Here is a 56,324-nt window from a genome sequence, read left to right as displayed (position 1 = left end):
CCTCCTCAGGATTTACTGTATAAGTTACGTTAACGCCTGGGAATGCGCACTGCTGGATTTCGTCGAAAACACCATGAACACCTGGCTCATAGATGTCATAAAGACAAATGTTGGGAGTGAGGCCGAGCATCAAAGCGCTCTGTACCATGTTAGAACCAATCATACCGCCGGCACCGACGATCAAAAGCTTGTCATTACTTAAAAATTCCATAACTACAATATATTTTAAATTGTTTATAATTTCTGTTGAAAAGTTTTGACTGAACCTTCAGCGCTCCTTCTGAGTGCTTTTTTCTTTTTCGACCGCAAAATTACTAAAAAGTAATGTAAATCGTGCAATATTTTTCGCTTAAATTTGTGATTAATTCTTAAAATGTTTATCTTTGTAATCTCTATTTAGCAATTAAGGATATGGTAGATGTGATAAAACAAAGATTAGATAGTCTGAGAGAAGTGATGAAGCGTGAAAAATTGGCGGCATTTATCTTCCCCAGCACTGATGCCCATCAGAGTGAATATGTGGCTCCTCATTGGCAGGGCCGTGAGTGGATTTCGGGCTTTAATGGTTCGGCTGGTATTGCTGTAGTTACTCTTACGAAGGCTGCGTTGTGGACGGATTCGCGCTATTTCTTAGCTGCAGAACAGCAGTTGAAAGGCACTGAATATCAACTGATGAAACAGCGGGTGGAAGGTACGCCTACTATAGCTCAGTGGTTGGGAGAGCAGTTGGCTGAGGTTGATTCTCCTGAGGTGGGACTCGATGGAATGGTTAACTCCTATCATGAGACGCAGGCGCTGGTTGCCGAACTTCGCCAGAAGGGAGGTATCACTGTGCGTACCAATTTTGATCCGTTAGATATTATCTGGAAAGATCGTCCGTCTATTCCTGATTTTCATGTTGAGATTCAACCTCTGGAATATGCAGGTGAGACATTGCAGTCTAAGCTCTCGCGTATTCGTAAGGCTCTTCGTGTGCTGCATGCAGATGGTATGCTCGTGTCGGCTCTCGATGATATAGCCTGGACACTCAACCTTCGTGGTACGGATGTTCATTGTGTGCCAGTCTTTGTGAGTTATTTGCTGATCTCTTCCAATAAGGTTTCTCTTTTTGTGGACGAGCGAAAACTTACACCGCAGGTGACGACTTATCTTGCCGATAATGGTGTCTCCCTATATAAATATAATAAGGTGGAAGATGAACTGAGGACTTACTCGGAATATAATATCTTGCTTGATGGTGACGAAACAAGCTATCGGCTGTGGAAGGCTGTGAAATGTCAGGAGATTGTGTCTTCGGCTTCGCCTATTCCTGTTATGAAGGCCGTAAAGAACGAAACCGAGGTGAAGGGATTCCGGCGGGCTATGTTGCGGGATGGAATAGCAATGGTGAAGTTCCTGCGTTGGTTGAAGCCGGCGGTAGAGATGGGTGGACAAACAGAAATGTCTGTTGATCGCAAGTTGACATCCCTCCGTTCGGAACAACCTCTTTTTCGTGATATTTCCTTCGATACCATTGCCGGTTATCAGGAACATGGTGCCATCGTTCATTATGAAGCCAAACCGCAGACGGATGCTCAGCTTCGTCCTGAAGGGATGATTCTTATCGATTCTGGTGCCCAATATCAAGACGGAACCACAGATATAACCAGAACGATAGCTCTTGGACCTGTGAGCGAGAAGATGAAACGCATCTATACACTCGTTCTCAAAGCTCATATACAGATAGAACTTGTTAAGTTCCCTGATGGCGCCTCGGGTACACAGCTTGATGCAGTGGGGCGCAGATGCCTTTGGCGTGAAGGCCTTAACTATTTGCATGGAACCGGTCATGGTGTAGGTTCTTACTTGAGCGTGCATGAAGGTCCTCATCAGATACGTATGGAATGGAAGCCTACACCTTTGAGAGCAGGAATGACCATTACTGATGAACCTGGCATCTATCTGGCAGGAGAGTTTGGCGTTCGTATAGAGAACACTCTGCTTGTTACAAATTACGTGCAGACAGATTTTGGAAAATTCCTACAGATGGAGCCTCTTACTCTTTGCCCTATAGACACTGCTCCTATAGAAATGGAGTTGATGATGCCCGAAGAGAAGATGTGGCTTAATGATTATCATAGAATGGTGTTTGAAAAACTGTCACCTTGGCTCGAAGAAGATGATAAAAACTGGCTTAAGGAAGCCACAAAGCCACTAAAATGAACAATTTAGAACAAAAAAACGTGTAAAATCTTGGTAGTTTGATAAATAAAGCGTAATTTTGCACCCGCAAATTGTGGCGCTACGCCCTTTTAGCAAAGAAACAACATAAGTTTAACATAATAAATTAAAAGCAAAACAAAATGATTATTGTACCAGTTAAAGACGGTGAGAACATCGAGAGAGCTCTCAAGAAGTTTAAGAGAAAGTTCGAAAAGACAGGCATTGTTAAGGAGCTCCGCGCTCGTCAGCAGTATGACAAGCCTTCTGTTTTGAAGCGTCTCAAGATGGAACACGCCATCTACGTACAGCAGTTGCGCGCAAACGAGGAATAATAGTAAAAAAACCTCAAAAAATTTGGTGGTTCAAATTAATTTTCGTATTTTCGTTGCCGATAAAGGTAATGAGTAACGTAAAATGACTGTCAAAGAATTCCTTGATTACCTGTCGCAGGAACTTAATAGGTCTCCGAGGACGGTAATAAGTTATGCTGAAGATCTGTATGCATTTGAGGCATACTTCTTGGATAAAGATGAAGGATTGACGTGGGAGACCATAGATACCGACATTATCCGAGACTGGATGGAAAGCATGGTAGATAAAGGAAATTCCCCCAGTTCAGTGGCGCGCCGTCTTAGTGCGGTGAAAGGCTTTTTTAAGTTTGCTCTGGCAAGGGGATTTATCTCCTCAGATCCTGCTCATGCCATTCGAAGCCCTAAACGCAGCAGACCTCTCCCGCAGTTCTTGAAAGAGAATGAGATTAATGACTTGCTTGATAAGCAGGCTTGGGGAGATGACTTTAAGGGGCTTCGGGACCGTTTGATAATCATGATGCTCTACGAAACAGGAGTTCGCTTAGCGGAACTTGTAGGCGTGGATGATGAGGCGGTGAACTTGACGGGGCAATTCATAAAGGTGACAGGAAAAGGCGATAAGCAGCGCGTTATTCCCTTTGGCAACGAGTTGAAATCCATGATAGAAAACTATGTGGAAGAGAGGAACAGGACTGTAAGTCGTAAGACAGCGGCACTGTTGGTATCGGAAACAGGTTTGCGCATCAAACCTGATTTGGTGCAGCGCATCGTAAAGGAAAACCTTGCAAGGTTCTGCTCGTTGAAAAAGAAAAGCCCACATGTGTTAAGACATACGTTTGCAACAGCTATGCTAAACCATGGGGCAGATATTGAGAGTTTAAAGCAATTGCTTGGTCATTCGCGGCTCTCCACAACGGAGATTTATACGCATACGACCTTTGAGCAGTTGAAGCGAGTTTATACAGAAGCCCACCCCAGGGCATAACCTTTTAAAAAATGGAGGTCACTATGGAAATTAAGATTCAGTCGATTCATTTCGATGCTACCGAGAAGTTACAGGCGTTTATCGAAAAGAAAGTCGCCAAGTTAGAGAAAACTTATGAAGATATACAGAAAGTAGAGGTGCAATTAAAGGTCGTGAAACCAGCCACAGCAATGAATAAGGAAGTTCAGCTGGAGGTCGCAGTGCCAGGATCTAAACTCTTTGTCGAAAAAGTATGCGACACTTTTGAGGAAGGAATAGATCTGACAGTGGATGCAATGAAGGTTCAGTTGACCAAATTTAAAGAAAAAATGCGCAATCACTAAAAAAATAACGAAAAGTTTTGGTGGTTCCAAAAAATAGTCGTATCTTTGCAGCCGTTTTACAACAGCTTCCTTTTTAAGCCTTAAAATGGCTGCAAGGATTTGCCTCTTTAGCTCAGTTGGCCAGAGCACGTGATTTGTAATCTCGGGGTCGTTGGTTCGAATCCGACAAGAGGCTCAAGAAAGAAAATAAGGGTGGTTACCAGAGTGGCCAAATGGGGCAGACTGTAAATCTGCTGGCTATGCCTTCGGTGGTTCGAATCCATCACCACCCACATTTTCTTAACTTGCGGAAATAGCTCAGTTGATAGAGCACTAGCCTTCCAAGCTGGGGGTCGCGGGTTTGAGCCCCGTTTTCCGCTCAATTTATTAACTTGCTGTAATAGCTCAGTGGTAGAGCACTTCCTTGGTAAGGAAGAGGTCCTGAGTTCAACTCTCAGTTACAGCTCTATCGTTCTAAGAAGATAGTAGAATGGTAGAGGAACAGATTATTCATTTATATAAATAAAAAGAAAAGCTATGGCTAAAGAAGAATTCGTGCGTACCAAACCGCATGTTAACATTGGTACAATTGGTCATGTTGACCATGGTAAGACTACTCTGACCGCTGCCATCTCTAAGGTATTGAACGAGAAGCTCGGTACATCTGAGGCAGTTAAGTCTTTCGATCAGATCGATAATGCTCCTGAAGAGAAAGAGCGTGGTATCACTATCAACTCAGCTCACATTGAGTATGAAACAGCAAAGCGTCACTATGCACACGTAGACTGTCCTGGTCACGCTGACTATGTAAAGAACATGGTTACTGGTGCTGCTCAGATGGATGGTGCTATCTTGGTTTGTGCTGCTACTGATGGTCCTATGCCACAGACACGTGAGCACGTACTTCTTGCACGTCAGGTAAACGTACCTCGTTTGGTTGTTTTCTTGAATAAGTGTGATATGGTTGACGATGAGGAGATGCTTGAGCTCGTTGAGATGGAGCTTCATGAGATCCTTGAGCAGTATGGTTACGAGGAGGATACTCCAATCGTTCGTGGTTCTGCTCTCGGTGCTTTGAACGGCGTTGAAAAGTGGGTTAAGTCTGTAGAGACTTTGATGGACACTGTTGACGAGTGGATTCAGGAGCCTGAGCGTGAGGTTGACAAGCCTTTCTTGATGCCTGTTGAGGACGTATTCTCAATCACTGGTCGTGGTACTGTTGCTACAGGTCGTATTGAGACTGGTCGTTGCAAGGTAGGTGACGAGGTTCAGTTGCTCGGTCTTGGTGAGGATAAGAAGTCTGTAATCACTGGTGTTGAGATGTTCCGCAAGGTTCTCGCTGAGGGTGAGGCAGGTGATAACGTAGGTTTGCTCCTCCGTGGTATTGATAAGGCAGAGGTTAAGCGTGGTATGGTAGTTGTGCACCCAGGTGCTATTACTCCTCACGATCACTTCAAGGCTTCTATCTACGTATTGAAGAAGGAAGAGGGTGGCCGTCACACTCCATTCGGTAACAAATATCGTCCTCAGTTCTATCTCCGTACTATGGACTGTACAGGTGAGATCAAGCTTCCAGAGGGAGTTGAGATGGTAATGCCTGGTGATAACGTAGAGATCGAGGTAGAGTTGATCTACAAGGTTGCTTTGAACGAGGGTCTTCGTTTCGCTATCCGTGAGGGTGGTCGTACAGTAGGTTCTGGTCAGATTACAGCAATTCTCGACGACGTTAAGTAATTAAGTAAATACGTAATTTACTATATATGTCCCCGCTACTGCGGTGGCGGGGATTTTTTTACGGGTTTAGCTCAGTTGGTAGAGCACTGGTCTCCAAAACCAGGTGTCGGGGGTTCGAGCCCTCCAACCCGTGCTAATTAGAAGATAATATGAATAAGATAGTAAATTATTGCAAGACATGTTATAATGAACTTGCGCATAAGACTACTTGGCCTACACGTGCCGAACTTACCCATAGTGCAATGGTTGTATTATCTGCTTCCCTTGTCATTGCATTGGTGGTGTTCGCAATGGATTCTATCTTTAAAGCGTTAATGGGAGTAGTTTATCCAGGTTAATTTTTAAGGAAATGGCAGACACAGGAAATAAGTGGTATGTGCTCAAAGCCGTTAGTGGTAAAGAAGCTAAGGTGAAAGAATACATCGAGGCTGAGATGAAGCACAATGATTTACTTGCAGCTAATGTTTCTCAGGTGTTGATACCAGTTGAGAAGCATGCAACTGTACGTAATGGTAAGAGAGTCGTTAAGGATAAAGTGGCTCTCCCAGGTTATGTCTTTGTGGAAGCTAAACTGAAGGGTGATGTAGCTCATACGTTACGTTTTTGCCCTAATGTTTTGGGTTTCCTTGGAGGTTTGGATGATCCTACACCGGTACCTCAGTCTGACATTAATCGTATGTTGGGCACTGCCGAAGAAACTGAATTTGAGGAGAATCTTGATACTCCTTATGCAGTGGATGAGACAGTTAAGGTTACAGATGGTCCATTTAGTGGTTTCAGTGGTGTTATCGAGGAAGTAAACGCCGAGAAGCACAAGCTGAAGGTGATGGTTAAGATCTTCGGACGTAAGACTCCGTTAGAGCTTGGTTTTATGCAAGTAGAAAAGGAATAATGTATTGTTACGAGTACATTGCCTTTTATAAAGTTTCAATTTTTAAATATTAACAAAGAAATGGCTAAAGAAGTTGCTGGATTAATCAAATTACAGATTAAAGGTGGCGCTGCAAATCCTTCACCTCCAGTAGGACCTGCACTGGGTTCTAAAGGTATTAACATTATGGGATTCTGCAAGGAATTCAACGCCCGTACCCAGGATAAAGCAGGTAAAGTATTGCCAGTTGTTATCACATACTACACTGACAAGTCATTCGATTTCATCATCAAGACTCCTCCTGCTGCTGTTCAGTTGAAGGAAGCTGCTAAAATTAAGAGTGGCTCATCTCAGCCTAACCGTCAGAAGGTAGCAAGTCTTACTTGGGATCAGGTGAAGACTATCGCTGAGGACAAAATGAAGGACTTGAATTGCTTTACTGTAGAATCAGCTATGAAGCTCATCGCTGGTACTGCAAGAAGTATGGGTATTACTGTAAAAGGGGACTTCCCTGGTAAATAATTTATAACTTCAATTAGAAAAATGAGTAAACTGACAAAAAATCAAAAATCAGTAGCTGATAAGGTTGAAGCAGGGAAGGCATACACATTGAAAGAGGCTGCAGAGTTAGTTAAGGAAATTACCACAACCAAATTTGATGCATCTCTGGATATTGATGTACGCTTGGGTGTAGACCCACGTAAGGCTAACCAGATGGTTCGTGGCGTTGTTTCATTGCCAAACGGAACTGGTAAGGTTACCCGTGTGCTCGCGCTTTGTACTCCTGATCAGGAAGCTGCTGCTAAGGAAGCAGGTGCTGATTATGTTGGTCTCGACGAATACGTTGAAAAGATCAAGGGTGGATGGACAGATATTGATGTCATCATCACTATGCCTTCTTGCATGGGTAAGATTGGTCCTTTGGGTCGCGTGCTTGGTCCTCGTGGCTTGATGCCTAACCCTAAGAGTGGCACTGTAACTATGGACGTTGCTAAGGCAGTTAAGGAAGTTAAGCAAGGTAAGATTGACTTTAAGGTTGATAAGGCTGGTATTATCCACACATCAATCGGTAAGGTAGGCATGACAGCTGAGCAGATCTACGGAAATGCTAAGGAGTTTATTGCAACCGTTATCAAGTTGAAGCCTGCTGCTGCTAAAGGTACATATATCAAGAGTATCTTTATTTCAAGCACTATGAGTAAGGGTATCAAGATTGATCCTAAATCAGTTGAATAACTCTAAAAGTTTTGTAAAATGAAGAAAGAAATTAAAGATACCATTATCACCGAACTTGGACAGAAGATTAAGGAGTATCCTCACTTCTATCTTGTAGACGTTACAGGATTGAATGCTGAGAAGACCAGCAATCTTCGTCGTAAGTGCTTCAAGAGTGAAATCAAGATGGTTGTTGTTAAGAACAACTTGCTTCACAAGGCGTTTGAGGCTTCTGACATCGATTTCTCTGAGTTGTACGGAAGTTTGAAGGGTAATACAGCTGTGTTGTTCACTAACACTGCTAATGTACCAGCTAAAATGCTGAAAGAGTATGACAAGGAAGGTATCCCAGCTTTGAAGGCTGCTTATGCAGAAGAAAGCTTCTATGTAGGTGCCGATAAACTTGGAGAACTCGCAGCACTCAAGAGCAAGAATGAGGTTATCGCTGAAATTGTGGCTTTGCTTCAGTCTCCAGCGAAGAACGTTGTATCTGCTCTTCAATCAGGAAGCAACACCATCCATGGTGTGCTTAAGACATTGGGCGAGCGTCCTGAGTAATCTCACAATGTTATTAAATTAATTAGTATAAACAAAATTTAAATTAGAATAAAAATGGCAGATATTAAAGCTATTGCAGAAGAGTTAGTAAATCTTACTGTTAAGGAAGTTAATGAGTTGGCAACAGTCCTCAAGGACGAGTATGGTATTGAGCCTGCTGCTGCAGCTGTAGCTGTAGCTGCTGGTCCTGCTGCTGGTGGTGCAGCTGCAGCTGAGGAGAAGTCTTCTTTCGACGTTGTCCTCGCTGAGGTTGGTGCTACAAAGCTCCAGGTTGTAAAGGCCGTTAAGGAGGCTTGTGGTCTCGGTTTGAAGGAGGCTAAGGATCTCGTAGACGGTGCTCCTTCTACAATCAAGGAAGGCGTTGCTAAGGACGAGGCTGAGAACTTGAAGAAGGCTATCGAGGCAGCTGGTGCTAAGGTAGAGCTCAAGTAATTTAGAGTTTACATCTCTTAATATATGGTTAGGATTCTCCCAGTAGGCGAGTCCTAACCTTTTTGTGTCTTTTATTATTTTGATAAACCATTTAATAACTTCTAATGGCTACAAAAATTGTTGATAACAGAGTAAATTTTGCCAGCGTTCATAATCCGTACCCATATCCGGATTTCCTCGATGTGCAGTTAAAGTCTTTTAAAGACTTCTTACAGTTGGATACTCCGCCTGAGGAACGCAAGAATGACGGTTTGTATAAGGTGTTCTCTGAGAACTTCCCTATCACCGATACTCGTAATAATTTCGTTCTTGAGTTCTTGGATTACTATATTGACCCTCCACGCTATACTATTGATGAGTGCTTGGAGAGAGGTCTTACGTATAGTGTACCTTTGAAGGCTAAGATGAAACTTTACTGTACAGACCCAGATCATGAGGATTTCGGTACTTTCATTCAGGATGTATTCTTGGGTACTATTCCTTACATGACAGAGAACGGTACTTTCGTCATCAATGGTGCTGAGCGTGTTGTTGTATCGCAGTTGCATCGTTCACCTGGTGTGTTCTTCGGTCAGGGCGTTCATGCCAATGGTACTGTGCTTTATTCTGCACGTATTATTCCATTCAAGGGTAGTTGGATAGAGTTTGCTACAGATATCAACAATGTGATGTATGCTTACATCGACCGTAAGAAGAAGTTGCCTGTAACAACCTTGCTCCGTGCTATTGGTTATGAGCAGGATAAGGACATCCTTCAGATTTTCGACCTTGCTGAGGAGGTAAAGGTGAATAAGAAAAACATGAAGGCTGCCATCGGTCGTAAGTTGGCTGCTCGTGTATTGAAGAGTTGGAATGAGGACTTCGTTGATGAGGATACCGGCGAGGTTGTTTCTATCGAACGTAATGAGGTGATCATGGAGCGTGAGACAGAACTTACTGCTGAGAATATCGACGAAATCTGTGATAGTGGAGCTTCTACTGTGCTGTTGCATAAGGACGAGGAGGCTGCCAATAAGTACACTATCATCTTCAATACTTTGGCCAAGGATCCAAGTAACTCAGAGAAGGAAGCTGTTACTTATATCTATCGCCAGTTGCGCAATGCTGATCCTGCCGATGATGCAAGTGCTCGTGAGGTGTTCCAGAACCTCTTTTTCTCTGATAAGCGATATGACTTGGGTGAGGTAGGCCGTTATCGTATTAATAAGAAATTAGGTCTCGATACTGATATGGACGTTCGTGTTTTGACAAAGGACGACATTATCGAGATTATCAAATATTTGATTCAGCTGGTTAACTCCAATGCTACAGTTGACGATATTGACCACTTGTCAAATCGTCGTGTACGCACTGTTGGTGAACAGTTGGCTAACCAGTTCTCTATTGGTTTGGCTCGTATGAGCCGTACTATCCGTGAACGTATGAACGTTCGCGACAATGAGGTGTTTACCCCTACCGATTTGATCAACGCAAAGACTATCTCAAGTGTTATCAACTCATTCTTCGGTACCAACCCATTGTCTCAGTTTATGGACCAGACCAACCCTCTGGCAGAGGTTACACATAAGCGTCGTCTCTCAGCATTGGGTCCTGGCGGTTTGTCACGTGAGCGTGCGGGGTTTGAGGTTCGTGACGTTCACTATACCCATTATGGTCGTCTTTGTCCTATTGAGAGTCCTGAAGGTCCTAACATCGGTTTGATTTCTTCACTCTGTATGTATGCAAAGATTAATGACCTTGGATTTATCATCACTCCTTATCGTAAGGTAACAGACAGTAAGGTGGATATGGACAACAAGGATGTGGTATATCTCACTGCTGAGGATGAGGAGAATAAGATTATCGGTCAGGGAAATGCTCCTTTGACGGAAGATGGTACATTCATCCGTGATGTTGTAAAATGTCGTCAGGATGCTGATTATCCAGTTGTAGAGCCTTCTGAGGTTGACCTTGTTGATGTGTCTCCCCAGCAGATTGCTTCTGTTTCTGCTGGTCTGATTCCTTTCTTGGAGCATGATGATGGTCACCGTGCGCTGATGGGATGTAACATGATGCGTCAGGCTGTTCCATTGCTTCACAACGATGCTCCTATAGTAGGAACTGGTTTGGAGAAGCAGGTATGTGAGGATTCTCGTACCATGGTTACTGCTGAGGGTGAGGGTGTTATCGAATATGTAGATGCTACTACTATCCGTATCCTTTACGATCGTACAGAGGAAGAGGAATTTGTAAGCTTCGAGCCAGCTTTGAAGGAGTATCGCATTCCAAAGTTCCGCCGTACCAATCAGAATATGACTATCGACCTCCGTCCTATCTGTAATAAGGGACAGCGTGTCAAAAAGGGTGATATCCTGACAGAGGGTTATGCAACCGAGAATGGAGAGTTGGCATTGGGCCGCAACCTGCTTGTAGCTTATATTCCTTGGAAGGGTTACAACTATGAGGATGCTGTCGTTATCTCAGAGCGTATGGTTCGCGAGGATGTGCTTACTTCTGTACACGTAGACGAGTATTCACTTGATGTTCGTGAGACCAAGCGTGGTATGGAGGAGTTTACCAGCGATATTCCTAACGTTAGCGAGGAAGCGACAAAGGATTTGGATGATAATGGTATCGTACGTGTTGGTGCTCGTATTGAGCCCGGTGATATCATGATTGGTAAGATTTCTCCTAAGGGTGAGAGCGATCCTTCTCCTGAAGAGAAGTTGCTTCGTGCTATCTTTGGTGACAAGGCAGGCGATGTGAAGGATTCTTCATTGAAGGCTAACCCATCACTAAGTGGTGTTGTTATTGACAAGAAACTCTTCTCTCGTGCTATTAAAACTCGAGAGTCAAAGAAGCAGGACAAGATTATTCTTGCCAAGATTGACGAGGAATACGAGGCAAAGAACGATGACTTGAAAGATATCCTTGTTGACAAGTTGCTCACATTGACCGAGGGTAAGGTTTCTCAGGGTGTGAAGGATTATACTGGTGCTGAAATCATCACCAAGGGCAGCAAGTTTACTACTGCTGCGCTGAAGAACCTGGAATATGATGGCGTTCAGTCAAACAACTGGACTGATGACGATCATACCAATGGTTTGATTCAGACTCTGATTATGAACTATATCCGCAAGTACAAGCAGCTTGATGCAGAACTGAAGCGTCGCAAGTTTGCAATTACTATTGGTGATGAACTTCCTTCTGGTATTCTTCAGATGGCTAAGGTTTACATTGCCAAGAAGCGTAAGATTCAGGTAGGTGATAAACTTGCAGGTCGTCATGGTAATAAGGGTATTGTGTCTAAGGTTGTGCGCACAGAGGATATGCCATTTATGGCAGATGGACGTCCCGTTGATATGGTGTTGAACCCATTGGGTGTGCCTTCTCGTATGAACTTGGGGCAGATCTTTGAGTGTATTCTTGGTGCTGCCGGTAAGAAGTTGGGTGTTAAGTTTGCTACTCCTATCTTCGATGGTGCTAAGCTTGATGATCTCTCAGTATGGACAGACAAGGCTGGCTTGCCACGTTTCTGCTCTACATATCTTTACGATGGTGAGACTGGTGAGCAGTTCGACCAGCCTGCTACTGTTGGTATGACTTACTTCTTGAAATTGGGTCATATGGTAGAGGACAAGATGCACGCTCGTTCTATCGGTCCTTACTCTCTCATCACACAGCAGCCACTTGGTGGTAAAGCCCAGTTTGGTGGTCAGCGATTTGGAGAGATGGAGGTTTGGGCCATCGAGGCATTCGGCGCAAGCCACGTACTGCAGGAGATCCTGACTATCAAGTCGGATGATGTTGTAGGTCGTAGCAAGGCATATGAGGCTATCGTTAAGGGCGACCCAATGCCAACTCCTGGTATTCCTGAGTCTCTCAACGTATTGCTCCATGAGCTTCGTGGTCTTGGTCTGAGCATCAAACTTGATTAATTTTGAGAACCCCTAATTTAGATATAGAAACATGGCTTTCAAAAAAGATACAAAGGTAAAGAATAATTTTACGAAGATTACCATCGGTCTTGCCTCTCCTGAGGAGATCCTGGAAAATTCGTATGGTGAGGTTACAAAGCCCGAAACCATTAATTATCGTACATATAAGCCCGAACGTGACGGACTTTTCTGCGAGCGCATCTTTGGTCCTACCAAGGACTATGAGTGTGCTTGCGGTAAGTATAAGCGTATCCGTTACAAGGGTATCGTCTGTGACCGATGTGGTGTTGAGGTGACCGAGAAGAAGGTCCGTCGTGAACGTTCTGGTCATATTGAACTGGTTGTGCCAGTGGCTCACATCTGGTATTTCCGTTCATTGCCTAACAAAATTGGCTATCTCTTAGGTATGCCTACCAAGAAGCTTGATGCTGTCATTTACTACGAGAAGTATGTTGTAGTACAGCCAGGTGCGCTGGCTGGCAGAAAGGATGCTGATGGTTTGGAATTGAATGGTTCTCATACTCTCGACCTTCTTACAGAGGATGAGTATATCGATATCATCGACAATCAGTTGAGCCCAGATAACGACCGTCTTCCTGATGAGGATCCAAACAAGTTTATTGCAAAGATGGGTGCTGAGGCTATTTATCAGTTGCTGCAGAACTTGGATCTCGACTCTCTGTCATACGAGTTACGCGACCGTGCTAGCAATGATTCAAGCCAGCAGCGTAAGACTGAGGCTCTGAAGCGTCTTCAAGTTGTAGAAGGCTTCCGTGCCAGCAAGGGTATCAACCGTCCTGAGTGGATGGTTATGAAGATCATCCCTGTAACTCCTCCTGAACTCCGTCCATTGGTACCTCTGGATGGAGGTCGTTTTGCTACTTCAGATCTCAATGACCTCTATCGTCGTGTTATAATTCGTAACAATCGTTTGAAGCGATTGGTGGAAATCAAGGCTCCAGAGGTAATCCTCCGTAATGAGAAGCGTATGCTGCAGGAGGCTGTTGACAGTTTGTTCGACAACTCTCGCAAGAGCTCTGCTGTGAAGAGCGAAAGCAACCGCCCATTGAAATCTCTTTCTGACTCATTGAAGGGTAAGCAGGGTCGTTTCCGTCAGAACTTGCTGGGTAAGCGTGTCGACTATTCTGCTCGATCGGTAATCGTTGTAGGTCCTGAGTTGAAGATGGGTGAATGTGGTCTTCCTAAGTTGATGGCTGCCGAGCTTTATAAGCCATTCATTATCCGCAAGCTCATAGAACGTGGTATTGTGAAGACTGTAAAGAGCGCCAAGAAGATTGTTGATCGTCGTGAGCCAGTGATCTGGGATATTCTCGAGAATGTGATGAAGGGTCATCCTGTTATGCTCAACCGTGCTCCTACTCTTCACCGTCTTGGTATCCAGGCTTTCCAGCCTAAGATGATCGAAGGTAAGGCTATTCAGTTGCACCCATTGGCATGTACAGCCTTCAACGCTGACTTCGATGGTGACCAGATGGCTGTTCACCTTCCTTTGAGCAATGAGGCTGTTCTCGAGGCACAGATTTTGATGCTTCAGAGTCATAACATCTTGAACCCAGCCAATGGTGCTCCTATCACCGTTCCTTCACAGGATATGGTGCTCGGTCTTTATTACATCACCAAGATTCGTCCAGGAGCCAAGGGTGAGGGCTTGTCTTTCTATGGTCCTGAAGAGGCTTTGATTGCACGCAATGAGGGACGTTGCGACTTGCACGCGCCTGTAAAGGTTATTGTCAACGACCTCGTAGATGGCAAGTTGCAGAAGCGTATGGTTGAGACATCTGTAGGTCGTGTTATTGTAAACCAGATTATTCCAGAGGAAGTAGGCTTCTTCAATGATGTTATTTCAAAGAAGACTTTGCGCGGACTTATTTCTGATGTAATCAAGGCTGTCGGTATGGCACAGGCCTGCGAGTTCCTCGATGGTATCAAGAACCTCGGTTATCGTATGGCTTACGTTGCCGGTCTTTCGTTCAACCTTGGTGATATCATTATTCCACCAGAGAAGGAAGAAATCGTGGCTAAGGGTCATAAGGAGATTGAGGAAATCACCAATAACTATAATATGGGTTTCATTACCGATAAGGAGCGTTACAACCAGGTTATCGATACCTGGACTCATGTAAACACCAACCTTGGTAATGTGCTGATGAAGGAAATGACCGAGGCTGATCAGGGATTCAACGCTGTGTATATGATGCTTGACTCTGGAGCCCGTGGTTCTAAGGACCAGATTAAGCAGTTGTCTGGTATGCGTGGTTTGATGGCTAAGCCTCAGAAGGCAGGTGCTGAAGGTGCTCAAATTATTGAGAACCCAATTCTGTCTAACTTCAAGGAGGGTATGTCTGTGTTGGAGTACTTCATTTCTTCACACGGTGCCCGTAAGGGTCTTGCTGATACCGCTATGAAGACTGCCGATGCTGGTTACCTGACACGTCGTCTTGTCGATGTGTCCCATGATGTGATTATTTCTGAGGAGGACTGTGGTACCTTGCGTGGTTTGGTTTGTACAGCCTTGAAGAACGGTGACGAGGTGATTTCTACTTTGTATGAGCGTATCCTCGGTCGTGTATCTGTACATGATGTTATTCATCCTACAACTGGCGAGTTGATTGTACGTGCCGGTGAGGAGATAACAGAGGCTAAGGCCAAAGCTATCGAAGATTCTCCTATTGAGAGTGTTGAGATTCGCTCGGTACTTACCTGCGAGAGCAAGAAGGGTGTCTGCATGAAATGTTATGGCCGTAATTTGGCTACTGCCCGCATGGTACAGTTGGGTGAGGCTGTAGGTGTCATCGCAGCTCAAGCTATTGGTGAGCCAGGTACACAGCTTACTCTTCGTACATTCCACGCCGGTGGTATTGCTTCTAACGCGGCTGCCAATGCTAAGATAGAGGCTAAGAATAAATCACGAATCGAGTTCGATGAGTTGAGCACAGTTCCATTTGTAGAAGAAGACGAGGAAGGCAATGACGTAAAGTGCGAGATGGTAGTAAGCCACTTGGCAGAAATCCGATTTGTCGATCCTAATACAAATATCGTTCTTTCAACATTGAACGTTCCTTATGGTTCTTCACTCTATCACAAGGAAGGTGAGGTCGTTGATAAGGGCACTGTTATTGCCAAGTGGGACCCATTCAATGCCGTTATCGTAAGCCAGTATGCTGGTACATTGAAGTTCAATGACGTTCAGGAGGGTGTTACCTACCGTGCTGAGACTGATGAAACCACCGGTCTTACCGAGAAGATTATCACCGACTCCAAGAATAAGACCATGGTTCCTTCTTGTGATGTTGTTGATGCTAACGGACAGGTATTGGGTACATACAACTTCCCAGTGGGTGGACACGTAGCCGTAGAAGATGGTCAGACTATCAAGACGGGTGAGACCTTGGTGAAAATTCCACGTGCCGTAGGTGGTGCTGGTGATATCACTGGTGGTCTTCCACGTGTAACTGAGTTGTTTGAGGCTCGTAACCCATCAAACCCTGCTGTTGTTTCTGAAATCGACGGTGAGATTACCATGGGTAAGGTAAAGCGTGGTAACCGTGAGATTATTGTTACATCCAAGACTGGCGACCAGAAAAAGTATCTCGTATCTCTTTCTAAGCAGATTCTGGTTCAGGAGCATGATGCCGTTCGTGCTGGTACACCTCTTTCTGATGGTGTCGTGACTCCAGGCGATATTCTTGCTATCAAGGGCCCTACTGCCGTACAGGAGTACATTGTCAACCAGGTTCAGGACGTTTATCGTCTTCAGGGTGTGGCTATTAACGACAAGCATTTTGAGATCATCGTTCGTCAGATGATGCGTAAGGTTCGTATTGATGATCCGGGTGATACTACATTCTTGGAGCAAGAATTGGTAGATAAACTCGATTTTGCCGAGGAGAATGATCGTATCTGGGGCAAGAAGGTTGTTACCGACGCTGGTGACAGTGAGAATCTCAAACCTGGCCAGATTATTACAGCTCGCAGACTGCGTGATGAGAATTCTGGTCTGAAGCGTCGTGATATGAAGTTGGTTCAGGTCCGTGACGCTGTAGCTGCAACATCTACTCAGATACTCCAGGGTATTACTCGTGCTGCTTTGGGTACTAAGAGCTTCATGAGTGCCGCTTCATTCCAGGAAACTACCAAGGTCTTGAATGAGGCTGCTATCCGTGGTAAGGTGGACTACCTTGAGGGTATGAAGGAGAATGTGATTTGTGGTCACTTGATTCCAGCTGGTACAGGCCTTCGCCAGTGGGAGAAGATTATTGTTGGCTCTAAGGAAGAATATGAGCGCATGCAGGCTAATCGCAAGAACGTGCTTGATTATTCTGACTCCGGCATGGGAGAGTAATCTTAGTATTTGATAAAATAAAAGGGATATGTCAGTAATGGCATATCCCTTTTTGTATCTATATAATTGTAGATAAAAATAGTTTTTTCTAAAGTAGCATTGTAACCTTTGTTATCATGTCAAGGTGAATGTTTCGCGTTTTCCTTGCCTGTCATATTCCGTAGTAATAGCTATTGGGTGGCAAAGTTACAATATGCATTTCTCCCATGTGTCGAAGAGTGTCGTAGAATGTCGTTAACTTCATGACTCAACGAAGCGCTTTGTTGCACCTTAACGAAGCGCTTCCTTAGCACCTAATGAAGCGCTTCCTTAACACTTAATGAAGCGCTTCGTTAGACTACAATAAATACTTCGTTGGATTTTATGCATGCGCTTCCTTTTGGAAGCATGTTTTTTGCAGGCACAAAGGATTTATTATGCACATATAGTTATGATTTCTGCTATTTTATAGTTGTTCTTTATATATAATATGTTTGCGCGCATGCGGACGTACATTATAATAAATGTGACAACCACGATATTTTGAAGTCGTTTATACGGGAGTGAAATTGCTGTTATTTGATGTGTATTTATTAAAAGCTGCAAAAAAGTTGCAGTTCTCAGATTTTTTATGTAAGTTTGCAACGTCAATAAAATTAATAACCTTATAAACTTAAAGAATTATGGAAGATAATAACAAGAACAATCAGAATCAGTTTCAGATGGGAATCAACCCCGAGGTAGCAGAAGGAATTTACTCAAACCTTGCGCTCATTACCCATTCCAGTTCGGACTTTATCCTCGATTTCGCCTGCGCACTCCCCGGAATGCCACAGCCGCAAATAAAGAGTCGCGTCATTATGGCACCTGAGCATGCCAAGCGTTTGTTGCAGGCTTTGCAGAGCAACATATACAATTATGAGCAGACATTTGGTAAGATCAAGATGCCTAATGAGCCAGAGCGTACAATCGCTCCATTCAATACTCCTAAGGGTGAAGCATAATTTGAAACAGAGATAATTAAAGGAGTTATGGCGTGTTCTATAGAAGTATGCAAATGAATGTGACAGTAATTAGTCCTTCGTTTCGTTTTCAAGCACACATCTGCCTTAACTCCTTTGATACCTTTAAGTTCTGAACCATTGAAAGTTTACCTCTTTTTTAGTTCAACTTCGTCTTTCTATTTGGTAAGTTGTATGTCATGAAATACTAAAAAGGCTTCTAAAAAACGCAACAAATAGTTATATAAAGTTAAATGTTGCGATTTTGAAAAGCTTCCTTTTTAATTAGTTAGGTGTTTTGCGAGAAAAGTCGTATCTTTGCACCCCGAAAACGGCCAGAAATATTTGGGACGTTATGGATTTGACAATAACAAAACAAAAATAATAAATTAAAAAGTAAAATTATGCCTACTATTTCACAATTGGTAAGAAAAGGCAGACGAGTTCTCGTAGACAAGAGCAAGTCACCAGCTTTGGATTCATGTCCTCAGCGTCGTGGTGTTTGTGTCCGTGTTTACACAACAACTCCAAAGAAGCCTAATTCGGCAATGCGTAAGGTTGCCCGTGTTCGTTTGACAAACTCTAAGGAGGTTAACTCTTACATCCCAGGAGAGGGTCACAACTTGCAGGAGCACTCAATCGTATTGGTTCGTGGCGGTCGTGTTAAGGACCTCCCTGGTGTACGTTATCACATCGTTCGTGGTACTCTTGATACCGCAGGTGTAGCAAACCGCACACAGCGTCGTTCTAAGTACGGAGCTAAGCGTCCAAAGGCAAAGAAGTAATCTTTGTAAAGCCGTAAAACCAAAGACTCACGACCGGAGAAGGTCGAGAGTTGAGGAAACAAAAACAAAATTTTTATTTCAAACGTTTTGCTGGAGAAGTAACAGGTTGAGTAAATACTCGGGTGCGAGTGTTGAAGAGACAATGAACAGCCCCATGCAGAATTTAATTTTTTTCTTTTAAAAAATGAGAAAAGCAAAACCAAAGAAGAGAGTGATCCTTCCAGATCCAGTCTTCAATGACCAAAAGGTCTCTAAATTCGTGAATCATTTGATGTATGACGGTAAGAAGAATACATCTTATGAGATTTTCTACAATGCACTTGATACCGTTAAGGCTAAGATGTCTAACGAGGAGAAGTCTGCCCTTGAGATTTGGAAGCAGGCCCTCGATAACATCACTCCACAGGTTGAGGTTAAGAGCCGTCGTATCGGTGGTGCTACCTTCCAGGTTCCTACAGAAATTCGTCCTGATCGCAAGGAGAGTATCTCTATGAAGAATCTTATTGCTTTCGCTCGTAAGCGTGGTGGTAAGACAATGGCAGACAAGTTGGCTGCTGAGATTATGGATGCTTACAACAATCAGGGTGGCGCATACAAGCGTAAGGAAGATATGCACCGCATGGCTGAGGCTAACCGTGCATTTGCTCACTTTAGATTCTAATTTAATAAATAGGTAAAAAGAAAATGGCAAATCGCGATTTACATTTGACACGTAATATCGGTATTATGGCTCACATCGATGCCGGTAAAACAACAACATCAGAGCGTATCTTGTTCTACACTGGTAAAACTCACAAGATTGGTGAGGTGCACGATGGTGCAGCTACCATGGACTGGATGGCTCAGGAGCAGGAACGTGGTATTACTATTACCTCTGCTGCTACAACTTGTAACTGGAACTATCTTGGCAAGTCTTACAAGATTAACTTGATCGATACTCCGGGACACGTTGACTTTACCGCCGAGGTTGAGCGTTCTCTCCGTGTACTTGATGGTGCTGTTGCTACATATTCTGCAGCTGATGGTGTACAGCCACAGTCTGAGACTGTATGGCGCCAGGCTGATAAGTATAATGTACCTCGTATTGGTTATGTAAACAAGATGGACCGTTCTGGTGCAAACTTCTTCGAGACAGTACAGCAGATGAAGGATATCTTGGGTGCTAATCCAATTGCTATTCAGATTCCTATTGGTGCAGAGGAAAACTTCAAGGGTGTAGTAGACCTCATCAAGATGAAGGCTATCCTTTGGCACGATGAAACCATGGGTGCTGAGTATGACGTAGAGGAAATTCCTGCTGACTTGGCTGACGAAGCTGCTGAGTGGCGTGATAAGTTGCTCGAGGGTGCTGCCAACTTTGATGACGAAGTAATGGAGCTTTATCTCGATGGTCAGGATATTCCTGAGGAGAAGATTCTCGCAGCTATCCGTAAGGGCTGCTGTGCTATGGAGTGCTGCCCAATGTTGCTCGGTTCTTCATACAAGAATAAGGGTGTTCAGCCTTTGCTCGACTATGTATGTGCATTCCTGCCTTCACCAATGGATACTCCTAATATCGTTGGTACCAACCCTGATACTGAGGAGGAAGAGGATCGTAAGCCTTCTGAGGATGAGCCAACATCAGCTCTTGCATTTAAGATCGCTACTGATCCATTTATGGGCCGCTTGGTATTCTTCCGTGTTTACTCAGGTAAGGTTGTTGCTGGTTCTTATGTTTACAACCCACGTTCTGGCAAGCGCGAGCGTATCAGCCGTCTGTTCCAGATGAACTCTAAGCAGGAGATTCCAATGGAGTCTATCGATGCTGGTGATATCGGTGCAGGTGTAGGTTTCAAGGATATCCGTACAGGTGATACACTCTGTGATGAGGATCACCCAATCGTATTGGAGTCTATGACATTCCCTGATACTGTGATTTCTATCGCAGTTGAGCCTAAGAGCCAGGCTGACATCGCTAAGATGGATAACGGTCTCGCTAAGTTGGCTGAAGAGGACCCAACCTTTACCGTACGTACCGACGAGCAGAGTGGTCAGACAATCATCTCTGGTATGGGTGAGCTCCACTTGGATATCATCATCGACCGTCTGAAGCGTGAGTTCAAGGTTGAGTGTAACCAGGGTAAGCCACAGGTTAACTATAAGGAGGCTATCACTAAGTTCGCTCAGAGCCGTGAGACTTACAAGAAGCAGTCTGGTGGTCGCGGTAAGTTCGCTTGTATTGATGTAACAATCGGTCCTAAGGACGAGGATTACAAGGAGGGCGACTTGCAGTTTATTAACGAGGTGAAGGGTGGTAACATTCCTAAGGAATTCATTCCATCAGTACAGAAGGGTTTTGCTGATTGTTTGTCTAATGGTGTTCTCGGTGGCTTCCCAATGACTGGTCTGAAGGTAACTTTGACCGATGGTAGTTTCCACCCAGTAGACTCTGATCAGTTGTCATTCGAGCTCGTTGCTCATCAGGCATTCAAGGTTCTCTGTCCTAAGGCTGGTCCTGTCCTGATGGAGCCTATCATGAAGGTTGAGGTTGTTACTCCAGAGGAGAACATGGGTGATGTTATCGGTGACTTGAACAAGCGTCGTGGTCTCGTTCAGGGTATGGAGGAAGGCCGCAGCGGTGCGCGTATCGTTAAGGCAATGGTTCCATTGGCAGAGATGTTCGGTTATGTGACAGCTTTGCGTACCATCACTTCTGGTCGTGCTACCAGCTCAATGGAGTATGATCACCATGCACCTCTCTCTTCAACAATTGCTAAGGCAGTGTTGGAAGAGGTTAAGGGTCACGCAGAACTCCTGTAATAAAGAAACAAATAGGTAAGATGAGGCGCTGCTTAGCGAATGACTCTTAAGCAGCGTACCTCTTCTTCCATTAGACTAAATCAATTCATATATTAATAACTTAATTTTAACAATGAGTCAGAAAATCAGAATTAAGCTGAAGTCCTACGACCACCAGTTGGTTGACAAGTCAGCTGAGAAGATTGTGAAGGCTGTTAAGGCTACAGGCGCTATCGTCAGCGGTCCTATTCCATTGCCAACACACAAGCGTATTTTTACTGTAAACCGCAGTACTTTCGTTAACAAGAAGTCTCGCGAGCAGTTCCAGCTCTCAGATTTCAAGCGTCTTATCGACATCTATAGCTCAACAGCTAAGACTGTAGATGCATTGATGAAGCTTGAGTTGCCAAGTGGTGTAGAAGTAGAAATCAAAGTCTAATTATTTAAAAGTAAATTGAAATGCCAGGATTAATTGGAAAAAAAATCGGAATGACATCCGTTTTCAGTGCCGACGGTAAGAATATTCCGTGCACTGTTATCGAAGTAGGTCCTTGTGTTGTAACCCAGGTAAAGACTTTAGAGAAAGACGGTTACAAGGCTTATCAGTTAGGTTTCGGCGAGGCTAAGGAGAATCGTACATCTCAGCCTATGATGGGAATCTTCAAGAAGGCAGGCACAACACCTAAGAAGTACTTGGCCGAGTTCAAGTTTGATGAGGAGTACAACCTCGGTGACACCATTACAGTTGAAATCTTCAACGACTGCAAGTTTGTTGATGTAATCGGTACATCTAAGGGTAAAGGCTTCCAGGGCGTTGTAAAGCGTCACGGATTCGGTGGTGTAGGTCAGTCTACTCACGGTCAGGATGACCGCGCTCGTAAACCGGGTTCTATCGGTGCATGTTCTTATCCTGCAAAGGTATTCAAGGGTATGCGCATGGGCGGCCAAATGGGAGGTGACAGAGTTACTACTCAGAACCTTCAGGTGTTAAAGGTAATTCCAGAGCAGAACCTCCTCGTAGTAAAGGGTTCGTTCGCTGGATGCAAAGGTTCAACTGTTTTAATTGAGAAATAATGGAAGTTAGCGTATTAGATATCAAAGGTCAGGAGACCGGCCGCAAGGTAGCTCTTAATGAGGCTGTTTTCGGTATTGAGCCTAACGATCACGTTCTCTATCTCGACGTAAAGCAGTATCTCGCTAACCAGCGTCAGGGTACAGCTAAGTCAAAGGAGAGAAGCGAAATGAGCGGCTCTACTCGTAAGCTTGGTCGTCAGAAAGGTGGCGGCGGTGCTCGTCGTGGTGACATCAACTCACCAGTACTCGTAGGTGGTGCTCGTGTTTTCGGTCCTAAGCCACGCGACTATCGCTTCAAACTTAATAAAAAAGTAAAGATTCTTGCTCGTAAGTCAGCCCTTTCTTACAAGGCTCAGGAGAATAGCATCTTATTGCTCGAAGACTTCTCTTTTGAGGCTCCAAAGACTAAAGAGTTCTTAAGTATTCTTAAGAATCTTGAAATTGAAGGCAAGAAGGTGCTCTTCGTTTTGCCAGAATCAAATAAAAACGTATATTTGTCCGCTCGTAACTTGCAGCGTGCTGAGGTTATCCTTGCATCAAATGTCAATTCGTATAAAGTTTTGAATGCTGATGTTGTAGTGATTACTGAAAAATCGCTCGAGACTATCGACCAAATCTTAACAAAGTAAAAAGGAGATATTAGAATATGGCATTTATTATCAAACCATTGGTTACTGAGAAGATGACCAAGATTACAGACAAGCAGCCTAACCGCTATGGCTTCGTTGTTCGTCCTGAGGCTAATAAGCTCGAGATTAAGAAGGAAATCGAAGGTCTGTATAATGTTACAGTAGTTGATGTGAACACAATTCGTTATGCCGGCAAGCGTTCTGCACGTTACACAAAGGCAGGTCTTGTTAAGGGTCAGAAGAATGCGTTCAAGAAGGCAATCGTTACTCTGAAAGAGGGCGAAACAATTGATTTTTACAGCAATATTTAATATAAGAAATGGCAGTACGTAAATTAAAACCCGTTACTCCGGGTCAAAGACACAAAGTTATTGGCACGTTCGAGGATATTACTGCATCCGTGCCAGAGAAGTCTCTCGTTTACGGTAAGCGTCATACCGGTGGTCGAAACAACACCGGTAAGATGACCGTTCGCTACATTGGTGGTGGCCATAAGCAGAAGTATCGTCTTATCGACTTCAAACGTGAGAAGGATGGTGTTCCAGCAGTTGTAAAGACGATCGAGTACGATCCTAATCGTTCAGCTCGCATCGCATTGCTTTACTATGCTGATGGTGAAAAACGTTACATTATTGCTCCTAACGGACTCCAGGTAGGCGCTACATTGATGTCAGGTGCTGACGCAGCTCCTGAGGTAGGTAACGCACTTCCTTTGGCAAACATTCCTGTAGGTACAGTGATTCACAACATTGAGTTGCGTCCAGGTCAGGGTGCTTTGTTGGTTCGTTCGGCTGGTAATTTTGCTCAGTTGACTTCTCGTGAGGGCAGTTATTGTGTAATTAAGCTCCCTTCTGGCGAGTTGCGCCAGATTTTGAGTGCTTGTAAAGCTACTATTGGTAGTGTAGGTAACTCTGACCACGCACTTGAGCAGTCTGGTAAGGCTGGTCGTTCACGCTGGTTGGGTCGTCGTCCTCACAACCGTGGTGTTGTTATGAACCCTGTTGATCACCCAATGGGTGGTGGTGAAGGTCGCCAGAGTGGTGGTCATCCACGTTCACGCAAGGGCTTGTATGCTAAGGGTCTCAAGACTCGCGCACCTAAGAAGCTTTCTAACAAGTATATTATTGAAAGAGCTAACAAAAAATAAAGAGTAAATTATGAGTCGTTCACTTAAAAAAGGTCCATACATCAACGTTTCTCTCGAGAAGAAAATTCTCGCTATGAACGAGAGTGGAAAGAAGAATGTTGTTAAGACATGGGCTCGAGCTTCAATGATATCTCCTGATTTCGTAGGACATACTGTTGCAGTTCATAACGGTAACAAATTTATCCCTGTTTATGTTACAGAGAATATGGTAGGCCACAAGCTTGGAGAGTTCGCTCCAACACGTCGCTTTGGCGGTCACTCTGGTAACAGAAAGTAATCGGGGTTAAACCAATTAAAATTTAAGTAAATAATGGGAGCAAGAAAACATATCGCGGCTGAAAAATTGAAAGAAGCCCGTAAAAACTTGTACTTCGCTAAATTGGTTGGCGTTCCTTCTTCTCCACGCAAGATGCGCTACGTTGTAGATATGATTCGTGGTATGGAAGTTAATCGCGCCCTCGGAGTACTTCGCTTCTCTAAGAAGCAAGCATCTGCTGACGTTGAGAAATTACTTCGTTCAGCTATCGCAAACTGGGAAGCTAAGAATGATCGCAAGGCTGAAGACGGTGAGCTTTATATTAGCAAGGTCTTCGTTGACGAAGGCGTTACAATGAAACGTATGAGACCTGCACCACAGGGTCGTGGTTATAGAATCCGTAAGCGTTCTAACCATGTAACTCTTTTTGTAGATGCAAAAACTAATGATGAAAAATAATAAGTAGAATGGGACAGAAAGTTAATCCGATTAGTAACCGACTTGGTATTATCCGTGGTTGGGATTCAAATTGGTTCGGTGGTAAGAACTTCGGTGACAACCTCGTTGAGGATCAGAAAATCCGTAAGTATCTTAACGAGCGTCTTGCAAAGGCAAGTGTTTCTCGTATCGTTATCGAACGTACATTGAAGCTTGTTACCATTACTATTTGCACAGCCCGTCCAGGTTTTGTCATTGGTAAAGGTGGTCAGGATGTAGATAAGTTGAAGGAAGAGTTGAAGAAGCTTTACAAGAAAGATATTCAGATCAACATCTTCGAGGTTAAGAAGCCTGAACTTGATGCTACTATCGTAGGTAAAAATATCGCAAGCCAGATTGAGCACATGATTGCTTATCGTCGTGCTATCAAGATGGCTGTTGCCAACACAATGCGTGCTGGTGCCGAGGGTATCAAGGTGCAGATTACAGGTCGTCTGAATGGTGCAGAAATGGCACGTAAGGAAATGTATAAAGAGGGTCGTACTCCTCTTCACACATTCCGCGCAGACATCGATTATTGCCAGTGCGAGGCTCTTACTAAGGTAGGTTTGCTTGGCATCAAGGTATGGATTTGCCGTGGTGAGGTTTATGGTAAGGCTGACCTTACACCTAACTTCGCTCAGGACAATAAGGGCAACAACCGTAATAACGGTCGCTCTAACCGCGGCGGTAATCGTAAGAGAAACAATAACCGTTAAATTAGAAAGCTATCATGTTACAGCCAAAAAGAGTAAAATATAGAAGACCTCAAGATGGTCGCGGCAACAAAGGCAACGCCCACAGAGGTACACAATTGGCATTCGGTTCTTTCGGTATCAAGACTCTTGAGCCAAAGTGGATCGATAGCCGTCAGATTGAGGCTGCTCGTGTGGCAGTAAACCGCTACATGAACCGCCAAGGTCAGGTCTGGATTCGTATCTTCCCTGATAAGCCTATCACTCGTAAGCCTGCTGATGTGCGTATGGGTAAAGGTAAGGGTGATCCAGCTGGATGGGTTGCACCTGTTACACCAGGTCGTATCCTCTTTGAAGTAGAAGGTGTAAGTTTCGACATTGCTAAGGAGGCTCTTCGTCTCGCAGCACAGAAACTTCCTGTAAAAACAAAATTTGTTGTTAGACGTGATTTCGATAAAAACGCTTAATTATGAAGATTAAAGAAGTAAAGGAACTCGAAACCAAGGAATTGGTAGAGAAATTGGAGAATGCTGTTGCAGCTTACAATCAGAAGAAGCTCAACCATAACATCACTCCTCTTGAGAATCCATCAGAGATTAAGGTTGCTCGTCGTGATATCGCACGTATGAAAACAGAACTTCGTCAGAGAGAACTTAACAAATAATAATGGTCCAGATGGAAACAAGAAATTTAAGAAAAGTAAGACAGGGTGTTGTCATCAGCAACAAAATGGATAAAACCATTGTTATTGCAGCTAAGTTCAAGGAGATGCACCCAATTTATGGTAAGTTTGTCCAGAAGACAAAGAAGTACCATGCACATGACGAGAAGAATGAGGCTAACGTAGGTGATACTGTTATGATCATGGAGACTCGTCCTCTGTCTAAGACAAAGAGATGGAGATTAGTACAAATCGTAGAAAAAGCTAAGTAATTATGATACAAGCAGAATCAAGACTTAATGTATGTGACAACAGCGGTGCTCGTGAGGCTCTTTGCATTCGTGTCCTCGGTGGTACAGGCCGTCGTTACGCAAGTGTTGGTGACGTGATTGTAGTTTCAGTCAAGAACGTCATTCCATCAAGTGATTTGAAGAAGGGTGCAGTATCAAAGGCTTTGATTGTTCGCACAAAGAAGGAGATTCGTCGTGCAGATGGTTCTTACATCCGTTTCGACGATAATGCTTGTGTACTGCTCAACAATGCTGGTGAGCTTCGTGGTAGCCGTATCTTTGGCCCTGTTGCTCGTGAGCTTCGTGCAGTAAATATGAAAGTCGTTTCTTTGGCACCTGAGGTTCTTTAATATTTTAAAATTAATAGTAATGAGTAAGTTACATATAAAGAAAGACGATAAGGTTATCGTTATTGCTGGTGCCGACAAGGGCAAGACTGGTAAGGTGCTCAAGGTCCTCGTTGATGACAATCGTGCCATCGTAGAGGGCGTACATATGGTGTCAAAGAGCACTAAGCCATCTGCTAAGAATCCTCAGGGAGGCATCATTAAGCAAGAGGCTCCTATTCATATCTCAAATTTGAGCTTGATTGATCCTAAGAGTGGCAAGGCTACTCGTGTGGCTATCAAGCACGAGGGTAAAAACGTTGTTCGCATCGCTAAAAAGTCAGGGGAGGAAATCAAGTAATGGATACAGCACAGTTAAAGAAAGTTTATAAGGAGACTATCGCTCCTTCTTTGCAGAAGCAGTTCAACTATGCCTCTGCTATGCAGATTCCAGCTCTCAAGAAGATTGTTATCAACCAGGGACTTGGTGATGCTACACAGGACAAGAAGATTGTTGATGTAGCAATCAATGAGATTACTGCTATCACAGGTCAGAAGGCAGTTGCCACATATTCAAAGAAGGATATCGCCAACTTCAAGCTTCGTAAGAAGATGCCTATCGGTGTAATGGTTACATTGCGTCGTGAGCGCATGTACGAGTTCCTTGAGAAGCTCGTTCGCGTTTCTCTGCCTCGTATCCGTGACTTCAAGGGTATTGAAAGCAAGTTTGATGGCCGTGGTAACTACACTTTGGGTATCACAGAGCAGATTATCTTCCCAGAGATTAACATTGATGAGATCGATCGTATCCAGGGTATGAACATCACTTTCGTTACATCAGCCAAGACTGACGAGGAAGGTTTTGCTCTCCTTAAGGCATTCGGTCTTCCATTCAAGAACGCAAACAAAGATTAAGAGATATGGCAAAAGAATCAATGAAAGCTCGCGAGGTTAAGCGTGCAAAGCTTGTAGCTCGTTACGCTGAAAAGCGCGCAGCACTGAAAAAGATTATTGCAACTTCTAATGATCCAGCCGAAGCATACGAGGCAGCTCGTAAGCTTCAGGCTATCCCTAAGAATGCAAACCCAATCCGTCTTCACAATCGTTGCAAGATTACTGGTCGTCCAAAGGGTTATATCCGTCAGTTTGGACTCTCTCGTATTCAGTTCCGTGAGATGGCTTCTGCTGGTTTGATTCCTGGTGTTAAGAAGGCAAGTTGGTAATCAATTATCAGACCCAAGAAAATTATTTTTTTAATATTGTCGGGGTAGTCCCGATTAATTAAATTTTTATATTTTATGACAGATCCAATAGCAGATTATCTGACAAGACTCAGAAACGCAATCATGGCTCATCACCGTGTTGTTGAAGTTCCTGCGTCTAACTTGAAGAAAGAGATCACAAAGATCCTCTTCGAGAAAGGTTACATCCTCAATTACAAGTTCATTGAGGATGGTCCACAGGGTACTATCAAAGTTGCTTTGAAGTACAATCCTACAACTAAGCAAAACGCTATCAAGTCTTTGAAGCGTGTGTCTACACCAGGTCTTCGTAAGTACACTGGTTACAAGGACATGCCGAGAGTAATTAACGGATTAGGTATTGCAATCTTATCTACATCCAAAGGTGTAATGACAGACAAAGAGGCTGCTGACCTTAAGATCGGTGGTGAGGTTCTTTGCTATATTTATTAATTTGGAGGATTTAATATGTCAAGAATAGGTAAATTGCCAATTAGTATTCCTGCTGGTGTTACTGTTAACTTTGATGCTAATTCAAATGTTGTTACAGTAAAGGGTCCTAAGGGTGAACTTTCACAGAAGATAGATCCTTCTATCAAGTTCAACAACCAGGACGGTCAGATAGTTTTCGAAATTGATGAGAACAGTCCAGTTAATCCTAAGCAGAAGCAAGCTTTCCATGGTCTGTATCGTTCACTTGTTCACAACATGGTTGTTGGTGTGAGTGAAGGTTATTCAAAGACTTTGGAGTTGGTTGGTGTTGGTTATCGTGTTTCTAACCAGGGCAACCTTATTGAGTTCGCTCTTGGTTATACACACCCTATCTTCATCCAGCTTCCTAAGGAGGTTAAGGTTGAGACTAAGTCTGAAAGAAATCAGAACCCTATCATAATTTTGGAGTCTTGCGACAAGCAATTGTTGGGACTTATTTGTGCAAAAATTCGTTCTTTCCGTAAGCCTGAGCCTTACAAGGGTAAGGGTATCCTGTTCCAGGGTGAAGTTATTCGCAGAAAGTCTGGTAAGAGCGCTGCTGCTAAGTAATTTTAATTTTTTACGATTATGACAACAAAGAAAGTTGAAAGACGAATTAAGATAAAGTTCCGTATTCGCAAGAACGTCAATGGAACTGCTGAGCGTCCACGTCTTAGTGTTTTCCGCTCTAACAAGCAGATTTATGCTCAGGTTATTAATGATTTGACTGGTACTACACTTGCATCTGCTTCTTCTCTCGGCATGGAAAAGATGCCAAAGCAGGAGCAGGCACAGAAAGTAGGTGAACTCGTAGCTGAGAAGGCAAAGGCTGCTGGTGTTGAGTCAGTAGTTTTTGATCGTAATGGTTATCTTTACCACGGTCGTGTAAAGGAGTTGGCTGATGGTGCTCGTAAGGGTGGTCTTAAATTTTAAACGATTATGGCAATGAATAAAGTAAAAGTTAATAGTGAAGTAGAACTGAAAGATCGCTTGGTTGCTATCAACCGTGTAACTAAGGTTACAAAGGGTGGTCGTACTTTCACATTCGCTGCTATCGTCGTTGTAGGTGACGGTAATGGCGTTATCGGTTATGGTCTTGGTAAGGCTGGTGAAGTAACAGCAGCAATTGCCAAGGGTACAGAGGCCGCTAAGAAGAACCTGGTTAAGGTTCCTGTATTGAAGGGTACTGTACCTCACGAGGTTGAAGTAGCTTATGGTGGTGCTAAGGTACTCTTGAAGCCTGCTGCTGCCGGTACCGGTTTGAAGGCCGGTGGTGCTATGCGTGCCGTTCTCGAGAGCGTAGGTGTTAAGGATGTCATTGCAAAGTCTAAGGGCTCTTCTAATGCTCATAACCTTGTAAAGGCTACTATCGCTGCTCTTGCTCAGATGCGTGATGCTTACACTGTAGCAGGTGAGCGTGGTATCAGTATGGATAAAGTATTTAACGGTTAATTAGGATAAATCAGATATGGCAACAATTAAAATCAAGCAGATTAAGAGTAAAATCGGTGCTCCAGTTGACCAGAAGCGTACACTCGCTTGCTTAGGTCTTCACAAGATTTCTCAGGTTGTTGAGGTTGAAGATACTCCTAGCAACCGTGGTATGATCCGTAAGGTTCATCACCTCGTAAGTGTAGTTGATTAATTAATCTTTTAAAGAATAAGAACGATTATGAAATTAAATAATTTGAAACCTGCTGCAGGTTCTACCCACTCACGTCGTCGTATTGGTCGTGGTCCAGGTTCTGGACTCGGTGGTACTTCTACTCGTGGTCATAAGGGTGCCAAAGCTCGTTCTGGTTATAAGAGAAAGATTGGTTTCGAAGGTGGTCAGATGCCTTTACAGCGTCGTGTTCCAAAGGCTGGTTTTAAGAACATCAACCATAAGGAGTATTTTGCTGTTAACCTTTCTACTCTTCAGGCTCTTGCTGAGGCAAAGAACCTTACCAAGATTGGTATCGCAGAGTTGAAGGCTGCAGGTCTCACCAGTGGCAAGGAGCTCGTTAAGGTGCTCGGCAATGGTGAATTGAAAGCTAAATTGGAAGTTGAAGCTAATGCATTCTCTAAGACTGCTGAAGAGGCAATCAAGGCAGTAGGTGGTAATGCAACTATAATCTAAGTAGATGAAAAAGTTTATTGAGACACTAAAGAACTGTTGGAAGATTGAGGACCTCCGTCAGAGACTCCTCATTACTCTTCTGTTTACGGCTATTTACCGTTTTGGCTCGTTTGTTGTGCTTCCTGGTATCAACCCGAGCATGTTGGACAAACTTCAGTCGCAGACCTCAGGCGGACTTATGTCGCTTCTGGACATGTTCTCTGGTGGTGCATTTTCCAATGCGTCTATTTTCGCATTAGGTATAATGCCATATATCTCAGCATCTATTGTTATGCAGCTTCTTGCTGTTGCTGTACCTTATTTCCAGAAGATGCAGCGTGAAGGTGAGAGTGGCCGTAAGAAAATACAGTGGTATACTAGAGCCTTGACAGTGGCCATTTTGGTCTTCCAGGCTCCAAGTTACCTTCTGAACCTGAAAATGCAAGCAGCTAATGCGCTTGCAACAGGTATCAGTTGGACTGTATTTATGATTCCTGCCACTATCATCTTGGCAGCAGGAAGTATGTTTATCCTTTGGTTAGGTGAGCGTATTACTGATAAGGGTGTTGGTAATGGTATCTCATTGATCATTATGATTGGTATCATCGCAAGATTGCCACAGGCTTTTGTACAGGAGGTTTCCTCTCGTCTGACAGCTATCTCTAGTGGTGGTATCATTATGTTTATCGTAGAGATCCTGATACTTTATGCTGTTGTTTGTGCTTCTATCCTTTTGGTACAGGGCACTCGCAAGGTTCCTGTTCAGTATGCCAAGCGTTTGGTAGGCAATAAGCAATATGGTGGTGCACGCCAGTACATCCCATTGAAGTTGTTTGCTGCCAACGTAATGCCTATCATCTTTGCTCAGGCTTTGATGTTCATTCCTTTGGCCGTTGTTCGCTATCAGTCTGAAAATGCCAGCAGTGTAGTACAGCAGTTGATGGATAATCGCAGTTTGTTGTATAATGTCATTTATGTATTTTTGGTTATTGCCTTTACATATTTCTATACAGCGATTACATTGAATCCTACTCAGATGGCAGAGGATATGAAACGTAACAATGGTTTCATTCCAGGTGTAAAGCCAGGAAAGGATACCGCTGAGTACATTGATACCGTCATGTCTCGTATTACTTTCCCAGGTTCTTTGTTTATAGCATTCATTGCTATTATGCCTGCTCTTGCAGGACTTCTCGATGTGCAGCAAGCCTTCTCTCAATTCTTTGGAGGTACATCTCTTCTGATTTTGGTAGGTGTTGTTATCGATACACTTCAGCAGATCGAAAGTCATTTGCTCATGCGCCACTATGATGGTTTGCTCAATTCGGGCCATACTCGTCAGGGCGGAGTAGCAGCATATTAATCTTTATCTTTTAGAATGCAGATATTTCTAAAGACAGAAGATGAAATCAACCTGATGCGCAAGGCCAACCAACTTGTTGGTTTGACTTTAGCAGAATTAGGTAAACATATAAAACCAGGTGTAACGACTCTCCAATTGGATAGGATTGCGGAGGAATTTATCCGAGATCATGGTGCGGTTCCTACGTTTAAGAATTTTCCTAATCCATTTGGAGAGCCTTTTCCCGCTAATATATGTACATCTATTAATGATGTAGTTGTACACGGAATTCCGAGTGAAGACGACGTACTAAGAGAGGGAGATATCATCTCTATTGATTGTGGTACTTTGCTTGATGGATTCAACGGAGACAGTTGTTATACCTTTTGTGTTGGTGAAGTCCATCCAGAAGTGAAGCAACTTCTTTCAGTAACAAAACAGTCTTTATATTTAGGTATAGAGAATGCTGTAGCAGGAAATCATGTTGGAGATATAGGTTTTTCCATACAGAGCTATTGTGAGTCTCACGGTTATGGCGTTGTACGCGAATTGGTGGGACACGGCATAGGTAAAGCCATGCATGAAGATCCTCCCGTCCCCAATTTTGGCAGACGCGGTAATGGAGTGATGCTTAAAGAAGGTATGTGCATTGCTATTGAACCTATGATTACGATGGGAAATAGGAAGATTGGACTTCTTCCAGACAAATGGGGAATTGCTACTGTTGACCATCAACCGGCTGCTCATTTTGAGCATACGATAGTTGTAAGAAAAGGTAAGGCTGAAATTTTATCTTCATTTCAAGAAGTAGAACATTTAGAAGGACAAAAAATTTAATTATGGCAAAACAGGCTGCTATAGAGCAAGATGGAACAATTGTAGAGGCTTTATCCAATGCTATGTTCCGCGTTGAGTTGGAGAATGGTGTAGATATTACTGCCCATATTTCCGGTAAAATGAGAATGCATTACATAAAGATCTTACCTGGCGACAAGGTAAAAGTGGAAATGAGTCCATACGACTTGACAAAAGGTAGAATAGTATTTAGATACAAATAATAATCATAAGGTATGAAGACAAGAGCATCTTTGAAGAAGCGTTCAGCTGACTGTAAGATTGTACGTCGTAAGGGTCGTCTGTTCGTTATTAACAAGAAAAACCCTAAGATGAAGTTACGTCAGGGTTAATGTTAAAGTTTTGTAAAAGTATGGTGGTTTCAAAAAAATGTCGTACTTTTGCACCGCTTTTAACGAAAGGTATTAATTTTTAATTATTTAATTAACAAATGGCAATAAGAATTGTTGGAGTAGATTTGCCCCAGAATAAGCGTGGCGAAATCGCATTGACCTATATCTATGGTATCGGTCGAAGTAGTTCAGCAAAGATATTGGATAAGGCAGGTGTGAGCCGTGACTTGAAAGTCAGCGAGTGGTCTGACGATCAGGCAGCCAAGATCCGTGAAATTATCGGCGCTGAGTTCAAGGTAGAAGGTGATCTCCGTTCTGAGATCCAGATGAACATTAAGCGACTGATGGATATTGGTTGCTATCGTGGAGTTAGACATCGTAATGGTCTTCCTGTCCGTGGTCAGAGCACAAAGAACAATGCTCGTACTCGCAAGGGTAAGAAGAAGACTGTTGCTAATAAGAAGAAGGCTACTAAGTAATTCTGAAGGAGGAAATTAATTATGGCAAAGACAAAAGCAACATCTAAGAAGAGAAATGTTCGTGTTGACGCAATTGGTCAGTTGCACGTACATAGCTCATTCAATAACATTATTGTATCTCTTGCTAACAATGAGGGTCAGGTAATTTCTTGGTCTTCTGCTGGTAAGATGGGTTTCCGTGGTTCTAAGAAGAACACTCCTTATGCTGCTCAGATGGCTGCAGAGGATTGTGCTAAGGTAGCTTTCGATTTGGGTCTCCGTAAGGTAAAGGCTTATGTCAAGGGTCCAGGTAACGGTCGTGAGTCTGCTATCCGTGCCGTACACGGTGCAGGTATCGAGGTTACTGAGATTGTTGATGTAACTCCATTACCACACAACGGTTGTCGTCCTCCAAAGCGTCGCCGCGTATAATTCCCGCTATTAGTATTAGCATTAATAAGATACAAACTTTTTATAGCATTTTTTATATTATGGCTAGATATATAGGTCCGAAATCTAAAATTGCGCGTCGTTTTGGTGAACCAATCTTCGGCGCCGACAAAGTTTTGTCCAAGAGAAACTTCCCTCCTGGACAGCATGGCAACAACCGTCGCAGAAAGATGTCTGAGTATGGTGTCATGTTGGCAGAGAAGCAGAAAGCTAAGTACACTTATGGTGTATTAGAGCGTCAGTTCCGTAATATGTTTGATAAGGCAGCTAAAGCTGAGGGTATTACTGGTGAGGTTCTTCTTCAGAATCTTGAGTGCCGTCTTGACAACGTAGTATTCCGTTTGGGTATCGCTCCAACACGTGCAGCTGCACGCCAGTTGGTTGGTCACAAGCACATCGTTGTTGATGGTAAGGTAGTAAACATTCCTTCATTCGCTGTTAAGCCAGGTATGGTTGTAGGTGTTCGTGAGAAGTCTAAGTCTCTCGAGGTCATCGAGGCCGCTCTTGCTGGTTTCAATCATAGCAAGTATCCATGGATCGAATGGGATGACAATGCAAAGTGTGGTAAGTTCTTGCACAAGCCAGAGCGTGCCGATATCCCTGAGAACATTAAGGAGCAGTTAATCGTTGAGTTGTACTCTAAATAAATCATTATATTAATGGCGATATTAGCATTTCAAAAACCTGAAAAAGTAGTAATGCTGGAGGCTGATGATAAGTTCGGAAAGTTTGAATTCCGTCCTTTGGAGCCTGGCTTTGGTGTTACCATTGGTAACGCTTTGCGCCGCATTCTCCTTTCATCTCTGGAGGGTTATGCCATCAATACCATCCGTATAGCTGGTGTTGAGCATGAGTTTTCTTCAGTACCTGGTGTTAAGGAAGATGTTACCAACATTATCTTGAATCTCAAACAAGTTCGATTCAAGCAAGTAGTAGAAGAATTCGAGAATGAGAAAGTTAGTATCACCGTAGAGAATTCCACAGAATTCAAAGCAGGTGATATCGGTAAGTATCTGACTGGATTTGAAGTGTTAAACCCTGATTTGGTGATTTGTCATTTAGATGCCAAAGCTTCGATGCAGATAGATTTGACAATTAACAAGGGACGTGGTTACGTTCCTGCTGATGAGAATCGAGAATTCTGCACTGACGTAAACGTTCTCCCAATCGATTCCATCTACACCCCAATCCGTAACGTAAAGTATGCGGTAGAGCCATATCGTGTTGAACAAAAGACCGACTATGACAAGCTCGTACTTGAGGTTACTACCGATGGTTCCATTAGTCCAAAGGATGCTCTTAAGGAGGCTGCGAAGATTCTGATTTATCATTTCATGCTCTTCTCTGACGAGAAGATTACTCTTGAAAGTCCCGATCAGGAAGGCAATCAGGAGTTTGATGAGGAAGTTCTTCACATGCGCCAGTTGCTTAAGACTCGCCTCGTAGACATGAATCTCAGTGTTCGTGCTCTCAACTGCTTGAAGGCAGCTGATGTCGAGACACTTGGCGACTTGGTACAGTACAACAAGACTGACCTCTTGAAGTTCCGCAACTTTGGTAAGAAATCGCTTTCTGAGCTTGATGATTTGCTCGAGAGTCTGAATCTGTCTTTTGGAACTGACATTTCAAAGTATAAATTAGACAAGGATGCTTAATTAAATCCTGTCCAAAAAAGTAAAAATTAAAATGAGACATAATAAAAAATTCAACCATTTAGGTCGTACTGCTTCTCATCGTAATGCGATGTTGGCTAACATGGCTACATCTCTTATCTTGAGTGAGCACAAAAGAATCACTACGACCCTTGCAAAGGCTAAGGCTCTTAAGAAGTACGTTGAGCCACTGATCACTCGTTCAAAGAACGATACCACCACTTCACGTCGTGTTGTATTCCGTTATCTCCAGAACAAGTATGCTGTTAAGGCTCTCTTCGGTGAGGTAGCAGAGAAGGTAGCTAACCGTCCAGGTGGTTACACTCGCGTAATCAAGTTGGGTTCTCGTCAGGGTGATGCAGCTGAGATTGCTTTCATCGAGCTCGTAGACTTCGATGAGAACATGGCTAAGACTCCTAAGGCTGCTGCAAAGAAGACTCGTCGTGCAGGCCGCAAGGCTAAGGCAGAAGAGGCTCCACAGGCAGAGGCTGCTGTTGAGGCAACTCCAGCAGAGGAAGCTCCTAAGGCTGAATAATTCAACTCTCAATATCAAGAAGCGCTTTCATTTTTATGGAAGCGCTTTTTTGTTTTTAGGGATTTCCCTATCTTTTTTAGGGAAACTTTGTTTGCAGTTTCCTCGAAAAGACTTACCTTTGCATAGTTTCTTAAAAGAATAGGTTATGAAGAAGTTTCTAATATTCGCGCTTTGTTCTTTGTTCTTGATGAGCAGTTGTGACACTTATACTGGTAGTGGCGCCTATATGGGCGGTTCTATCGGCTCTATTTTAGGCTCTGCTATTGGTGGTTTGAGTGGAGGTCCCCGTGGCTCTGATATGGGTACTATTATAGGAATGGCTGGAGGTGCAGTTGTTGGTGCTGTTATCGGCAGTCAGGCCGATCAGAAACAACAGCAACAGGCTGAACAGTATCAGCGAGACAAGGCCCGTAGAGCCGAAAGAAGGGCAGCTCGGTCCCAGCATCAAAACTCCAATGATCAGTATGGCTATGAACAGTCAGGTTATGGTCAGCGAGGTTACGATCAGCCTGTTTATGGTACGCCCAATAATGAGGATAATTCCGATGTATTCGATTCCACCAACAGTGGCGATGACCGTCTTTACGATTTTAATGGTAAGGATTATGTAGGCGATTACAGCGCACAGCAACCCATTACAGTGATGCCAAGTTCGAAGATGGAAGCATTGGGGAGTAACTGGTCGTATTCTCCTACATTAGAGATAGTGAATGCCCGTTTTGTAGATTCCAATGAAGATAATACTTTGAATAGGAACGAGACTTGCAAGGTGATATTCGAGATAATGAATCGTGGCAACAGTCCCGTTTATGATGTTGTTCCTACTGTAGTGGAAACCACAGGCAACAAACATATCTATATTTCTCCGAGCATTCATGTGGAGAAAATCACACCAGGACGAGGTATCCGTTATACAGCGATGGTGAAGGCGGATAACCGACTGAAGAATGGTATGGCTCATTTCTGTGTCTCTGTGATACACGAAGGCAAGTCTATATCAAAAGTCAATGAGTTCAATATCCCGACTCGCAGATAGGTCATAGGCGTATTTGTAGAAGATTGATAAAAGGTGACCTTTAAGAAGAAGGCTCACCGTTTAAAACAGTAAACCCCGGAAGTTTTTACATTTACTTTCGGGGTTTACTCTTTTTTGCCTCGTCCTATTTCTGGAGGCTATTTGTTTCTATGAACCTTGTGCTCATGCTCAGCATTAGTTGCCTTGCCGCTTTTAGATTCTGTGTCATTCCAGCTCTCTTTCCTGTTGAGCATTTTCTCCTCATCTTTCTTTGCAGAGGTTTCTTTCAACTTTGTTGAATGTACCACTTTTTTCAGATTTTTACCTTGGTGAGCTTTGCCCTTGGCAGATTTCGAGTTCCAGTGAGGTTCTAAGGTGTAGTCAGATTCTGCCACTTCGAAGTCGATCTGAGGAAGTTTCTCCTCCTCAGGACGGAAAGGAACTGGCTTTTCCACGATTTCTACCTTTACCGACGCCACACCTTGAGCAATCATGCCTATCTCTTTGGCGGCAGCCCATGAAAGGTCAATTATTCTGCCTCTTCCGAAAGGCCCCCTGTCGATGACCTTCACTATCACACTTTTATTGTTCCTCAAGTTGGTTACTTTCAGATGTGTTCCAAAAGGGTAGTACCGATGAGCGCACGTCAGACTGTCGTGATGTAGTCTTTGACCGCTTGCAGTTCTTGCTCCTGTAGCTCTTTTTGAGTAGTAGGAGGCTTTGCCGTGCTGTTTATTCTGAGCCCAACATGCCGTGAGGCAGAAGAAGGCGAGCAAGGTAATGACAAATATTTTAAAAGTTATTCTGTTCATTTTAAGGGTGTTAGAAAATATTATTGCTGCAAAAATAATAAAATATGTTGAAAGTTGCAAGTAAATATCAGAAAAACAGTATCTTTGCATGAGTAAAATAAAAGGAAATGGAGAATAATGTACCCCAAGAGTGGAATAAATTTTATTTGAAAGATGTGTCGTTCGTCAACTTGATGATGCGACGTATCTATAATGTGTTGATCGTTGCCAATCCATATGATGCCTTCATGCTCGAGGATGATGGACGTATCGAAGAGAAAATCTATAATGAATATATGGAGCTTGGACTTCGATATCCACCTACCTTTACACAGGTCTCTACCACCGAGGAAGCCTCAGAAGTGCTTCGCTCCACTGTTATTGATCTGGTTATCTGTATGCCGGGTAATGCCGACAATGATGCCTTCGATGTGGCACGAGATATCAAGAGCAGGTTCCCCAATATCCATTGTGTGGTGCTTACTCCCTTCTCTCATGGCATCACCAAGCGTATGGAGAACGAAGACCTGAGCATCTTCGACTATGTGTTCTGCTGGTTGGGCAATACCAATCTCATTCTTTCCATCATCAAGTTGATAGAGGACAAGATGAATTTGGAACACGATATTCAGGAAGCCGGAGTTCAGATGATACTCCTTGTCGAAGACTCCATCCGCTTCTACAGTTCCATTCTTCCCAATCTCTACAATTACATATTGGAACAGAGCAAGAACTTCTCCAAGGAGGCATTGAACCGTCATGCAGCCACCATGCGTATGCGTGGTCGACCCAAGGTGGTTCTGGCTCGTACTTACGAAGAAGCTCAGAAACTCTATGACAAGTATTCCAACAATACTCTTGGTGTCATCAGCGATGCCCGTTTCCCTTTGAAGAGTGCCGCCAAGGCCTTTGGCTATAAGGTGGAAACAGAGGCTAAGCCCAAGCATCGTACTGATACTTTCGGACGTGAGAAGTGTCCTGATGCCGGTTTGCAGCTTTTCCGCTATATCCGCAAGAACGATCCTTTCGTGCCTCTTATCCTTGAGAGTTCCGAGAGCGACAACCGGGCCAAGGCCGAAGCCGAGGGCTTTCGTTTTGTAGACAAAAACTCCAAGAAGATGAGTGTAGACCTTCGCCGCCTGATGGAGGAACACATGGGCTTTGGCGATTTTATCTTCCGTGATCCCAAGACCCACGAGGAGATTATGCGTATCCGCAGTCTGAAGGAGTTACAGGACAATATCTTCAAGATTCCCAACGACTCGATGCTCTATCACATCAGTCGCAATCACATGAGCCGTTGGCTCTGTGCCCGTGCCATCTTCCCCGTGTCGGCTTTCCTGCGCCATGTCACCTGGCAGAAATTGCAGGATGTGGATGCTCACCGACAGATCATCTTCGATGCCATCGTGCAGTATCGTCACATGAAGAATATCGGTGTGGTAGCTGTCTTCGACCGTATGAAGTTCGACCAGTATGCCCACTTCGCCCGTATAGGTGAGGGCTCCTTGGGAGGCAAGGGCAGAGGTCTGGCATTTCTCGACAATGTCATCAAGCGCCATCCGGAGTTCAACCAGTATGACAATGCCACGGTTCAGATTCCGAAGACAGTTGTCCTTTGCACCGATATCTTCGATGCGTTCATGGAGAACAACAATCTCTATCCCATAGCTTTGAGCGATGCGAGCGATGACGAAATCCTGCGACATTTCCTCAGAGCGCAGCTGCCCGACACATTGGTGGCCGACTTCTTCACCTTTTTCGAGGCGACGAAGAGTCCTATAGCCATCCGTTCCAGCTCGCTTCTCGAAGATGCCCACTATCAGCCCTTTGCAGGAATCTATTCCACCTATATGATACCTTATCTTGAGGACAAGTATCAGATGCTTCAGATGTTGGCGTGTGCCATCAAGGGCGTGTATGCCTCGGTGTTCTATCGCGATTCCAAGGCTTATATGACCGCAACGAGCAATGTCATCGACCAAGAGAAGATGGCAGTCATCCTGCAGCAAGTGGTGGGTAATGACTATGGCACCCGTTTCTATCCCACGATGAGTGGCGTGCTCCGTTCGCTCAACTATTATCCGATAGGTGACGAAACGGCAGAAGAAGGTATTGCCAGTCTGGCTCTTGGACTGGGCAAATACATTGTGGATGGTGGCCAGACCCTTCGGGTATGTCCTTATCATCCCAACCAGGTGTTGCAGACTTCAGAGGTCGACAAGGCACTCAGGGAGACCCAAACCCAGTTTTATGCCCTCGATATGCAACATGTGGGTGAAGACTTCAAGGTGGATGATGGGTTTAATATTCAGAAACTGAGAATCAAGGATGCTGTCGAGGACCAGTCGCTCAACTTTATAGCCTCCACCTTCGACCCCTACGACCAAGTCATCAACGACGGCGTGTACGAAGAGGGTCGCAAGCTGATCACCTTTGCCAGTGTGCTGCAACATGGAGTCGTTCCCCTTCCCGAAATACTCCAGATGTCCATGAAGTATGGTTCCGGAGCCATGCGCCGTCCTGTAGAGATAGAGTTTGCCTGCAATATCCATGCCGACAGAACCTGCGATTTCTATCTTCTCCAGATACGTCCCATCGTGGATGCCAAAGAGATGCTCGATGAGGATGTGGAGGCCATTCCCGACAGCGAGTGCTTGTTGCGTTCGCACAATTCACTCGGTCATGGTATCAGCGAGGATGTCGTGGATGTAGTGTATGTGAAGTACGACGACCATTTCTCAGCGATGAACAATTATTATGTGGCTGACGATATAGAGCGCATCAACCGCAAGTTCCTTTCCGAAGGCAAGAACTATGTGCTGATAGGTCCCGGCCGATGGGGCTCCAGCGACCATTATCTCGGTGTTCCCGTCAAGTGGCCGCATATCAGTGCAGCCCGGGTTATCGTGGAGGTGGCGCTGAAGAACTATAACATCGATCCCAGCCAGGGGACCCACTTCTTCCAGAACCTCACCTCTTTCGGGGTGGGTTACTTTACGGTAGATACCAATACCGGGGAGGGTGGCTTCGTCGACAAGGCTGTGCTCGATGCGATGCCGGCGGTCGAGGAAACACAATATGTTCGCCATGTGCGCTTTGAGCATCCGCTGCGCATATTGATGGATGGTAAGAAACAGGAGGGAGCCGTGCTCATTCCTACAAAATAGATGATATAGACAGAAATGGATTTAAAGACAAGTTATCAACAGCATGTGGATAAGTATGCTTCCGAGGTGGCAGCCTTGAGGCGCAAGAACAATGGCTTCATCACGGGCGAGTTGCTCTCGTTCGGAGCCATCCTTACTTTCGTGGTATGTTATATTGCTATGGACGAGGGTAGTAGTCGTTGGCTGTTGGGAGCCGTGTTGGCTCTCATTGCCTATTTCAATATCCGTCGTTTGGACGATAAGAACAAGGAGAAGATAGCCCATCTCTCTGCGCTCCTCGCAGTATACCAGAACGAGATCAGAGCTTTGGAGGGCGATTTCTCGTCTTTCGAAATGGGCAATCAATACCAGAATCCACAGCATGCTTATTCCTTCGATCTCGATGTCTTTGGCAGGGATTCACTCTTCCATCGCATCTGCCGCACGATAACCACGGGTGGCTCTGATGCCTTGGCAAGAAATCTTTCTCTTCAGACTCCTTTGAAGGCAGAGGAGATAGCCCGGCGTGTTGCCTTGCAAAAGGAACTTGCAGGCGACGAGCAGCAGGGCGAACTTTGGCGAATGGAGTTCCTGGCTTTGGGAGAGAGGAACAAAAAGCAGGTGCTTGATGCGCCAGACCCCGACAACTCTCACCGTCTTCATGTCGATATGGCGGCAGAACCAGTCAGAAGGGTAGTGGGTTATCGCAAGATAGATTCCTCTGCAGTGGCTGAAGCCATCCGCAAGGTTTCGGCAATGGCAGTGCCTGCGTGGTATGGTTCGAAGGCTTCGCTCCTTCTCGGTTGGGCATTCATCATCGGTGTATGTTCCTCGGTGTTGCTTTCTGTCTTTGGCGTGGTTTCCGTGAACGTCCCCCTTTGGTGGGTGATGATTCAGTACATGGTAGTGTTCTTTGTCTGCAAGCAGACCTTGGACAAGATTGACAGCCATGGCGGTAAGCTCCGCGACCAACTGGTGGCTTACTCGCAGATACTCCAGCTTGTAGCCCGTCGCCATTTCCGTAGCGAGCTGGGGCAGCAAATGCAGTCTACGCTTTCGGAGGCGCTTCCTTCCTTTGTTCAACTCGAGAAAATCCTCAAGGGATACGACCGTCGTGGCAACTTTCTCGGTCTCTTCTTCACCGATGCCTTCATGCTGAGCGACTTCTTCTTGGTTCGCAGTTTCCTGAAATGGAAGAATACCTATGTGGTGAAGATGGAGGAGTGGATGGACATCGTGAGCGAACTGGATGCAGCCGTTTCGATGGCAGATTTCAGATACAACCATCCTGAGGCTACGGATGCAGAAATCGTCGACGGCTCTCCTGTGCTCTTCGAGGCCAAGAATCTGTATCATCCCTTCTTGGGAGCCAAGGCAGTGAAGAACGATTTCGCTATCCATGACGACAACTACTATATTATTACAGGAGCTAATATGGCAGGCAAGAGCACCTTCCTCCGTTCCCTTGGAGTCAACTACATTCTTGCCATGTCGGGCATGCCCGTCTTTGCCAGTTCTCTCAAGGTGTCACGTTTCCAACTTTTCTCCAGCATGCGCACCACCGACGACCTTACTCATGGCATTTCCTATTTCAATGCTGAGCTCTTGCGTCTCGAGCAACTCATGCAGTTCTGTAAGCGCGGCGAACTTCGCACCCTCATCATCCTCGATGAGATTCTGAAAGGCACCAATTCCTTGGACAAACTCAACGGCTCCCGACTCTTTCTTGAGTCCATCTCCCGCATGCCTGTTACGGGAGTCATTGCCACCCACGACCTGGAGTTGTCCCGAATGGCAGAAAGCAGTCCCGGGCGTTTCCACAACTATTGCTTTGAGATAGATCTCGGTACCGACGTCACCTATACTTATAAGATACAGCCGGGAGTAGCACGCAATCAGAACGCCACCTTCCTGCTGAATAAGATTTTGGAGAGAAACTAATCCTTTCTCTCCATAGCCCTTCGACTTGCTCCGTAACTTTCCTTTTCTCTTCTTGGATGAACACCCACATGAACAGCAAAACAATTCGCGCATGATTTCCATGCATTCTTGATGAATTTGTTTTGTCAAGATTATGGCGAATGGCAATTCTGTAAGCTGTGAGTTTGGATGTAACTACTCAGCACCCCTATGGGCATGAGTAGTTACTAGCCTTGCAAGTGCTTTTTCTATACAAAAGTGATGTTTTTGCATCAAATCATAGGCATAGATATAAAGTTGGTTTTGCGGTCTGAAAACGTCACTTTCCTCCCTCTTGTTGATGATTACAATTCAGCCTTCAAGCATGAAAAAACAGATGGTTTGTACCTCGCTTGTACCGCATATTCGGTAACACGCTGAAATACAAGGTTAGTGAATAATTCTGAGACAATAATAATTGAGATTCTATAAATAGTCATATTCTAAATGATTATTTCCTGATAAATATGAAAATAATCAAATAACTTTGTGATAAACCATATAATATTAATCGAAATACGGAGTTATTATATATAAATTCGTATCTTTGTACTCGAAAAAGTTTTCAGTCATGAATAAAAAAGATTTAAATAGAATAAAAATGGTTCTGGTAGAAAAGCATCGTACCAGTAAATGGTTATCTGAACAGTTAGGGAAAGACCCCACAACGGTTTCAAAGTGGTGTACAAATCAATCTCAACCAACATTAGAAATTTTGCTTCGAATAGCAGAACTTCTTGAAGTGAATTATACCGAGTTGGTAAGAGTTGAATAACAGAATTGGATAAATGACAAAATATAATTATGTCTGAAAAGAAAGAGTTTATTTCAACCCGAAAGGGTATTACATATCTTGATTTGTTTGCTGGGGCTGGTGGCTTCAGTGAGGGCTTCATGCAAGCCTATACGGATGACAAGTATTACGATTTTCGTTTAGCAAGCGATATTAACGAGAATTGTGAGCTTACACATCGTGTTCGTTATAACAAGATGCTTGGTCTTGATACTAAATTCTTGTGTCAAGATATTATGGAAGATTCTTTTTTATCTAATCTTCTCAAAGAAATAGGTAATCAAGAAATCGATGTTGTAACAGGCGGTCCAAGTTGTCAGTCGTTTAGTCTTGCTGGACGTAGAAAGAAGCTGGACAAACGTGATGACTTGTTCTTTCATTACTTAAAGGTAATTAAGGCTTTACGTCCAAAATACTTTGTAATGGAGAATGTAAAGGGAATACTAACAAAGGATGAAGGGCGAATAAAAGAGAGAATTCTTCGTGAAATCAGATCTATCGTTGATGATGCGAAAATGAATCAACTCTATGCTTTCTTGGACGATGTGTTGAAACCACAGATGCCAACATCCTTGTACTATGCCTTATATATTAGGCTTTGTATGGAAACGTCCACTGAGAATTGGGACAAGCAGAATGAGATTTTCTTTGAGAATCTTGAGCAACAATTGAAGAATGTAACTAAACATTTGCCGTATAGTATAAGCAAGAGTGACGAAAGTGTAAATACTATTCGTCATGGACTTTTGTTGTTAAAAATGAAACAGCAAAGAGATTCTATCCGCAAACAGGTCATTCAATTGAAAACCAGTGCCCATATTGACAATGACACTTTTATGGATGGCTACAATGCTATAATTGAGACAATCTCTGATGAGCAGATTCTTGAAAAGACTTTAGATGCTGTTGACAAAGTGGCAAAAATGGGAGATTGTGCAGAAGATGCGCAGTCCTTAAAGAAGTCTTTGGAAATACTAACATCTACTTTTGATGAGTGTATAGAATATATTCAAGAGCAACTCAAAGGAAAAAAAGACCTTCTCAATCATCTCAATGAAATGATGAAGGAAATTCGGCTTTACAATATTGAAGAGCCATTTATACTTTTGTCCTCAAACTATGGTGTTCCTCAAAATCGTGAGCGAGTAGTTTTTATTGGTTGCAGAAATGACCAAGAGGTTATTAAAGAGATTCCTGCCACCGTCAGTGATAGCAAGAAAGTGAAAGTTTATGAAGCACTTTGGGATTTGGATATGATTGGAAATGGCGAAACAGTAACTTCGTATAAGAAGCCAAAGTTGAACCTAAAATTTGAAGATACAAAAATTCAAAGAGCTATTCAAGGTGAGCCGGATGAACGTGGACTTTTGTTTTCTGAATGGTCAAGAATTGGGCGCTTGGGGCATCGATTTACATTCGACCATGAGCCATTCTATGTATTGAATATGAACGAGTTGGATAGACCTCAGAAATATCAGCACATGGGTTTATTCAATCACCAAACAAGTCTGCAGAACGAAAAAGTTCGTGAGCGACTGCGAATTATTGCCGAACATGGGGATTATGATGACGCAAAGACTGAACTAAAAAAGAAAGGACTGGAGTCTCAGAAACGAAACTATGTAGTATTGAATCCTCTCGGACAAAGTCCTACAGTTTGTACAATGCCAGATGACTTTATTCATTATTCTGCGTATCGTCCAATGACAGTTCGTGAAATGGCTCGTCTTCAGAGTTTTGATGATTCGTTTGTATTTCAGGGGAAACGTCAGACAGGTGGTAACAATCGCCAAAAAGAGATACCTCAATATACACTTGTAGGTAATGCTGTTCCACCACTAATGGCAAGGGCAATTGCCAATACATTGTTGAAACATATAAAGTAGAAATCACATGGTTAATATGCGTCCATTTACTGCTTTTGAGCAAAAAAATTTGAAATTTCTTGTAAACCACAATGTAAAGTTTACACAAGTTGAGATTACCCCTACTGGTTTGGGTAAGGGTATTCTTGACTCAACCGCTCCTATGCGAACCTATTTCCTTGAAAATGACATTCATAACTATGAAGAACAGCTTCAAGGTCAGGAATATAAGCAAATAAAAACAGCATGTATCCTTACAGATACAACACAATTCTTTACGAAAGCTTCTTTCTATCGTCCTAATACAAAGAAAGGTGACCCACGAATGTGGATTTATGGTTTTGGCTCATACACGAAATGCAACGATATTCATGTACTATTTTGGTATAATAAGACATTGTATAGCATCAATATCACTCATATAGATATTGAAAAATGCTATAACTCAGCCATTCTCACACCTATGAAAGAAGTTCTAAGTAATATAAACAAAGAAGGTAACTCTGCATCAGTAGAACTTCTTAATCGATTCCGTGCTGTAAAAGGGCAATGGTTTGAGTCAGAAGTAACGGCAGATACAGGCATTGGTAGAACCATTGAATCTTTCCTTGGTATCAGCATGAATAGTGACAAGACTCCAGATTACAAAGGTATTGAATTGAAAAGTCATCGTGACAAGAGAAGTAGCAAAAAGAACGTGTTGTTTACTCAGACTCCAGATTGGGATTTAAGCACGTTGAAATCAGGTCGTGAAATTGTAGAAAATTATGGGTATATAAATGCTGATGGATTCAAGACCTATCAGAATACTGTGCAATGTGCAATCCCTAATAGCAATATGTTGTTTTTGAATGTCAATCACTTGAATGAACTTCTCGAATTACAGGCTCAAAAAAAGAAGATAGAAGATATTGCAGTATGGCGATTAGTAAAGTTGCATCAACGTTTGCAAATAAAGCATCATGAAACATTCTGGATAGAGGTAGAAAATGAGGTAAGTGATGGCAAGGAATACTTTCGCTATAAGCAGATTGAGCATACAAAGAATCCAAATGTGGGGCAGTTCGACATTCTGCTTGAACAGAGCATTATAACTGTTGATCTTATCCTTTGCCGTCCAAGTGGACATGGCGATACTTATTCTTTCAAAATAAAGAAAAAAGGAATGCCATTACTGTTTCCAGAGTCTGTAGTGTATAAAATTTAATTCATTGTTTTATAGTTTTATTCTATTAATTATCTTATTATGAAGATTCCCAAACATTATATTTCAGAAATACCCTCTTTACTAAAGGAATGGAACTGGAATAAGAATAAAGGAATTTCACCATACTCTATAGGTTGTGGTAGCAGCAAAAAGATATGGTGGAAATGTAGTGTTTGTGGTAATGAATGGGAAGCAACTCCAAATTCTCGTAGTGGTAAAAAAAAGTGTGGATGCCCTAAATGTGGGATTAAAAAGTTAGTTAAACATAACCTTGAAAAGCGAGTAGAAAAGGGAGGCTCGCTTTCATTATGCTACCCTGCGTTACTTGAAGAATGGGATTATAATAAAAATACACTTGAACCTCAGTCAATTCCCCCTCAAACAGGGAGGAAAGTGTGGTGGATATGTAAAAAATGTGGCCATAGTTGGAAAGCAAGTGTTCAAAGCAGAACAAAAAATGGCACTGGATGTCCAGAATGTGGTAAAGAAAAGGCGAGAGAAACGACAGAAAAAAATAAACTTAAGCGCTATGGCTCATTAGCAAAAACTAATCCTGAGTTTCTAAAAGAATGGGATTTTGCCTTGAATAACATATCTCCAGATTCTATTTCATGGCATTATTCCAAGAAGGTTCATTGGATATGTATAAAAGGGCATAAATTTGAGTCTGCTCCAAATAGAAGAGTAAGATTGGGGAGAGGTTGCCCAGTTTGTGCTAGAGAAAGTGGAACTTCATTTCCAGAACAAACTATATATTTTTACATAAATACCATTGTTCCTTCCGAAAATAGATACCTTCATAAAGGTATTGAAATTGATGTTTACATTCCGTCGCTCAAAGTAGGCATAGAGTATGACGGAATCTATTTTCACAATTCGACGAAATCAGCAAAGCAAGAGGTTAAGAAGAATAAAATATTAGAATTTGATGGCATTCGATTAATTCGCATTAAAGAATCAACTGAGTATAAAGTTGTTGGTGATACAATTTTCATTGTTCCTACGAAAAATTATGATTATCTAAAGGATGCAATCAATTTTATCATCAATAAGATTGAACTATGCGAAGAAATTGATATAGATCCTATTCGGGATAGAATGCAAATTCTAGAGCAATATGTTGTTAATGAGAAAAAAAATAGCATTGTTCAAAAAATGCCAGATGTTGCAAAACAATGGGATTACCTCAAAAATGGTACAATCAAACCAGAATACATTAGAGCTTCTTCAAACCAAAAATTTTGGTGGAAATGTGAAAATGGTCATAGTTGGGCAGCAAGTGCTTATAGTAGAGCAAATGGTAATGGATGTCCTTGTTGCTCTGGGAAAACTCTTGTTCTGGGTGAAAACGACTTGTTATCACAAAATCCCAAACTAGCCAAAGAATGGAATGCACAGAAAAATGGAAATCTAACGCCAAATATGGTTACTATAAGAAATGGTAAAAAGGTTTGGTGGAAATGTTCTAAATGTGGCCATGAATGGAAAACTTCCGTTGCTCATAGAAGTGAAGGGAAAGGTTGTCCTGTTTGTGGACGACAGAAATGTGATCAATCACGAAGCAAGTATTATCTTAAAAAAAATGGTTCTTTTATTGATGTAAAACCTGAACTTCTAGAAGAATGGGATTTTGAAAAAAATGGAGATTTGGATCCCTATTTGTTAACTGCTCATAACGGCAGAAAGGTTTGGTGGAAATGTAAAAAGTGTGGTCATACTTGGATGGCTTATATCAGTAATAGAACAAGTAGAGGTAGTGGTTGCCCATACTGTAATAAAAAAATATTGGGAGAAGTTCAGACACGAACAGCATTGAGGAAGACTGGATCTATTGCTCAAACTCACTCATATTTGCTCGAAGAATGGGATTACAGAAAGAATATTATAAAACCAGAAGAAATTTCAATTGGTAGTGATAGAAAAGTATGGTGGAAATGCCGTTTCTGTGGCTATGAATGGGAGGCTCCACCTAATTCTTCAAATCGAAGAACTTCTTTTGAGAAGGGATGTCCTGCGTGTCTTAGAAAAATTATATGGGAAGGACATAATGACTTAGCTACAACAAATCCTTCATTAGCGTCCGAATGGAATTATGAAAGAAATACTAATATAACTCCAAATTCAATAACAGATGGAAGTAATAAAAAAGTATGGTGGATTTGTTCTACTTGTGGAACTGAATGGCAAGCGGTTGTAGCAGAAAGAAATAAAGGTCATTGTGGATGTCCAAAATGTAGACGCTCAGATAATAAGTCTAGATAATTGTTTTGGCATTTAATTATAATAATTGATTATTAACATTGTATGGAAAATGTATTATTTACTGAAATAACAAACTCTGTAACAAACTTTGTTTCGAAATTGGGTACTCATTACAAATTAGTGCCATTAGAAGGTATAAAAAAAGATGGTAGTATTGCCAAATTATTGATTGTTGAAGTTAACGGACAAAACTATTTACATATAGGGTCTGATAATTCTACTGCATCATTTGAGTGGTGTCCTAAAACAAAATTTCAGAAAGCAGTATATCGTTGTGTTCCTAATGAAAAAGGTGAATATTGCCTCATGAAGAATAATAAAATGGTTATTAATTATTACGACTTTACATGTGATGACGTAATAAAGATTGTTTTTGGTGACATAAAAGCTAAACTCTCTAACATTCCTACTGTAGCTAAACTCCTAAGTAGATTTATGCCTACTGATATTGACCCTAAGGATTTGGGATATGATATTAATGAACACACTTATTTCATTGTAGATTGGGACAAACCTAATGGAAAAGAATCGCTCTTCTTCGTGAATTATTTCCGGAATCTTTTTCACGGAGTACAAAAACATGCGATTATCCACAAACCATATATGGTAGGGAGGATTGCTAAATATACTTCACTTGAAACTGCATTAATGATACTTAAAAGTGGAAAAGTTCGTATGATGTCTGTTACCGCCATGAACGACAAAAAGGAAATAGGTCATCTGTTTTATGAAATAAGTAAAAATGAATCTGAACATTTAAAAAATAAGACAAAAATGGATTATGCGCAACATCGATATATCACAAGTTTCACAAACAAAATTGATGATTTAACGATGTGGAGATTATATGGAGATAATGGAAATGGAGTTTGCCTTATCTTTTCTGAACCAGATGATTGTCTGTTCTATCTTCCTGTTGAGTATTTGGGTACTAATTCAAATGGTTTACTCAAGAAAGTTAAATGTATTTATGAAGAATTATTAAAACAAGGGTATAAATTTACTTTTAAGTCGCTGGAAACAATATGGCAATATTATTTGAAGCCAGAAGGATTTAGTATGGAACAAGAACTCAGATATTTACTAATTGATAAAGCTCAGCCAGATGGATACACCATTGCTTCAAATGGTGTTATAAGTGGGTATAAGGACCTGCCATTATCCTCAGAAGAAGTTCAATATCCAGCATTTCTCCAAGGAATAATTCTTGGCCCCAACATGAAGAATGCGGAAATTAACAAGTACCAATTAGAAACTATAGCAGAAGAGAATGGTATACCTCTATTGATGGGAATAGAATATAGTTCGATAAATTACTATATATAGGGACTAATAGACATTCAAACCCAACCTACCAATCTTTAGCGCAGGCAAGCTAAGGTTAGTCGGTTGGGTTAATTTATCTTTACTTGTCATAGTACTGTGCAATCATCACCACAATACCTCCTACAACAACAAAGATACCTATGGTAAAAAAGAACCAGAAGAACCACTGTGCATAGTAACCAAGGTAGCAGCCGTCATATTCCTTATAACGTTTTTGAACATCCTTGCGTTCCTTCACAAGCATATCATTGATTTCACGGAAACACTTTCTGTTCTCATTGATAGTCCACTCACGCTGTTCTGCAAACAGTTGATCAATCTTCTGCCAGTCTGCATCTGAAACTGTAACAGACACTTTTAGCTTAGTCGGTGCATCATCCAGAACCTTGTCGATGTTCTGATTAATTGAATCAACCTTGTTGCTGATTTTGATAACAGCTTCACCCAGTTTCCCTTCCTCACGATGAGTCTGACGGATTGCAGACTCTAAAGTGAGTTGGGCATTGATAACAGCGGTTGTCGCTTTGTCAATGGCTGAGCTAAACTGTTTCAGTTCTAAAAGTCGATTGACAATATCCTGTTCGACTTGCTGAGTTTCAACCTCCAATTCGATGTCGTTTACAATATCATCGAAGTCTGGCTTTTCTTCTCTGTTTTTGCTTCTCTTGATCATAGTTGAGTTTGTTTATCTACAGAAACGATAACGTGGTTTAGGTTTGCACATAGAGTGAGCCATCTGAATACAACGGTGGGCGAACTTCCAGTCATCTTCATCATCCTTCTTGCCCCAACCAGATTCAGGAGAAGAACCGCCACCACCTCCACACGAATCTGACATTGCAGTTGCTGCATCGATGTAGTTGGCAAACAAAAGCATGTTGCTACCCTTTTTCTAAAAGCAATACAATTCCGGCTTTTCTCTCTATACCCTACAAACATGATTATTTGCATCCGTTCAGGATAATAAGCCATGCATAAAAACGTTATAATGTTTTTAGAGAAGGGTACAAAGGCTTGGCTATCATCTTTATATATCAAGGATGGTTGCTCTGGCAAAATCTTTCTGCAAAGAATTTCCCGCTCTAAAAACTCATCAAAGCGTTTTTGAAATAGGATAGGCACAAAACCCTTCATCCTTCATCTATCCCTCGGAATCCCCTGTGTTTATCGGGGTTTCAGGGATTGAAGGGTACTTTTCCACCCTTCATCACCCTTCATCCACCGTTCATTCCATTTTTTCCTGTTTGTTATGTACTCAACTTTCCTAATTCCCCTGTTTGCAAATCTACAGTTATGAATTTGTTTTGCCAATTGCGGATAAATCTATGTTCTAAACTTTCGAACATAAGTTCTAAACTTTAGAACATAGATTTTGTAGGCTTTAAAAAATATTTATATAGTATAAGAAAAATATTTCGAGCTGTACGGTTGAAATTCCTCAATACGCCCTCCTAAGAGCTTCTGGGCTTTCAGCCCGTGCCAGCCTACAGGTCGTAAATATTTCTGTGTTTTAAGAATTTCTGTTGACCACTCTTTGCGTTTTTTCTAATATGAGTTGACTTGGTTATTACTTATTTGTAATTTACGTTGACTGACTTCATTTTAGTCATATTTATAGTTGACTGCTTATGCAGTAGTAGCATCAGTTAGCCGGAATCTGAAAATGGCAAAAAGTTGAAGGGTAATGAAGGGTGAATTTGTACCCTTCGCCCCCTGAAACCCCGATAAACACAGGGATTCAGAAGAAATGATGAAGGGTGAAGGGGTTTTGCGTAATCCATTTTTATAAATACTGATGCAGTAAAAATGCCTACTTATGGCACAATAGTGCCCAGCGAAGAGCAGTATTGTGCCCTTTAAGGAGCACTTTTCTGGCAAAGGAAGTTATATGTTTTTAGTGCGCTGTTTCTTATCCCGAACAGAGGCTTTATGGGCTTTTATTTGTATAGTTGTGCTTTCAAATAAGAGCCCAGAGTCTTAGCTTATAATATCTCCCTCGCGATGGCTGCACACGCTTCCGCATCTGCCAGAGCATGATGGTGTTTTGTTAAATCATAGCCGCAACGGGCTGCGATAATATCGAGGGTGTGACTGCCTTGGGGCCACACTTTGCGAGATGCCACGCAAGTGCAGTAGAACTCATAGTCGGGATAGTCCATCTGATAGACGCGGAAGACAGCCTTCAGGCAACTTTCATCAAAAGCCTTGTTGTGAGCTACGAGAGGGAGCCCGGCTATCTTGGGCTCTATCTGCTTCCATACATCGGGGAAGACAGGAGCCTCTTCTGTATCAGAGGCACACAGACCATGCACCTTACTGCACCAGTAGTTGTAATACTCCGGTTCGGGCTTGATGAGCGAGTAGAACTTGTCTACTATCTCTCCGCCACGTACTATGACAATGCCTACAGAGCATACCGATGATCGCTCGTTGTTGGCTGTCTCAAAATCTATTGCTGCAAAATCTTTCATGTCGTAACTTGTTCGTTTGTATGGCGCTTTGTCATGCGATGCCGTTTCCCGACATCACAGCAAGCCGTGTATTGAAGTTTTCTGTGGAATAAAAACTATCTATATTATAGGTAACGTTTTGACCGTAAAGATATTGCTATGATCAGTCTGTTTTTGTAGGCTAAAATGATAATTTTTATAGTATAACGGTAAGACTTTTCCAGTATTAATCAAACGATTCACAGGGATTTAAGGCTGATGGCATAAGTATAGCATTTGGAGTCTGCCTGAAAATATGTTAATAATCGGGATTTGTGGGCTGATAGCATACGGAATGTAAAAACGCACAGAGTGGAGCAGGAGTGTTCCAGTATTTCCATTATGAAGAGAAATGATGGCTTTTGGAAGGTTGTTGCAAAGAAAACTCCTTTTGATAAAATATTTTTTGCGATTTGACGTTATATACTAATAATCATTTTTTAGAAGAAAAATAAATAATAATGTCAATAGAACAACAGAAAACAAAAGACAGAAATTATCTTGTTCCTTTTGTATTGGTAACGTCGCTCTTTTTCTTGTGGGGCTTCGCTCGTGCCATTCTGGATGTGCTCAACAAGCACTTCCAGAATGCTTTGCATATCAGTATCACTCACTCCGCCCTGATTCAGGTCACCACCTATTTGGGCTATTTCTTGATGGCGATACCTGCGGGCATCTTTATCAATCGCTATGGCTATCGTCGTGGTGTGGTCTTCGGACTGATGCTTTTCGGCATCGGTTCCCTGCTTTTCATCCCCGGAGCTTCGGTAGGCAGTTTCTATGCCTTTCTGTTTTGCCTGTTCATCATCGGGTGCGGACTGGTGTTCTTGGAGACGGCAGCCAATCCCTATGTCACCGAGTTGGGCAGCAAGGAGACGGCGACAAGTCGCCTCAATCTGTCCCAGTCTTTTAATGGATTGGGTGGCATCTTCGCCACGTTCTGCATCGGTCAGTTTCTCTTCAACAATACCGAGAAAGGTGGCAATGTGGTGGTGCCTTATGCCATCTTGGGTGTCTTGGTGCTTGCCATAGCCGTAGTCTTCTCGCGTGTCAACCTGCCCGAAATCAGTCATGAGCAGACATTAGAGGATAAGGAGCGCGGTTCCAATATCCGCAAGCTCTTCACCCATCACAAGATGTTTGTCTTTGGCCTTTTTGCCTTGCTGAGTTATGAGGTGGCTGAGATTTCCATCAACAGCTATTTCATCAACTTCGTCACCGGCATGCACTGGATGTCCGACCGCACAGCCTCATTGGTGTTGACGGGGGCTTTGGCTTTCTTTATGGTAGGTCGCTTCTTGGGCAGTTGGGTGATGCGCCATGTGGCAGCTACCACGATGCTCCTTGTTTGTGCTGTGGGTTGCGTGGTGTGCAATGTCTTGGTCTTGTGCTGTTTAGGCAAAGTGTCTTTGGTGGCATTGTTGTGCAACTATCTCTTCGAGGCTATCATGTTCCCCACCATCTTCTCGATAGCCCTTGTAGGATTGGGCAATCTTACCAAGAGCGCCTCCTCGCTTCTGATGATGACCCCTATAGGTGGCTGTGGCTTCCTTCTGATGGGGCTCATTGCCGACCGCACCCATGTGGTGATGCCTTTTGTGGTGCCCTTGGCAGGTTTTGTCGTTGTGCTGGCTTATGCCGTGCGTGAGTATTATATTAATAAGGTGAACGTACAAAAAGGAGAGAGCGCATAAATTGCTATCTGTATTTTGCAAAAATGAAAGCAGAGTAGGATTCGTGTAAAATATAAACTTTTTTAACTTGTTTGAGGGGTGAAAAGTTAGCTCAACATTTTGCTGTTTCATTTGAAAAAGGTAATTTTGCACTCGAAGTTTGAAGAGAGGCCATCCTCTTGGAGATGGTTTCTTTCGAAAAAATGAATTGAATGTTTCATTAAAACTTATAAAATTAAAACTATTATGGCAGTAGATTACAAGAAAATCGGTCTTGTGAACACTAAGGAAATGTTCGCAAGAGCTATCAAGGGCGGTTGGGCCGTTCCTGCTTTCAACTTCAACAACTTGGAGCAGCTTCAGGCTATCATCCAGGCTTCTTCTAACTTGAAGTCACCTGTTATCCTTCAGGTTTCTAAGGGTGCTCGCAAGTATGCTAACCCTACATTGCTCCGCTACATGGCAGAGGGTGCTGTAGAGTATGCTAAGGAGTTGGGTTGCAACCATCCAGAGATCGTTCTTCACCTCGATCACGGTGATAGCTTCGAGACATGTAAGAGCTGTGTAGACTTCGGCTTCTCTTCTGTAATGATTGATGGTTCTGCACTTCCATACGAGGAGAACATTGCATTGACAAAGAAGGTTGTTGATTACGCTCATCAGTTCGATGTAACTGTAGAGGGTGAGCTCGGTGTCCTCGCTGGTGTTGAGGACGACGTAGTAGCTGAGGAGTCTCACTATACAAAGCCTGAGGAGGTTGTTGACTTCGCTACACGTACTGGCGTTGATTCATTGGCTATCTCTATCGGTACTTCTCATGGTGCTTACAAGTTCAAGCCAGAGCAGTGCACACGTGATCCTAAGACTGGTCACCTCGTTCCTCCTCCATTGGCATTCGACGTATTGGAGGCAGTAGAGAAGCAGCTTCCTGGTTTCCCAATCGTTCTCCACGGTTCTTCTTCAGTTCCTCAGGAGTATGTTGACATCATCAACAAGTACGGTGGCAAGTTGCCAGACGCAGTAGGTATCCCAGAGGAGCAGTTGACAAAGGCTTCTAAGAGCGCTGTTTGCAAGATCAACATCGACTCTGACTCTCGTCTTGCCTTCACTGCTGGTGTTCGTGAGACATTTGCTTTGCACCCAGAGTACTTCGACCCACGTCAGTACTGCGGTAAGGCTCGTGAGTACATGGTTGACCTCTATAGCCACAAGATCAAGGATGTTCTTCATTCTGACAACAAGTTGGCTAACCTCGACTAATCATCGTAGGTCGCTAAGACATAAAAAGAGCGGAAGTCCGAAAGGATTTCCGCTCTTCTTTTGTGTGTCGGGCATGACACTAACCTAACTGGTTTAACTCCAGTCGCAGGTAT

General features: G+C 43.0%; 62 protein-coding genes and 5 tRNA genes (1 of these 67 running past the window's edge). 62 read left to right on the top strand and 5 right to left on the bottom strand.

The window, feature by feature from the left end; all coding sequences use genetic code 11:
• A protein-coding gene (locus tag F7D20_RS06550; RefSeq protein ID WP_158463339.1) for a malate dehydrogenase crosses the window boundary here: on the bottom strand, positions 1-211 show its 5' portion. 782 nt of this gene lie to the left of the window's left edge; only the first 211 of its 993 coding nucleotides appear in the window; the start codon lies at positions 209-211; its stop codon lies beyond the left edge, outside the window.
• Positions 212-411: 200 nt separating this feature from the next.
• Here F7D20_RS06550 and F7D20_RS06545 point away from each other — a divergent pair, with 200 nt between their 5' ends.
• The 53 genes from F7D20_RS06545 (at position 412) to F7D20_RS06285 (ending at position 37,458) form a co-directional block, all read left to right on the top strand.
• Entirely contained in the window at positions 412-2,202 is a 1,791-nt protein-coding gene (locus tag F7D20_RS06545; protein WP_158463338.1) for an aminopeptidase P family protein, read from the top strand.
• A gap of 140 nt (positions 2,203-2,342) precedes the next feature.
• Entirely contained in the window at positions 2,343-2,534 is a 192-nt protein-coding gene (rpsU, locus tag F7D20_RS06540) for a 30S ribosomal protein S21 (RefSeq protein ID WP_022251326.1), read from the top strand.
• Between the two features lie 82 nt (positions 2,535-2,616).
• Positions 2,617-3,498, top strand: coding sequence for a tyrosine-type recombinase/integrase (locus F7D20_RS06535; RefSeq protein WP_158463337.1), 882 nt, complete (start codon positions 2,617-2,619; stop codon positions 3,496-3,498).
• A 23-nt stretch (positions 3,499-3,521) separates the two neighbouring features.
• The gene (hpf, locus tag F7D20_RS06530; protein ID WP_022251328.1) at positions 3,522-3,821 is read left to right on the top strand and encodes a ribosome hibernation-promoting factor, HPF/YfiA family; all 300 of its coding nucleotides are present in this window, start codon (positions 3,522-3,524) and stop codon (positions 3,819-3,821) included.
• A gap of 101 nt (positions 3,822-3,922) precedes the next feature.
• Positions 3,923-3,996, top strand: a tRNA-Thr gene (locus tag F7D20_RS06525).
• Positions 3,997-4,011: 15 nt separating this feature from the next.
• Positions 4,012-4,093 (top strand) — tRNA-Tyr (locus F7D20_RS06520).
• A 14-nt stretch (positions 4,094-4,107) separates the two neighbouring features.
• Positions 4,108-4,180: transfer RNA gene (locus F7D20_RS06515), tRNA-Gly, on the top strand.
• 14 nt (positions 4,181-4,194) lie between these two features.
• Positions 4,195-4,266: transfer RNA gene (locus tag F7D20_RS06510), tRNA-Thr, on the top strand.
• 71 nt (positions 4,267-4,337) lie between these two features.
• Positions 4,338-5,534, top strand: a complete 1,197-nt coding sequence (gene tuf / locus F7D20_RS06505; protein ID WP_158463336.1) for an elongation factor Tu — start codon at positions 4,338-4,340, stop codon at positions 5,532-5,534.
• A gap of 60 nt (positions 5,535-5,594) precedes the next feature.
• A tRNA-Trp gene (locus F7D20_RS06500) sits at positions 5,595-5,667 on the top strand.
• Positions 5,668-5,683: 16 nt separating this feature from the next.
• A complete protein-coding gene (secE, locus tag F7D20_RS06495; protein WP_158463335.1) occupies positions 5,684-5,872 on the top strand; it encodes a preprotein translocase subunit SecE in 189 nt (62 codons plus the stop codon).
• Between the two features lie 11 nt (positions 5,873-5,883).
• Positions 5,884-6,426, top strand: coding sequence for a transcription termination/antitermination protein NusG (gene nusG / locus F7D20_RS06490; protein ID WP_022252585.1), 543 nt, complete (start codon positions 5,884-5,886; stop codon positions 6,424-6,426).
• 60 nt (positions 6,427-6,486) lie between these two features.
• On the top strand, positions 6,487-6,927 hold the full coding sequence (rplK, locus tag F7D20_RS06485; RefSeq protein ID WP_158463334.1) for a 50S ribosomal protein L11: 441 nt from the start codon (positions 6,487-6,489) through the stop codon (positions 6,925-6,927).
• Positions 6,928-6,948: 21 nt separating this feature from the next.
• A complete protein-coding gene (gene rplA, locus F7D20_RS06480; protein WP_158463333.1) occupies positions 6,949-7,641 on the top strand; it encodes a 50S ribosomal protein L1 in 693 nt (230 codons plus the stop codon).
• An 18-nt stretch (positions 7,642-7,659) separates the two neighbouring features.
• Positions 7,660-8,178, top strand: a complete 519-nt coding sequence (rplJ, locus tag F7D20_RS06475) for a 50S ribosomal protein L10 (RefSeq protein WP_158463332.1) — start codon at positions 7,660-7,662, stop codon at positions 8,176-8,178.
• A 54-nt stretch (positions 8,179-8,232) separates the two neighbouring features.
• A complete protein-coding gene (rplL, locus tag F7D20_RS06470) occupies positions 8,233-8,610 on the top strand; it encodes a 50S ribosomal protein L7/L12 (protein WP_158463331.1) in 378 nt (125 codons plus the stop codon).
• Between the two features lie 104 nt (positions 8,611-8,714).
• Positions 8,715-12,527 (top strand): DNA-directed RNA polymerase subunit beta, encoded by a 3,813-nt coding sequence (rpoB, locus tag F7D20_RS06465; protein ID WP_158463330.1) that lies wholly within the window; start codon positions 8,715-8,717, stop codon positions 12,525-12,527.
• A 31-nt stretch (positions 12,528-12,558) separates the two neighbouring features.
• On the top strand, positions 12,559-16,890 hold the full coding sequence (gene rpoC / locus F7D20_RS06460; RefSeq protein WP_158463329.1) for a DNA-directed RNA polymerase subunit beta': 4,332 nt from the start codon (positions 12,559-12,561) through the stop codon (positions 16,888-16,890).
• 662 nt (positions 16,891-17,552) lie between these two features.
• Entirely contained in the window at positions 17,553-17,873 is a 321-nt protein-coding gene (locus F7D20_RS06455) for a DUF3467 domain-containing protein (RefSeq protein WP_022252579.1), read from the top strand.
• Positions 17,874-18,274: 401 nt separating this feature from the next.
• Positions 18,275-18,655 (top strand): 30S ribosomal protein S12, encoded by a 381-nt coding sequence (rpsL, locus tag F7D20_RS06450; protein WP_006848839.1) that lies wholly within the window; start codon positions 18,275-18,277, stop codon positions 18,653-18,655.
• Positions 18,656-18,839: 184 nt separating this feature from the next.
• The gene (gene rpsG, locus F7D20_RS06445) at positions 18,840-19,316 is read left to right on the top strand and encodes a 30S ribosomal protein S7 (RefSeq protein ID WP_158463328.1); all 477 of its coding nucleotides are present in this window, start codon (positions 18,840-18,842) and stop codon (positions 19,314-19,316) included.
• Between the two features lie 23 nt (positions 19,317-19,339).
• On the top strand, positions 19,340-21,454 hold the full coding sequence (gene fusA / locus F7D20_RS06440) for an elongation factor G (protein ID WP_158463327.1): 2,115 nt from the start codon (positions 19,340-19,342) through the stop codon (positions 21,452-21,454).
• A 112-nt stretch (positions 21,455-21,566) separates the two neighbouring features.
• Complete coding sequence (gene rpsJ / locus F7D20_RS06435; protein WP_006283658.1) at positions 21,567-21,872, top strand: 30S ribosomal protein S10; 306 nt, start codon at positions 21,567-21,569, stop codon at positions 21,870-21,872.
• A 20-nt stretch (positions 21,873-21,892) separates the two neighbouring features.
• Entirely contained in the window at positions 21,893-22,507 is a 615-nt protein-coding gene (gene rplC / locus F7D20_RS06430) for a 50S ribosomal protein L3 (RefSeq protein WP_158463326.1), read from the top strand.
• Positions 22,507-23,136, top strand: a complete 630-nt coding sequence (gene rplD, locus F7D20_RS06425) for a 50S ribosomal protein L4 (protein ID WP_158463325.1) — start codon at positions 22,507-22,509, stop codon at positions 23,134-23,136. Before rplC ends, rplD begins: the two co-directional genes overlap by 1 nt.
• 17 nt (positions 23,137-23,153) lie before the next feature.
• On the top strand, positions 23,154-23,447 hold the full coding sequence (gene rplW, locus F7D20_RS06420; protein WP_158463324.1) for a 50S ribosomal protein L23: 294 nt from the start codon (positions 23,154-23,156) through the stop codon (positions 23,445-23,447).
• 8 nt (positions 23,448-23,455) lie between these two features.
• Positions 23,456-24,283, top strand: a complete 828-nt coding sequence (rplB, locus tag F7D20_RS06415; RefSeq protein ID WP_158463323.1) for a 50S ribosomal protein L2 — start codon at positions 23,456-23,458, stop codon at positions 24,281-24,283.
• A 10-nt stretch (positions 24,284-24,293) separates the two neighbouring features.
• Entirely contained in the window at positions 24,294-24,560 is a 267-nt protein-coding gene (gene rpsS, locus F7D20_RS06410) for a 30S ribosomal protein S19 (protein ID WP_006848832.1), read from the top strand.
• A 33-nt stretch (positions 24,561-24,593) separates the two neighbouring features.
• On the top strand, positions 24,594-24,998 hold the full coding sequence (gene rplV / locus F7D20_RS06405) for a 50S ribosomal protein L22 (RefSeq protein WP_022252006.1): 405 nt from the start codon (positions 24,594-24,596) through the stop codon (positions 24,996-24,998).
• 8 nt (positions 24,999-25,006) lie between these two features.
• Positions 25,007-25,735, top strand: coding sequence for a 30S ribosomal protein S3 (gene rpsC, locus F7D20_RS06400; protein ID WP_022252007.1), 729 nt, complete (start codon positions 25,007-25,009; stop codon positions 25,733-25,735).
• Positions 25,736-25,749: 14 nt separating this feature from the next.
• A complete protein-coding gene (gene rplP, locus F7D20_RS06395; protein ID WP_022252008.1) occupies positions 25,750-26,178 on the top strand; it encodes a 50S ribosomal protein L16 in 429 nt (142 codons plus the stop codon).
• A 2-nt stretch (positions 26,179-26,180) separates the two neighbouring features.
• On the top strand, positions 26,181-26,375 hold the full coding sequence (gene rpmC, locus F7D20_RS06390; protein ID WP_022252009.1) for a 50S ribosomal protein L29: 195 nt from the start codon (positions 26,181-26,183) through the stop codon (positions 26,373-26,375).
• A gap of 2 nt (positions 26,376-26,377) precedes the next feature.
• Entirely contained in the window at positions 26,378-26,644 is a 267-nt protein-coding gene (rpsQ, locus tag F7D20_RS06385) for a 30S ribosomal protein S17 (protein WP_158463322.1), read from the top strand.
• A 2-nt stretch (positions 26,645-26,646) separates the two neighbouring features.
• Positions 26,647-27,012 carry a 50S ribosomal protein L14 gene (rplN, locus tag F7D20_RS06380; protein ID WP_022252011.1) on the top strand — a complete coding sequence of 122 codons (366 nt, stop codon included), beginning with the start codon at positions 26,647-26,649 and terminating at the stop codon, positions 27,010-27,012.
• Between the two features lie 19 nt (positions 27,013-27,031).
• Positions 27,032-27,349: a 50S ribosomal protein L24 gene (gene rplX / locus F7D20_RS06375; RefSeq protein ID WP_022252012.1), complete on the top strand. Its 318-nt coding sequence runs from the start codon at positions 27,032-27,034 to the stop codon at positions 27,347-27,349.
• Positions 27,349-27,903 carry a 50S ribosomal protein L5 gene (rplE, locus tag F7D20_RS06370; protein ID WP_022252013.1) on the top strand — a complete coding sequence of 185 codons (555 nt, stop codon included), beginning with the start codon at positions 27,349-27,351 and terminating at the stop codon, positions 27,901-27,903. Before rplX ends, rplE begins: the two co-directional genes overlap by 1 nt.
• A gap of 5 nt (positions 27,904-27,908) precedes the next feature.
• Positions 27,909-28,211, top strand: coding sequence for a 30S ribosomal protein S14 (gene rpsN / locus F7D20_RS06365; protein WP_158463321.1), 303 nt, complete (start codon positions 27,909-27,911; stop codon positions 28,209-28,211).
• Between the two features lie 75 nt (positions 28,212-28,286).
• On the top strand, positions 28,287-28,682 hold the full coding sequence (rpsH, locus tag F7D20_RS06360; RefSeq protein ID WP_022252015.1) for a 30S ribosomal protein S8: 396 nt from the start codon (positions 28,287-28,289) through the stop codon (positions 28,680-28,682).
• A 15-nt stretch (positions 28,683-28,697) separates the two neighbouring features.
• On the top strand, positions 28,698-29,270 hold the full coding sequence (rplF, locus tag F7D20_RS06355) for a 50S ribosomal protein L6 (protein WP_158463320.1): 573 nt from the start codon (positions 28,698-28,700) through the stop codon (positions 29,268-29,270).
• 18 nt (positions 29,271-29,288) lie between these two features.
• The gene (gene rplR, locus F7D20_RS06350; protein WP_022252017.1) at positions 29,289-29,633 is read left to right on the top strand and encodes a 50S ribosomal protein L18; all 345 of its coding nucleotides are present in this window, start codon (positions 29,289-29,291) and stop codon (positions 29,631-29,633) included.
• A 6-nt stretch (positions 29,634-29,639) separates the two neighbouring features.
• Positions 29,640-30,152, top strand: coding sequence for a 30S ribosomal protein S5 (rpsE, locus tag F7D20_RS06345; RefSeq protein ID WP_158463319.1), 513 nt, complete (start codon positions 29,640-29,642; stop codon positions 30,150-30,152).
• Positions 30,153-30,168: 16 nt separating this feature from the next.
• Positions 30,169-30,345: a 50S ribosomal protein L30 gene (gene rpmD / locus F7D20_RS06340; RefSeq protein ID WP_006848818.1), complete on the top strand. Its 177-nt coding sequence runs from the start codon at positions 30,169-30,171 to the stop codon at positions 30,343-30,345.
• Positions 30,346-30,372: 27 nt separating this feature from the next.
• Complete coding sequence (rplO, locus tag F7D20_RS06335; RefSeq protein ID WP_022252019.1) at positions 30,373-30,819, top strand: 50S ribosomal protein L15; 447 nt, start codon at positions 30,373-30,375, stop codon at positions 30,817-30,819.
• A 4-nt stretch (positions 30,820-30,823) separates the two neighbouring features.
• Positions 30,824-32,161, top strand: a complete 1,338-nt coding sequence (gene secY / locus F7D20_RS06330; RefSeq protein ID WP_158463318.1) for a preprotein translocase subunit SecY — start codon at positions 30,824-30,826, stop codon at positions 32,159-32,161.
• Between the two features lie 15 nt (positions 32,162-32,176).
• Positions 32,177-32,977: a type I methionyl aminopeptidase gene (map, locus tag F7D20_RS06325; protein ID WP_158463317.1), complete on the top strand. Its 801-nt coding sequence runs from the start codon at positions 32,177-32,179 to the stop codon at positions 32,975-32,977.
• A gap of 2 nt (positions 32,978-32,979) precedes the next feature.
• Positions 32,980-33,198, top strand: a complete 219-nt coding sequence (infA, locus tag F7D20_RS06320) for a translation initiation factor IF-1 (RefSeq protein WP_006848815.1) — start codon at positions 32,980-32,982, stop codon at positions 33,196-33,198.
• A gap of 12 nt (positions 33,199-33,210) precedes the next feature.
• Entirely contained in the window at positions 33,211-33,327 is a 117-nt protein-coding gene (rpmJ, locus tag F7D20_RS06315; RefSeq protein WP_006848814.1) for a 50S ribosomal protein L36, read from the top strand.
• Between the two features lie 98 nt (positions 33,328-33,425).
• Positions 33,426-33,806 carry a 30S ribosomal protein S13 gene (gene rpsM, locus F7D20_RS06310; RefSeq protein ID WP_022252022.1) on the top strand — a complete coding sequence of 127 codons (381 nt, stop codon included), beginning with the start codon at positions 33,426-33,428 and terminating at the stop codon, positions 33,804-33,806.
• Positions 33,807-33,827: 21 nt separating this feature from the next.
• Positions 33,828-34,217: a 30S ribosomal protein S11 gene (rpsK, locus tag F7D20_RS06305; RefSeq protein ID WP_022252023.1), complete on the top strand. Its 390-nt coding sequence runs from the start codon at positions 33,828-33,830 to the stop codon at positions 34,215-34,217.
• 59 nt (positions 34,218-34,276) lie between these two features.
• Positions 34,277-34,882 (top strand): 30S ribosomal protein S4, encoded by a 606-nt coding sequence (rpsD, locus tag F7D20_RS06300; RefSeq protein WP_158463316.1) that lies wholly within the window; start codon positions 34,277-34,279, stop codon positions 34,880-34,882.
• Positions 34,883-34,894: 12 nt separating this feature from the next.
• The gene (locus tag F7D20_RS06295; RefSeq protein ID WP_022252025.1) at positions 34,895-35,890 is read left to right on the top strand and encodes a DNA-directed RNA polymerase subunit alpha; all 996 of its coding nucleotides are present in this window, start codon (positions 34,895-34,897) and stop codon (positions 35,888-35,890) included.
• A gap of 31 nt (positions 35,891-35,921) precedes the next feature.
• The gene (rplQ, locus tag F7D20_RS06290; protein ID WP_158463315.1) at positions 35,922-36,422 is read left to right on the top strand and encodes a 50S ribosomal protein L17; all 501 of its coding nucleotides are present in this window, start codon (positions 35,922-35,924) and stop codon (positions 36,420-36,422) included.
• A gap of 145 nt (positions 36,423-36,567) precedes the next feature.
• Entirely contained in the window at positions 36,568-37,458 is an 891-nt protein-coding gene (locus F7D20_RS06285; protein WP_158463314.1) for a glycine zipper domain-containing protein, read from the top strand.
• Between the two features lie 137 nt (positions 37,459-37,595).
• On the opposite strand, the gene F7D20_RS06280 is transcribed toward F7D20_RS06285, so the two are convergent.
• Positions 37,596-38,249 carry a septal ring lytic transglycosylase RlpA family protein gene (locus F7D20_RS06280; protein ID WP_158463313.1) on the bottom strand — a complete coding sequence of 218 codons (654 nt, stop codon included), beginning with the start codon at positions 38,247-38,249 and terminating at the stop codon, positions 37,596-37,598.
• Between the two features lie 107 nt (positions 38,250-38,356).
• Between F7D20_RS06280 and F7D20_RS06275 the strand changes: the two genes are divergently transcribed.
• From F7D20_RS06275 to F7D20_RS06245, 7 genes are all read left to right on the top strand, one after another.
• Positions 38,357-41,398, top strand: coding sequence for a PEP/pyruvate-binding domain-containing protein (locus F7D20_RS06275; RefSeq protein ID WP_158463312.1), 3,042 nt, complete (start codon positions 38,357-38,359; stop codon positions 41,396-41,398).
• A 15-nt stretch (positions 41,399-41,413) separates the two neighbouring features.
• Positions 41,414-43,318, top strand: coding sequence for a MutS-related protein (locus F7D20_RS06270; RefSeq protein ID WP_158463311.1), 1,905 nt, complete (start codon positions 41,414-41,416; stop codon positions 43,316-43,318).
• Between the two features lie 589 nt (positions 43,319-43,907).
• Complete coding sequence (locus tag F7D20_RS06265) at positions 43,908-44,111, top strand: helix-turn-helix transcriptional regulator (protein WP_158463310.1); 204 nt, start codon at positions 43,908-43,910, stop codon at positions 44,109-44,111.
• A gap of 29 nt (positions 44,112-44,140) precedes the next feature.
• Entirely contained in the window at positions 44,141-46,015 is a 1,875-nt protein-coding gene (locus F7D20_RS06260; protein WP_158463309.1) for a DNA cytosine methyltransferase, read from the top strand.
• 7 nt (positions 46,016-46,022) lie between these two features.
• Positions 46,023-47,201 (top strand): MvaI/BcnI family restriction endonuclease, encoded by a 1,179-nt coding sequence (locus tag F7D20_RS06255; protein WP_158463308.1) that lies wholly within the window; start codon positions 46,023-46,025, stop codon positions 47,199-47,201.
• A 39-nt stretch (positions 47,202-47,240) separates the two neighbouring features.
• Positions 47,241-49,463, top strand: a complete 2,223-nt coding sequence (locus tag F7D20_RS06250; RefSeq protein ID WP_158463307.1) for a zinc-ribbon domain-containing protein — start codon at positions 47,241-47,243, stop codon at positions 49,461-49,463.
• 42 nt (positions 49,464-49,505) lie between these two features.
• Positions 49,506-50,789 carry a DUF2971 domain-containing protein gene (locus tag F7D20_RS06245; protein ID WP_158463306.1) on the top strand — a complete coding sequence of 428 codons (1,284 nt, stop codon included), beginning with the start codon at positions 49,506-49,508 and terminating at the stop codon, positions 50,787-50,789.
• Positions 50,790-50,868: 79 nt separating this feature from the next.
• Here F7D20_RS06245 and F7D20_RS06240 read toward each other — a convergent pair whose 3' ends face one another.
• From F7D20_RS06240 to F7D20_RS06230, 3 genes are all read right to left on the bottom strand, one after another.
• A complete protein-coding gene (locus F7D20_RS06240) occupies positions 50,869-51,462 on the bottom strand; it encodes a hypothetical protein (RefSeq protein ID WP_158463305.1) in 594 nt (197 codons plus the stop codon).
• A gap of 12 nt (positions 51,463-51,474) precedes the next feature.
• The gene (locus F7D20_RS06235; RefSeq protein WP_228114124.1) at positions 51,475-51,666 is read right to left on the bottom strand and encodes a hypothetical protein; all 192 of its coding nucleotides are present in this window, start codon (positions 51,664-51,666) and stop codon (positions 51,475-51,477) included.
• 1,105 nt (positions 51,667-52,771) lie between these two features.
• Positions 52,772-53,260 carry a 3'-5' exonuclease gene (locus F7D20_RS06230; RefSeq protein WP_158463304.1) on the bottom strand — a complete coding sequence of 163 codons (489 nt, stop codon included), beginning with the start codon at positions 53,258-53,260 and terminating at the stop codon, positions 52,772-52,774.
• A 479-nt stretch (positions 53,261-53,739) separates the two neighbouring features.
• Between F7D20_RS06230 and F7D20_RS06225 the strand changes: the two genes are divergently transcribed.
• Both F7D20_RS06225 and F7D20_RS06220 read left to right on the top strand, forming a co-directional pair.
• On the top strand, positions 53,740-54,972 hold the full coding sequence (locus F7D20_RS06225; RefSeq protein ID WP_158463303.1) for a sugar MFS transporter: 1,233 nt from the start codon (positions 53,740-53,742) through the stop codon (positions 54,970-54,972).
• Between the two features lie 225 nt (positions 54,973-55,197).
• Positions 55,198-56,211, top strand: a complete 1,014-nt coding sequence (locus tag F7D20_RS06220; protein WP_158463302.1) for a class II fructose-bisphosphate aldolase — start codon at positions 55,198-55,200, stop codon at positions 56,209-56,211.
• Positions 56,212-56,324: the final 113 nt, after the last annotated feature.

It is taken from the genome of Segatella copri (assembly GCF_009495355.1).
Classification (GTDB): domain Bacteria; phylum Bacteroidota; class Bacteroidia; order Bacteroidales; family Bacteroidaceae; genus Prevotella.
The sequence above is the reverse complement of the archived record's forward strand: the minus strand, read 5'-3'. Positions and strand labels throughout refer to the sequence as shown.

What these genes read in the sequence shown, in the direction of transcription:
- F7D20_RS06250 (WP_158463307.1), top strand. Translation starts at nt 47,241, where the DNA reads ATGAAGATTCCCAAACATTATATTTCAGAAATACCCTCTTTACTAAAG.
- map (WP_158463317.1), top strand. Translation starts at nt 32,177, where the DNA reads ATGCAGATATTTCTAAAGACAGAAGATGAAATCAACCTGATGCGCAAG.
- F7D20_RS06220 (WP_158463302.1), top strand. Translation starts at nt 55,198, where the DNA reads ATGGCAGTAGATTACAAGAAAATCGGTCTTGTGAACACTAAGGAAATG.
- rplB (WP_158463323.1), top strand. Translation starts at nt 23,456, where the DNA reads ATGGCAGTACGTAAATTAAAACCCGTTACTCCGGGTCAAAGACACAAA.
- F7D20_RS06240 (WP_158463305.1), bottom strand. Translation starts at nt 51,462, where the DNA reads ATGATCAAGAGAAGCAAAAACAGAGAAGAAAAGCCAGACTTCGATGAT.
- rpoB (WP_158463330.1), top strand. Translation starts at nt 8,715, where the DNA reads ATGGCTACAAAAATTGTTGATAACAGAGTAAATTTTGCCAGCGTTCAT.
- F7D20_RS06270 (WP_158463311.1), top strand. Translation starts at nt 41,414, where the DNA reads ATGGATTTAAAGACAAGTTATCAACAGCATGTGGATAAGTATGCTTCC.
- rplP (WP_022252008.1), top strand. Translation starts at nt 25,750, where the DNA reads ATGTTACAGCCAAAAAGAGTAAAATATAGAAGACCTCAAGATGGTCGC.
- rpsN (WP_158463321.1), top strand. Translation starts at nt 27,909, where the DNA reads ATGGCAAAAGAATCAATGAAAGCTCGCGAGGTTAAGCGTGCAAAGCTT.
- rplN (WP_022252011.1), top strand. Translation starts at nt 26,647, where the DNA reads ATGATACAAGCAGAATCAAGACTTAATGTATGTGACAACAGCGGTGCT.
- rpoC (WP_158463329.1), top strand. Translation starts at nt 12,559, where the DNA reads ATGGCTTTCAAAAAAGATACAAAGGTAAAGAATAATTTTACGAAGATT.
- rpmD (WP_006848818.1), top strand. Translation starts at nt 30,169, where the DNA reads ATGGCAACAATTAAAATCAAGCAGATTAAGAGTAAAATCGGTGCTCCA.
- F7D20_RS06275 (WP_158463312.1), top strand. Translation starts at nt 38,357, where the DNA reads ATGGAGAATAATGTACCCCAAGAGTGGAATAAATTTTATTTGAAAGAT.
- rpsG (WP_158463328.1), top strand. Translation starts at nt 18,840, where the DNA reads ATGAGAAAAGCAAAACCAAAGAAGAGAGTGATCCTTCCAGATCCAGTC.
- F7D20_RS06285 (WP_158463314.1), top strand. Translation starts at nt 36,568, where the DNA reads ATGAAGAAGTTTCTAATATTCGCGCTTTGTTCTTTGTTCTTGATGAGC.
- rpsJ (WP_006283658.1), top strand. Translation starts at nt 21,567, where the DNA reads ATGAGTCAGAAAATCAGAATTAAGCTGAAGTCCTACGACCACCAGTTG.
- F7D20_RS06255 (WP_158463308.1), top strand. Translation starts at nt 46,023, where the DNA reads ATGGTTAATATGCGTCCATTTACTGCTTTTGAGCAAAAAAATTTGAAA.
- F7D20_RS06280 (WP_158463313.1), bottom strand. Translation starts at nt 38,249, where the DNA reads ATGAACAGAATAACTTTTAAAATATTTGTCATTACCTTGCTCGCCTTC.
- F7D20_RS06455 (WP_022252579.1), top strand. Translation starts at nt 17,553, where the DNA reads ATGGAAGATAATAACAAGAACAATCAGAATCAGTTTCAGATGGGAATC.
- rplO (WP_022252019.1), top strand. Translation starts at nt 30,373, where the DNA reads ATGAAATTAAATAATTTGAAACCTGCTGCAGGTTCTACCCACTCACGT.
- rplC (WP_158463326.1), top strand. Translation starts at nt 21,893, where the DNA reads ATGCCAGGATTAATTGGAAAAAAAATCGGAATGACATCCGTTTTCAGT.
- rpsH (WP_022252015.1), top strand. Translation starts at nt 28,287, where the DNA reads ATGACAGATCCAATAGCAGATTATCTGACAAGACTCAGAAACGCAATC.
- secY (WP_158463318.1), top strand. Translation starts at nt 30,824, where the DNA reads ATGAAAAAGTTTATTGAGACACTAAAGAACTGTTGGAAGATTGAGGAC.
- F7D20_RS06225 (WP_158463303.1), top strand. Translation starts at nt 53,740, where the DNA reads ATGTCAATAGAACAACAGAAAACAAAAGACAGAAATTATCTTGTTCCT.
- infA (WP_006848815.1), top strand. Translation starts at nt 32,980, where the DNA reads ATGGCAAAACAGGCTGCTATAGAGCAAGATGGAACAATTGTAGAGGCT.
- rplV (WP_022252006.1), top strand. Translation starts at nt 24,594, where the DNA reads ATGGGAGCAAGAAAACATATCGCGGCTGAAAAATTGAAAGAAGCCCGT.
- rplA (WP_158463333.1), top strand. Translation starts at nt 6,949, where the DNA reads ATGAGTAAACTGACAAAAAATCAAAAATCAGTAGCTGATAAGGTTGAA.
- tuf (WP_158463336.1), top strand. Translation starts at nt 4,338, where the DNA reads ATGGCTAAAGAAGAATTCGTGCGTACCAAACCGCATGTTAACATTGGT.
- rplR (WP_022252017.1), top strand. Translation starts at nt 29,289, where the DNA reads ATGACAACAAAGAAAGTTGAAAGACGAATTAAGATAAAGTTCCGTATT.
- rplE (WP_022252013.1), top strand. Translation starts at nt 27,349, where the DNA reads ATGGATACAGCACAGTTAAAGAAAGTTTATAAGGAGACTATCGCTCCT.
- rpsC (WP_022252007.1), top strand. Translation starts at nt 25,007, where the DNA reads ATGGGACAGAAAGTTAATCCGATTAGTAACCGACTTGGTATTATCCGT.
- rplW (WP_158463324.1), top strand. Translation starts at nt 23,154, where the DNA reads ATGGCATTTATTATCAAACCATTGGTTACTGAGAAGATGACCAAGATT.
- rpsE (WP_158463319.1), top strand. Translation starts at nt 29,640, where the DNA reads ATGGCAATGAATAAAGTAAAAGTTAATAGTGAAGTAGAACTGAAAGAT.
- rpsL (WP_006848839.1), top strand. Translation starts at nt 18,275, where the DNA reads ATGCCTACTATTTCACAATTGGTAAGAAAAGGCAGACGAGTTCTCGTA.
- rplJ (WP_158463332.1), top strand. Translation starts at nt 7,660, where the DNA reads ATGAAGAAAGAAATTAAAGATACCATTATCACCGAACTTGGACAGAAG.
- rplX (WP_022252012.1), top strand. Translation starts at nt 27,032, where the DNA reads ATGAGTAAGTTACATATAAAGAAAGACGATAAGGTTATCGTTATTGCT.
- F7D20_RS06245 (WP_158463306.1), top strand. Translation starts at nt 49,506, where the DNA reads ATGGAAAATGTATTATTTACTGAAATAACAAACTCTGTAACAAACTTT.
- rpsS (WP_006848832.1), top strand. Translation starts at nt 24,294, where the DNA reads ATGAGTCGTTCACTTAAAAAAGGTCCATACATCAACGTTTCTCTCGAG.
- F7D20_RS06260 (WP_158463309.1), top strand. Translation starts at nt 44,141, where the DNA reads ATGTCTGAAAAGAAAGAGTTTATTTCAACCCGAAAGGGTATTACATAT.
- rplD (WP_158463325.1), top strand. Translation starts at nt 22,507, where the DNA reads ATGGAAGTTAGCGTATTAGATATCAAAGGTCAGGAGACCGGCCGCAAG.
- rpmJ (WP_006848814.1), top strand. Translation starts at nt 33,211, where the DNA reads ATGAAGACAAGAGCATCTTTGAAGAAGCGTTCAGCTGACTGTAAGATT.
- rpsK (WP_022252023.1), top strand. Translation starts at nt 33,828, where the DNA reads ATGGCAAAGACAAAAGCAACATCTAAGAAGAGAAATGTTCGTGTTGAC.
- rplQ (WP_158463315.1), top strand. Translation starts at nt 35,922, where the DNA reads ATGAGACATAATAAAAAATTCAACCATTTAGGTCGTACTGCTTCTCAT.
- secE (WP_158463335.1), top strand. Translation starts at nt 5,684, where the DNA reads ATGAATAAGATAGTAAATTATTGCAAGACATGTTATAATGAACTTGCG.
- fusA (WP_158463327.1), top strand. Translation starts at nt 19,340, where the DNA reads ATGGCAAATCGCGATTTACATTTGACACGTAATATCGGTATTATGGCT.
- F7D20_RS06295 (WP_022252025.1), top strand. Translation starts at nt 34,895, where the DNA reads ATGGCGATATTAGCATTTCAAAAACCTGAAAAAGTAGTAATGCTGGAG.
- F7D20_RS06265 (WP_158463310.1), top strand. Translation starts at nt 43,908, where the DNA reads ATGAATAAAAAAGATTTAAATAGAATAAAAATGGTTCTGGTAGAAAAG.
- F7D20_RS06545 (WP_158463338.1), top strand. Translation starts at nt 412, where the DNA reads ATGGTAGATGTGATAAAACAAAGATTAGATAGTCTGAGAGAAGTGATG.
- rplF (WP_158463320.1), top strand. Translation starts at nt 28,698, where the DNA reads ATGTCAAGAATAGGTAAATTGCCAATTAGTATTCCTGCTGGTGTTACT.
- F7D20_RS06235 (WP_228114124.1), bottom strand. Translation starts at nt 51,666, where the DNA reads ATGCTTTTGTTTGCCAACTACATCGATGCAGCAACTGCAATGTCAGAT.
- rplL (WP_158463331.1), top strand. Translation starts at nt 8,233, where the DNA reads ATGGCAGATATTAAAGCTATTGCAGAAGAGTTAGTAAATCTTACTGTT.
- rpsQ (WP_158463322.1), top strand. Translation starts at nt 26,378, where the DNA reads ATGGTCCAGATGGAAACAAGAAATTTAAGAAAAGTAAGACAGGGTGTT.
- rpmC (WP_022252009.1), top strand. Translation starts at nt 26,181, where the DNA reads ATGAAGATTAAAGAAGTAAAGGAACTCGAAACCAAGGAATTGGTAGAG.
- nusG (WP_022252585.1), top strand. Translation starts at nt 5,884, where the DNA reads ATGGCAGACACAGGAAATAAGTGGTATGTGCTCAAAGCCGTTAGTGGT.
- rpsU (WP_022251326.1), top strand. Translation starts at nt 2,343, where the DNA reads ATGATTATTGTACCAGTTAAAGACGGTGAGAACATCGAGAGAGCTCTC.
- rpsD (WP_158463316.1), top strand. Translation starts at nt 34,277, where the DNA reads ATGGCTAGATATATAGGTCCGAAATCTAAAATTGCGCGTCGTTTTGGT.
- rplK (WP_158463334.1), top strand. Translation starts at nt 6,487, where the DNA reads ATGGCTAAAGAAGTTGCTGGATTAATCAAATTACAGATTAAAGGTGGC.
- rpsM (WP_022252022.1), top strand. Translation starts at nt 33,426, where the DNA reads ATGGCAATAAGAATTGTTGGAGTAGATTTGCCCCAGAATAAGCGTGGC.
- hpf (WP_022251328.1), top strand. Translation starts at nt 3,522, where the DNA reads ATGGAAATTAAGATTCAGTCGATTCATTTCGATGCTACCGAGAAGTTA.
- F7D20_RS06535 (WP_158463337.1), top strand. Translation starts at nt 2,617, where the DNA reads ATGACTGTCAAAGAATTCCTTGATTACCTGTCGCAGGAACTTAATAGG.
- F7D20_RS06230 (WP_158463304.1), bottom strand. Translation starts at nt 53,260, where the DNA reads ATGAAAGATTTTGCAGCAATAGATTTTGAGACAGCCAACAACGAGCGA.